We start from the raw sequence: 57,671 nt of genomic DNA on the forward strand, positions 1-57,671 counted from the left end.
AAGCGATAGAAACGTTGGGAAAGGGCACCGACTCTTTTTATCAGGCCCTCTCGACCGCGCTGCGGGATCAGGACCCGGCGGTGTTCCGTAAAGCCGTTTCCATGATGATTTCCCATCGGGATCCAAGATCGATGGAAATGATCACGGCCCGATTAACATACACGAGCCGGTCGAAAATCGACGGGCACCTCATGACGGTCCTGGCGATCATCCGAAAATCGGGGGCCAAGGAATTAATCCCCGTCCTTGCGAAACTGCGACGCCAGCTGATGCTCCGTTTCTGGCAGTGGAACCGGACTCGCGCCCTCTATAAAGCCGTCAACGACACCATCCGCGAAATTCAACGGGAAAAAAGGACCGATGCCTGATCAAGATTCGCCCAAAAAACCGGATCCGACTTCACCGGACGGTCCCCGCAAGACTCCGCGCTTCCAGGAAATCGTCCCTTCCAGTCCGGAAGAAAAATTTCTCAGGGCCTTGTCCAAATTTTTGTGGGACCGTGCGTTGTATCCGGAGAACCACCCCCAAATTCTCGTGGATGTTTCAACGCTCCAAACCGCGCTCTCCCTCCTTTTCTCGGAGCGTCCGGAGCGCGTTTTTGTTTTTATCGAAGATCAGATATTCGTCGACGACCGACTCCTGCCGAACGCCCAACGAAACACCGGCGATATCGCTAAATTCCTCCGCGAAAGACAGGTCGACGCGTTTATCCTGCGACAAGGACTGACTTGGAATGAATTCGGGCCCTTCCTGAACAGTCTTTTGACTTCAAAACAGGAATCCTCAAAACAGGAATCCTCTCGAAAACCCGCCTTTCATTCTCCCCATATCGAGATCCGGGAGTTATCCTCCGTGGAAGGAACCAAACCGGTCGTTCCTTCCATCATCCAAGACCTGGGTTTTTCCGTTTCCAAAACCGCCTCAAAAAAAACGCGTTTTGTGGACGAAGCCAAACTGATCCGGGATATCTATACGGATTGGAACACAACGCAGGAAGCCTTGGTGAATCTGGTGGTTAAAATCATGCACGTCCTGGAAAAGGGCCTTTTCGAAAATCATCAATCCTTCATCCCGCTGGCCGATCTTAAATCGTACGATGAATACACCTACGTCCATGCCATCAATCTGGCGATCCTGACCATGGCCCAGGCGGAATCCATGGGATTCCCCAAGGAAGCCGTTCATGCCTTTGGCGTCGGGGCACTCCTGCACGATGTGGGAAAAACGCAGGTTCCCATCGACGTTTTAAACAAACAGGGAAAGCTGAGCCCCGAGGAATTTGAAGAAATGAAAAAGCATCCGGTTCATGGGGCCGTCGTGTTGCTTCAATATCCGGAGATCCCTCCCATCGCGGCCATCGTCGCGTATGAGCATCATCTGAAGTATGACGGAACCGGGTATCCCTCGATGAAACAAAAAAGGACCCCGCATGTCGCCAGCCGGTTCACGTCCATTTCGGACCAGTTCGACGCCATGCGAAGCAACCGTCCTTATCGAGATGCCCTGCCCCCGGAAAAGATCTTTGAGTTGATGCAGGAAAGTCGGGGAACGGGACTGGATCCTGATTTGCTGGATCATTTCATCGCCTTCATGAAATCCAGAAAAATCATTTGAAATCCCATTTTCAGTCGAAAGCGCCGCAGTAGAGATCGGCCGCAATTCCAGGGAGCCCGCAAAGGATCATTTAATTCAAGGTTCTAGAAACCGATTCCCGACAAAAAGCGTTCACCGCGAAACGCATTAACTCTCTGATAGAATAAGAGAATTTGGATGAGGTGCCGCCAGGCGGTATTTGGCAGCCCCTAGGCGGCGGATATCTTTGTGCTATACTCAATTTAGCGTGTAGATTCAAAATCTTAAGGGTTTGATAAGCCCTTGCGAGTCTCGGTCTTCCGGTAGAACGAACATTAATCATCCTGAGAATAGACCATGCCTGACTATGATGTGATCCGGGACCTTCTCGTACAATTCCACTGGATTTCTCAAATGGTGGAGGCCACTCTCCACGGCAAGCCCATCCCGCCCACCCAAGGGCAACCCACCACCCAAGTCAAGCAACTCATGGCCTCGCTCTTGGCGCTCTCGGAACAGTACAGGAGCCTTCAAGATCAGGTCGACGGCTATAGACGAAAACAGCAGGCGTTGGAGGTAACATTTAAAAACATGACGGCACAACTCGGCGTTGAAAAGATGGCCTCGTCGAACGCCGCGCTGCTGGAGGCAAACCTCAAACGAGCCGAGCGACGGATCGACGATCTTATCATAACGAATCAGGCCCTTCGAGGTCACGTTCTGGATTTGACGAAGCAGTTGATGTCCAGTCGGCAGGAATTTGCGTCCCGAGAATCCCTGGATAAAAAATTAGTCCTGCAAGAGAGTGAATCGCCCGGGCCGCCGATACAAAGCAGCGGAACCGGCCGATCGGTCGAGGCGCCTCCGCAAAAGCAGAACGGGGCGGATGACCGAACCAAAGACGATACGCAAGCTCTGCTTTTCATCCTGAAAACGGTTCAGTTAATGGACACCCATCTCCCACCGGAGGAGGTGGTCAAGCGCGCCTGTCAGATCCCATTGGACTGTTTCGGGTTTCAGCGCAGCGCGGCCTTTCTATGGGAAGAAGCCTCCGCCAGCTTCATCCCTGTTCATTCGTTGGGAATGAAAGCTTCTCTCATCGCGGCCTTCGGGGCTTCCAGACTTCGCGGAATGGACCTGCCCGTTTTGACCGAACTCCTGTCCAAAGGCAGCACGCTGGCGATTGAGAACTGCTGGAAGACTCCCACCCATGGAAAAGTTTTCACCGCTGACGGAAGAATCGAACCGTTCGAAAGCCCTTTCACGTTCCTGCCTAAGGACTTCGTCGAACGGTTCGAGATTTATTCCCTCATGGCCGTTCCGTTTGCCAATAAGGGAAGAATTCTGGGAGTCCTGCTGGTGGATTATGGAAACAACCCCCATGAATTTTCGGAAACCGAAATCGCCGCCATGAATGGCTTGGGGTTGTTCATCGGAATCAGCCTGGACAACATTCAAAGGCAGCAGACCACCACCCAACGCCTGCTGAAACTTGAACGCCAGACCGAAACGGAATCGGTGCTCAGCGACATCGAAGGGGCCATCGCCTCGATCGATCAGCCGGAGCAGATGATCGGGGCCGTCATCGGGATGATCCCGCGCGTCATCGCGTGCGATTGGGTCTCCGTCCTTCTCCGCGACAAACCCGCCGGAGGATTTTACGTGATGGGGAACCTGGGAGACCTCAGCGATCTGGTCTACGGAAAGGGCACCATTCCATTCGATTACCTCAACGGCGCGGCCGAACTCCAATACGACCGCATCCTTCATCGGGCCAACCTCGAAACCGAAAGCCGGACCTCCGCCCTGGATCTCTATCTGCTCAGTCATGGAATCCGCTCCGACGTGTATGTACCCATTCCCGTTCCGGGAGAAGTGATCGGATTACTCCATCTCTGCAGCCGTCGGGTGGCGGGTTTTGTTCAAGAAGATATCACGCTGGCCCAGGCCATCGCGAAACGGCTCGGCGACGGGCTGGAAAAGACGATGGCCCAGAGAGTGCGGGATCGCCGGAAGATCAACGGCCAATTCAAGCAGATCGAATCGCTGATCGACAACATATCCAAGAAGGACTTCAAATTGGGCGATTATCGTGACGCGATGATCGCCTGTGGACTGGATGTATCCCGCCGACTCAACCTGGATGAAGAGCAGCAGGGATGGATCAAATATGCCATCGTTCTTCACGAGATCGGAAAGAACGTGTTACCCGAATATATCCTGAACAAGCGGGAGAAACCGACCGCCAAGGAGATGGCCATTCTTCGCGGTCATCCCACGAAAGGCGCGGAGATGATCAAAAACTTCAGGTTCAGCCAACTGATTAAGGGGCTGAAGTTCAGTAAATTTGTCGCCCCTCAGATCCGACATCTCTACGAACATTGGGATGGGACCGGTTACCCTGAAGGATTGAAAGGGGAGACGATTCCCATCGGCTCCCGCATCGTCTCCGTGGTGAACGCCTATGCCGCCATGACGACCGGTCGGCCGTACCGCCATGCCCTCAGCAAAGCGGAGGCCCTCCAGGAAATCCAAGACGGAGCGGGAACTCAATTTGATCCCCGCGTGGTGGCCGCCTTCCTCCAGTGCCAGAACCAAAATCCGGAATAACGATCCGCCATTCTCTCGGTCCGGACTGACGGCACGTCACCCATCGATTGACACCTTCCTTGTTCCTCCTTTACAATTAGCATAGGCGGGTTTTTCGCGGTCAATGACCGTTAGCCGGCCGGACACGTCCATCCAGAGCAGCTTTCTTTATGAAATTGTTGAGCGGCCCGAAAAAGACCTCGTATGCGGCGGACCGGTGCTCGCGACTCACGGTGACGACGGCGACGGCGCTGGCCCTGATATTGACCGCCACGATCAACAGCCCCGGCCGAAGTTCAAAGGCCCGCGATGAAAACCCGCATCCGAAAGCACCCAGGTTTATCTCCCTGGCCGCGGGAAGTCATCACGTTTGCGGCATCCTCTCCAGCGGCCAGGTCACCTGCTGGGGAAGCAACATCATGGGGCAACTCGGCAACGGAGTTCAGGTCGATGCGCCCACCGAGACACCGGTCGAGGTGATCGGCATTGCGTCCGCAACCGTCGTCGCGGGCGGGGATGTCCACACCTGCGCTCGACTCCGAGACGGTACCGTCCAGTGTTGGGGAAGCAACCGTTTTGGTCAGCTCGCGAGCGACCTCCCAAGCTCAGCCGAACCCGTCCCCGTGCCCGAAATTACCCATGCCACGTATGTCGCATCGGGTTCCTTCCACAGTTGTGCCCTGATTGTGAGCGGCCGCGTCTATTGCTGGGGATTTAACAAATCCGGACAGCTCGGCGGCACCTCGGAACCCCAGTCGGAGGTTCCGGTGGAGGTCCGCGGAGTCGATCATGCCGTCGCCCTGTCGGCGGGCGGCTCGCATAGCTGCACCGTGACGACAAACGGCGCGGTCCAGTGCTGGGGGGGCAATTTTTCCGGTGAATTGGGAATCGCCGTGAAGGACACGACGTCGCGGCCGGTTACCGTCGCCGGACTCCCGCCGGCCCGCTCGGTCGCGGCGGGTGAAAACCATACCTGCGCGGTTTTGAGGAACGGTCAAATCGCCTGCTGGGGCGGCAACGCGACCGGGCAGCTTGGAAGCGGCTCGACGACCGATTCGGCCAAACCGGTGCTCATCGACGGCATCGCGCACGCGGCGAGCGTGTCGGCGGGGCACTTTCATACCTGCGCGCTGCTGAAAGGCGGACAGGTCGTGTGTTGGGGAAGCAACACCAACGGCGAGCTCGGAACCGGTCCGAAGACCGGCTCGCTCAAGCCGCTGACCGTCACCGGAATACCCCCCGCCATGGCGGTCGCCGCCGGCGATCGGTTCACCTGCGTCATCCTCCGGAACGGAACGGTGAAGTGTTGGGGCGGCATTCAATAACGAACGCCTCATTCGGTTCGCGAAATCAAACACAAAGAGGTGATTTCATGAAAAAGCTGTTACTGACGGGGTTATGGGTTCTGATCGGGACGGTCCTCACGGCTTCACCGTCCACGGCGGCGCGCCTGAAGACGATCGGCGGTCCGGAGCTTGAGGCCATGATGGCCGACGGCAAATCCATGGTGATCGTCGACGTGAGGGAGGCGGAACTGTTTTCGGCCGGCCACATCAAAGGAGCGATCAACATCCCGTATGACGACGCCAAAACACGCGTCTTGAAGGAACTTTCCCCCAACGACCGCATCGTGTTCGTTTGCCACGGCGGGCCGATGGGCGATGAACTGGGCAAGCTCCTTGTCCGGAATGGGTATAACGATGTCTACAATCTTGCAGGCGGCATGAAGAAATGGACCGGGGTCGTGACCCAATGACGTTCAGAGCGGCGGCCGTTACGCGACCCCGTATTTTTTGAACCATTCCAGCAGTCGCTCCCATCCGTCCTGCGCCGCTTCTTTGCGGTAGCTGGGACGGTAGTCGGCGTGGAAACCGTGTGGCGCATCGGGGTAAACGATGATCCGGGAAGGGCTGCCGGCCGCCTGAAGGGTCTTTCGCATTCGCTCGATCGTTTCGATCGGAATGGCCGCATCGGCCCCGCCGTACAGTCCGAGCACGGGGGCTTTCAGTTTTCCGACAAGATCGATCGGATATTGGGGCGTGAGACCGGTCGGCTGACCCACCAGCCGTCCATACCAGGCGACGCCCGCTTTTAGCCGCGAACTGTGCGCCGCGTAAAGCCAGACAATCCGCCCGCCCCAACAGAAGCCGGTGATTCCAAGCCGCCGAAGATCTCCCTTGCCGGATTCCCCGGCCCAGTCCGCAGCCGCGTCCAGATCGGCCATCACCTGCGCATCCGGCACCTTCGAAACCACCTGGGCAAGGATTTCCTGGACGTCGGGTATTTTCGAAACGTCTCCCTGCCTCGCGTACAGTTCAGGCGCCACGGCCAGATAACCCCTTTTTCCGAAGCGACGGCAAATATCCCGGATATGCTCGTGGACGCCGTAGATCTCCTGGACCACCAGCACGACCGGAAAAGGTCCGCCCTCAGCCGGCATCGCCCGGTAGGCCGGGATCTCGCCGTCGGCGACCGGAATCTTCACCTCGCCGGCCGACAACCCCACGGCGTCGGTCGCGATTGTCTGGGTCGAGACCGGGCGCACCGCCATGGCAAAGCCGGCGGCCAGCGCCGTGACGACAAATTCCCGGCGCGTGAAGTCATTCCGGGTTAAAAAATTTGGCATGCGTTCATCCATGACCACACCTCCGGCTTTGGAAACCCTGAAAATCCTCCCTCGATGGATCGTTTAGGCTGGGCCGAACCCTTGACGCAGTCAAGGGAACTCCTCTTGACAGAGGGGCTGGAGAGGTTTACCATAGGGGTATTGTTCGATTAGCCATTCCCATGACCATGGCCAAAAAAGTCCCTAAACAGGAATTCGTGGACCTGGGCGATCGTCGGATTCTTGCCGACGAATTGAAAAAATCCGTCGAGATCTGCCACAAGGACGGCCGGTACGTCGCCGTCCTCTGCATCATCGTGTGCGGCATCGACGCCTTCGCCGCCGGCGACAAAAGTTTCACGGCCCACAAACGGGATTACCTGAAAATCCTGGAAAAGCATTTTCCCGTCCTGTCCAAAAAACTTGGGGCTCAAAAATTCTACAATACCTACCGGCATGGCATCGTCCATCACTTCCATCCGATGAAGGGATACAACCTCAGCCAGGATTCCGACCTCAACGGCGAATACGTCGCCGAGCTGGAAATCGAGGGGAGACAGGCCGCCGGTGTTTCAATCAATATGGACCGCCTCATTTCGGATTTCATCCAACTCTGCGATTACGTTATTTCCGGCCATCCGCTCCCCTAACCCTCATCGCGCGCCGTCCGCGATCCGGTCAACGCGTCATCCAGGAGCGCGACCGGATCGTCAGCAAAGCGTACGGAAAGATCCAGAGCAGCGTCAAGAACGAGTAGTAGGCGTAAAGCACGCCGAAGAGACAGTTCCAGGACCGCTCGCTCTGCAAATAGAACAGCATGTAAAACCCGGACATCAATCCGATCGCGATCAGAACCCGCGGGATCGTCCACGGATCGCTGACCGACAGCACGACCATCAGCGTCAGGGCCGCATAGCTTACGGGATACCGCAGATTGGTGACGAAGCGGTCCAGGATCGCGATCAGGCGGGGTCCAACGGGCCGGGTCCAGACGATGCGCAAAAAACGCAGATCTTCACGGATGTAGCTCCGGTCCCAACGGATATACATTTTACACAGCTTCGCATACCGATCCGGAACCACGGTGCGGACCACCGCCGTCCGCTGGTAGACGGTGTCATACCCGCACGACAGGATGAAATTCGTCAGCGCGCGATCCTCGCCGTAGGTGCATTGGGCGCCCAGGAAGGTCTGTCGCTCCCACGGGAGCAGCACCCGGCGCACCACCGCGATCCGATACGCGGTCAACGCGCCGGGGCAACAGTAAACCGTGCGGTAGGTGGACTGCGTCGCACGCAAAAAGTCGAAGGCCAAGACGTACCGAACCTGCAACATCCGCGGAATCAACCCCTGTCGCCGATTGTAGACCTCCACTTTCCCGCCCACGGCGCCCACGTTCGAGTAGCGAAAAGGCCCGGCCAGCGCCAGGAGTGAACCGCTGTCGATCACGCTGTCGGAATCCACGGTGACGACGATTTCCCCGCGAGCCCGCCGAAAACCCTCCGCCAATGCGGCGCGCTTGCCTTGATTCCGCTGGAACCGTATCGGCGTGACCAAGTCCGGATGTCGTTGAGCGGCGCGCTCGATATATTTCCAGGTATCGTCCCGGCTTCCGTCATCCACGACAAGAATCTCCAACCGCTCTCGCGGATAGAGCGCCGCCGCCACGGAACCGACGGTCTTCTCGACCATCGCCCCCTCGTTATAGGCCGGGATGATGACGGTCAGCGAAGGGGCTTCGGCCATGGAGGCGGATGCAAAGGGCCGGTAGCGGAACCACAGAAAGGTCCGAAAAGCCAATAACGAGGTCCCCATGATAATCCATAAGAAGCCCGGCCGCTCGATAAACCGGGCCCATTGGTTGGACACGGATTCGTGGAACAAAGGACGGAAGAGGTGGCTTGAGAGAAGGCTGTAGCTGAGTCCGGCGAGACTCAAAAAGATGGCGCCTCTGAGGATCCAATCCCAAAGGTCCGTACGAGTTTTGACGACCCCTTTCTCACGAATTAAGATTGATTCCGAAGACATTCTGTTTACTTTCTGAGCAATGTATAAAGATTTTTTAAGTATAAGATAAATCGGTGACGGATCTCAAGAGGCGGCAAAAGGCGGACGGGAAGAATCCGATTCGGCCTTGACATTCTTGATCAAAGCACCGAGGATCATTGTACCATAGACCCTTGCCTTTTTTCGAGCGGTTGGGTATAGTGCCTCCCCTTAGGAGGCGGAACATAAGGCATGGCCGAACTCGAAGTGCCGAAACTGGAAGAGCTGGAGCAATTCAAAACCCGATCCTTCGAGCGGCGGGTGGCGCTCACGACCTCGATCTTCGCCGTAATCCTGGCCATCGCCGGTCTCGGCGGAAACAACGCCACCAAGGAGATGCTCTTGGCCCAGCAACAGTCTTCGGATCAGTGGGCTTTCTACCAGGCGAAGTCGATCAAGGAACACCAGACACGGACGCATCGGCTGCAGCTCGACCTGGAGTTGGCCGAGCGCGGCGCCAAGATGCCGCCCGAGGCGCGGAAGAAAACCGAGGCGCTCCTGGCGCAGGTCACGGACGAGGAGAAGCGCTACCAGTCCGAGAAGCAGGAGATCGAAAAAGAGGCGAAGGCCCTGGAACATGAACGCGACGTGAACCGCACCAAGGACCCGTATTTCGATTTCGCCGAAGTGCTGCTTCAGATCGCGATCGTCATGGCCTCGATCTCGATCCTGGCCGACACGCCGGTGATCTTTCATTTCAGCCTGGTCCTCGCCTCGTTCGGCGGCTTCCTGGCGTTGAACGGCTATTTGCTTCTCCTCCGGATCCCCTTTCTTCAAACCGGCCATTGACCCGTGCGGAGGACACCGCCTTGCCTTTTTTGAAATCCTTGGGTATAGTCCATCACAATCAGGAGGGGTGGCGTTGGAATATCACCCGGCACCGGATATCGACGAGGAGATCGCGCAGATCGTCCGGTCGCTTGAGATGGACCACATCCAACCCGGGCGCGTCCGGGCGATCCGAAGCCGGGGGACCAAAAGCCGCCGGATTCTGGCCCGCTGCCACGGTTTGCCCAAAGCCCTTCAGACCGGGTTGAGTCTCCCAGCCCATTACGTGATCGAGCTCGTCTCGGAAAACTACAACCGTCTCTCCGAAGACGAGCGGACCAAAACCCTGATCCACGAGCTCCTCCACATCCCGCGCGTCTTCGGCGGGGGTTTCCGAAACCACGACTATGTCCGAGACCGCCGGGTGAACCAACTCTACGAACAGTACCTGAGAAAAACAAGGAATCCGCCCGGCCTTCCCCCGCCTTGACCATCCTCGTCCCGGAAGCGTACCATCGAAGCTCGTCACGCCGGCCCCGCCGGGACAAGAACGCCGTCTCACCGAACAGCACAGGAGGACCCCATGAGCCGCAACGCCTGTCTTTTCACCCTTGCAGCGATCTTCTTTTCCTCTTTCTCCTTCACTCCGATAATCCGCACCGCCGCGGGGGAGGATACGATCACGGCGTCATCGGTGAGATTTTTGACAAAGTCTATATCGACGGCTCCCTGAACGGAGCGATAAATTATAAGGTCCAAACGACGACGGTTCCGTCCGGCGGCGCGGTCATCGTCGAGTTTGTAGTCGACGCGCCCGGGGCCTATCGTCTGGTGGATCACAGCATCTTTCGGGTGGCCGACCGGCAATGGAATCCGCCTTCCAACCTGCACATCTGGCCCGTGCCGGGCGGACTGATCATGGTCTTGGAATTTTAACGCGGGGCCGTTCGGCTGTCTTGCTCTGATCGCCGCCGGTCTGATGGCTGAAATGGAGGAAATGATGGGCCGCAATGAAGAAAAAATGAACATGGTCAAGGAAGAGATCTTCGGCAAAGTACCGGAGGTCACTCTGATCTTCTGGATCATCAAGGTCCTGGCCACGACCCTGGGCGAGACCGGCGGGGATGCCGTGTCCATGTCGATGAATCTCGGCTATATCGTGAGCACTGGAATTTTTGCGGTGATCTTCATCGCTGCGGTCATCGTCCAGGTCTCCGCGAAGCGATTTCATCCGGTCGTGTACTGGACGACCATTGTGGCAACGACAACGGTTGGAACGACCTTGGCGGACTTCGCGGATCGTTCGCTGGGCATCGGATATGCGGGCGGAACAACCATTTTGTTCGCCCTTCTGATGGCGTCACTGTTCATTTGGTATCGCGCTCTTGGTTCGGTCGCCGTGAATACCGTAAGCACTCCGAAATCCGAAATGTTCTACTGGGTCACCATCATGTTTTCTCAGACCTTGGGCACTGCGCTTGGCGACTGGACCGCGGATGCCGACGGCCTTGGATACAATGGCGGCGCGTTGGTGTTTAGCGCAATGCTGGCCATCCTTGCAGCAGCATACTATCGAACGACCCTATCCCGCACGATGCTTTTCTGGGCGGCCTTCATCCTTACGAGACCCCTTGGAGCCGTGGTCGGCGACTTCCTGGACAAACCCGTCAGTGAGGGCGGCTTGGCGTTAAGCCGCTACGCAGCATCGGCAGGGCTTCTCGTGCTCATTGGGTTGTGCATCTTGATCTTTTCGCATAAAGCGGCTAAACATGGGCATTGAGCGCCGAGGATAAAACCCATCGAGCGGTGGCTTTCAATTCCTTCCACGGGACTGCCTGCGACAGCCGTGACATCAGCGTAAAAGACCCGACACCGAATTTTAGGAATCGGGGCTTCAAGCATTAAAATCGAGCTGGCATATCCAACGGCGGCCCGATCGGCTATTGGGAGGCCGACCGGCAACGGAATCCGCCTTCCAACTCGCCCATCCGGCCCGTCCCGGGCGGATTGATCATGGTCTGGGAATTTTAACGCCGACTCGGTGCGGGATCCGGAACTGAAACGGCATTCTGGCGCTCGGCGTATTCGCGGCATTGTTGCCAGTCGTCGGCGTACCGTTGCCGGATTTTTTCCAATTGCTCTTTGGGAATCAGGTCGTCCTTCGGCAGCCAGGCGTCGGGCAGCAACACCGCGGGGTAGAGGATCGAATAGACAAGCAGCGAGCGCGACCGCTTCTGGACCCAGCGCCAGACTCTCGGCCCGGAAAATTGCTGCACCGGCGAGAACAAATAGCGGCTGACGCTTCGAAGCACCCGGAGTTGTTTGTCGGCGTAGGAGGTGTGGAAGGGACTCAGGGAAATTTGGTTCCGGTCGTAGTCCGCGCTGCAGAACCGGGCCATCTTGTCCACGAAGGCCACGGCGTCGGATTTCAGGTCCTCATAAAACAGAACCAGCGGTTTTTCGGAAAAATATTTTTCCAGAATACGCAGCTTCGGAAAAAAATAGAGATCGCTCTGCTTCCAGTAACCTTTGTCCCGTTCAAGGTCGAGGAAGGCTTCGAAGGGCAGGCCGAACCCGTTTTTGACGCGACGGCGATACTGCGAAGCAATCCAGGAATCGTGCCGGCGCAGCACGATCATCGTGCGCGCGTGCGGATAGCGGGCTGCAAAACGGCTCACCTCCCTCTCCAGCTGCCTGTCGAACTCGCGCGACACGAGGTACTTCAGATGGTCGGATCGGTCGATGATCTCGGCATAACGGTGATAGCGCGTATTCTTCACGTAATAAATGCCGCGGAAATTGGGGAACACCTTGTGCTGAAGCCACGTCGTCGCGGTTTTGGCCAGCCCGACATGGAAGAAGATCTGTTTTTCGCGGGAAGCGATGTTTGCGTCCACTCAAAGACCTTTAATTCGTCAACGCGGTTCGAACGGATACTGTCGACCCCGCCGTCCATCATATGGCCGAACATGAAAAAAGGCAATAGATTATCGTGGACGATCTCTAAAGGGCCTTCTCCGAACAGGGATCGCTTTCCGGAACGGGCCGTCGCCCGTTGAAAAGCACCCAATAAATCCGCAACGAATCCAGAACCGGCCGGAAATGGGAGGAGCGGTTGCCGTTTAGATAAACCGTCTGGATCGGAACGGTGCCGATTCTCCGATGATGTCCCAACGCCAGCAGGAGAATCTTCATCTCCGTCTCGTAGCGCCGCCCCTGAACAGACTGCACTACCTCCCGCACAAAGTTCCGATCCAGTGCGCGCAAACCGGATTGGGTGTCCAGCGGGCTTTCGGGGTAGAGCCGGCGCAGCAGCGCACTCGTCAGCGTGTTGCCGATGCGGCTCCGGAGAGGCATCGCCCCGAATTGGACCCGTTCCCCGATCACCAACGACGCGCCTTTTTCTTTCCACGCGCGCACGAGACGGGGAATGTCGGCCGGACGATGTTGACCGTCGCCGTCGACCGTGACCAGCAGATCGAACGGCCATTCCGAGATTGCGAGGCGGAACGCCTCGAGAAGCGCGCCGCCCTTGCCCCGATTGACCGGAAAAGAAACCACCCGGACCCGCCCGCCGCCCTCGGCCTGAATTCGATGCAGGACTTCACCGGTTCCATCGGTTGAACCGTCATCCACCGCGATCACGTGATCGGCGTGAGCGGCGGCTTCGCGCACCACCGCTTCGCACAGCGCGGCGACGTTGTAGCAGGGGATCACGCAGCAGATCACCGGCCGGCATTGGATCGCCCCGCCACGGACGGACGGTTCGGAGACAACCCCGCCCCGCGGGCGGTGAATCGGGACCTCGCGCCATCCGGCCTCATCGAAGAACCCGGGTCGGGATTCCAGCTTGACGAACATTTTTTGAACGGGAGGAAAGAGGGAAAGCGGGAGCAGGACCTCGCCCCGCCTCCGGTTGCCGTAGAGCCGGGCGCAGGCGATCACGGCCCCGGAGACGCCGTCGCGCACGTCGGCGACCCCGGCCGGTCGTCGGGGCAGCGCGATCGAAAGCCGGAGCGCGCGGCCGGAGGGGTCGTCCCCGGCCAGGTAAAGGACCGCACGGCCCCGCAAGGTCGGACGCATCCGCATCGCCCACTTTAGGCGCAGCGTCTTGTTCTCCACCGCCGCAAACCGCACCGGATGGGCATCGTCCCGATCGATCGGATCGGCCGCGGCCATGAATCGTTCGTGGTCCGCCGCGTAGGAGAGGAACCTCCGACGGCTCAACAACAACTGACTCGCGTAGCGGAGAATCGCCTCGCGCTTTCTCGCCCGGACGGAAGGGGCCACCGGAAGCAAAAAGCCGCTCCGCTCGGGCGGCCGCGAACGGGGACAATGAATCAGATAGCGGATCGGCATCAACCCGGACCGATCCGGCGTCAAACGGGCCAGCGCAAAGGACGCCAGCACCGCGAACGCGCTGTGGTCCGGATGGCCGTCGAGCTCCGAAGGGATCGCCAGCTTCGTCGGACGCCAGGCTTCGATCTCCCGGGTCAGCGCGGTCACAAGATCGTTCCGGCCGCTCATCAAAAGGGGGGTTAAGCCCTGATCGGGGTATCCCAAAAAGACCGCGTTGTCCTCCGGAACGCCGAGGACGGCAAACGCCGAGCGGACCTCGGCCCGCCGACGCCGGCCCCAACGGATCCGTTCATCGGGCCCGATCCGCCAGCGGCGCTCCAGGGCCCGTTGCGGCCAGGGATTGTTCTCCCCGTCGGTCACAAAAATCACGCGGACCGGCGCGCCCGCGGCGATGGCGATCTGAAGGAGCCCGCCCGCGGCCAGGGTTTCATCGTCGGGGTGAGGCGCAAGGACCATCACCCGGTCCCGGCCGTTGAAATTTAAAACCGTCGTCATAGCGACCTCTTTTGGACCGGGAAAGGAAGGTAGCCCCGCTCCACCGCTTGGGCCCATACCACGGCCAGCCGCCCGGTTCCGGCCGATGGCCGAAATTCGTGATGCCCCCGATCGAGGAACCTCGCGCCTTCGTAGGGACGGCCGTCCAGCCCGCCCGCCGCGGCGCCGGCGTCGCTGATCATGGAATACCGAGCCGGAATTTCGATTTCAAATGCGATGGGACCGGTTCCATCGATATGAGAGGCCAGAAGCCGCCCGGCCACGCGCAAGCGGCCCACGGGCAGATAATTTTCTTCAAGGAAAGCGCGGCCGCGGACCGGGAAGAGACCGACGTCCGCGATCGTCACGCAGGTGCGGGTGGCGATCAGCCGCTCGGGAATGTCATCGACAATAAGTCCCTGCCGGAGCCGCGCCTGGGTGACGCTCTCCAGCGCATAATAGAACGGACGGGAACGAAACACCGTCTCGCCTTTCAGGTCGAGGACGGGATCCTCGGCTCGGGTCAATCGAAGGACGTCCGTGAGCAGACCCACTTCATCGCGCGTCCCGTCCCGCCACACCGGAACGGCCGCCAACAAAAATACCAGCTCCGCAACAGCGACCGCCGCGGGCGCCGCCGCGTCGAGCCACGGACGTGCCGGACCCGTCCTTCCCTCTTGAGCTTTCCGGAAGCCGGCGACGGCCAAGAACGACGGCGTCAGAAGGACAACAAGAAGCGGATAAAACGGGAGATGGTCCTGGGCCGAAAAGACCGGCCAGAAGGTGTGCACCGCCAAGAAGTACAACCCGGCCGCGAGAAAGACAACCGCACGCCGGGCCCCGATGGCGGGATCGGGAGCCCGGTGCGCGATCGTCCGCGCCGCCCATCCCAGCGGCGGCAGCATGAAGACTAAGAGAAGGACTCGACCGGAATTCGCGGGCCGGGACCCCAGGCCCGAAACGAGGTTGTGGACCACCGCACCATAAAAGAATGCCGCGCCGGCGTCTTGGACGGCAAAAAACAGCGCCAACCCCAGGGGAACCAGCACGAATCCCGCCAAGGCCGCCGCGGCCAATCGGCCCGGGCCGGGGTCCCGGGTATCCCGCCGGACGTTGGGAGCGAGCGCTCTCGTTGACAAAAGCGCGACGCCGAGCGCGGCCAGCAACAGGATTGTTTTCATCGAGACGCTCAACGCGGCGCCCAACAAAAGGCCGCCGAAAAAGCTTCGCGAGGAGGTCGGCGGCCCTTGAAGCAGAACGTCCAAGGCCAGGAGCCAGAGCGTGGCCCAAAGAACATCGGTTCGAAACTGGACCGTGTAAATAAAAAAACCGGGAAGCAGTCCGGTGAACACCGCGGCCCAGAGTCCGGTCCGGCGGCTAAAGAGCTTGAGACCGATCCGGTACGTGGCCCAAAGCGACAGAACGGCCAACGGGATCATGGCCAGTCGCATCCAGAGCAGGACATCGGGCCTCTCGCCCAAAACGCCCACGAGCGGCGCGAAGAGAAGATGAAAAAGCGGCGTGTGATTATCGAAAACGTCTCGGTATTGAAGGAGGCCCCGCGTCCAGCCCCAGGCCACGTGCAGGTGCTGGGGTTCGTCCGAGTTGAAGCGATAGCGGAAGACGTAGACGACGCGCCAGAACAACGTCATCGTAAAAAACGCCGCGATCAAGCCCCGTTCGCCTCTTGAGATCGCGGCGTTCGAATCCGCGTCCGCGATCGTTTGAGAAGCCACGGTACGATTCACCCGGACCGGGAGGAGTTGCGTTACCATTGAAGCGCCGTTCCGCCCAGAACTTCCATCGCGCCCGAAGGGGAGAGGCCCCACGCTCCCTGAAGGTTCAGCGGCAGTTTGTTAAAAAGGAGATGGGTCACCCCGCCCGTCACCGCACCGTACAGGTGCGGGCTCCATCCACCGGCGGCGTCATATCCCACATGAAAACTCCAATCCGGCGTCGGCCGGAAGGCAAGCCCCGCCTCCCCGTCGATAAATCCCTTCACGGCGAACTGCTGATAAAGGTAGCCCGGCAGAGGAATGTTGAAGTCGTCCTCCTGAAGGGATCCGAGGGTCGTGGACCAGAACCGGGCCGAACGGGAATCCGCGCCTTCGCGCGCCGCCAACCCGAACGTGGTCGATGGCGAGACCGGGTGATACCATTCTTCCACGCCCTGGACGGTCGCGACCGTTTTCTCCGGCTCCGACGCGAATCCATTAAATTGGAGGGCGGAAAAGGAAAAAAACAGCCGGGTACCGGAGGTCGGTTCATCCCATTTCGTCCGCTGGGTTCGGTCCCGCTCCAGCTGGAGCAACTCCGTCGTTTTCCGACCCGTCTCCTTAACGTCGCCGTCCAGTTTTCCCGAAACCCATTCGACGCCCAGACGGGCATCCGCGACCGGGCTTCTTTTCAGGATCCCCGCTCCCGTTCCCAGGCCCCGAAACCGGGTCTCGGTGAGCCGGCCGCTTTGTTCCGAGGGTTGATAGAAGAAAGGATATTCCGCGATGAAGGCGATATAAGGGCTCACCGACGCAGGCGACTCCAAGGTCAACCGGCCGCCATCCGAGTCCACCGAGGCGTTCACAAAGGTGAGTCGGGGCGTCTTCAGTATAAAATCCTTTTCCCACGAAAGAAGCCCCAAGCGCTGCGAATGCCCCGCCTTTCGGCTCTCGATCCATTCCCCGCCCAGCAGGACGGTTTGCAGATTCGAGGAGTCGTCGCGCGGGTCCGACCGGGCCGGACTATTTTCCTGAGGAAACCCGAAATAAGGATTCGGGGCCCCCTGCAGCTCTCTCGGCAGCATCATCGCCCCGCTGAGGATAAAAATTAAAATCCCGCCCTTCCTTCTCAACAATTTGACTCCCCGCTTTATTTCAGATAGGCTGTTTCAACACGCGCCGCAAGGCCGTCCGATGGAAGATGAAAGAGCCTCTCATTCTCGATTTTGACCGGTCCGTCCTGTCGCTCGCCGGCGTCAGCACCGTTCCTCTGAACGACTGGCAACGGGTGATTCGTTACGGCTGCTCCCTCGCCGACATCGAACGACTCGAAACCGTCTTGAACGCACAAATGGACGAGGGACCCCGGCTGGCCTTCCTGGGAAGCGGCGATTTCCATCACGTCAGTTATCTGATGATCCGGCGGCTGCATTCCATGGGACCGTTCCAGGTCGTCGTTTTCGACAACCATCCCGACAATATGCGCTTTCCCTGGGGCATTCATTGCGGATCCTGGGTGCATCATGTCTGCCGGCTGCCGTTCGTCTCCCGGGTGACCGTCGTCGGAATCACGTCCGACGACATCCGGGGATTTCACCTGTTCGAAAACCATCTCCGCCCGCTTTACGCCGGGAAGCTTTTCTACTTCTGCTTTTCACCCGTCCCGATGCTGGCCCGCCGACTCGGCCTTTCCGGGATCAAGGATTTCCGGGACGGGCAAAACCGGCTTTCGGAACGGATCCGGACGGACATCTTGAACGTCGACTGCGATCCCGTCTATCTATCCATCGACAAAGATGTTCTCTCGCCCCGGATCGTCCGGACCAATTGGGACCAGGGGATCCTGACGGAGGAGAACCTCTTCGAGGCCGTGCGGTTTCTAAAACCTCGCCTTCTGGCCGCCGACGTCACCGGCGAAATCTCGTTCTACCGTTATCCCCAGCCCTGGAAAAGGGTTCTGAGCCGACTGGACGGCCAGTCTCCTCCATCGCCTGCTGATCTCGATCAACACCAGCATCGCCACCGGACCCTCAATGAGAAATTAATTTCGATCCTGCGGCCGGATTAGACGTCGCGTCCGCAAGGATATTACAGATCCGCGAGAACTCGTTTTCCGAAAGCCAGGCGCTGTTCGTGATCGTCAGACAGCGCTCCGCCAAGGAGGATGCGTTGGGCATCGGCCCTGCGGACACGATCCCCCGTAGATCGGGGTAGCCGGTCAGATCGTGAATAAAGAGACGGGTCACGCCCAACCCGGAAGTCCAGAGACGGGAGAGCGCGAGATCACAGGCTTCGTTCGTCTCGAATAAAACCGTCAGGAACGGCCAGGTCCCGCCGTCCGGGGGTGAATCGTTGATGACCCTTAACGCCGGAACATTCTCCAGGCGCTTGGCCCGCCGACGGCCCCGCTCCGCGTTCTCCAACACGGCCACCGGAAACCGTTGCAAGGCCGCCGCTCCGATCCGCTTGCGCCAAGCGCCCATTCGGTGCAGGGGGATATCCCGATTAAAAGTATCACCCACCGCACGCGCGGGATCGCCCTTTTTCAGCCAGTAACGCAACGGAAACCCGTAGGTCAGCCGCAAGGCGGCCGGATGGTATCCGAGTCGATACCCGATCAGCTGGGTCAAGCGGACCCATTCAAAAAGCGGCCGAGGCGGAACGAGTCCGCGGGCGGTCTCCGCAAGCGCCCTTCGCAACGACGCGTCGCGCGACACGAGAACGCCCCCCTCGTACAACGTCAACCCCTTGCCGCGGGCCAGACTGTAAAACCCGATCTCCCCGATCGTTCCGACGAACCGGCCCTGCCAGACGGCGCCCAGCGACTGCGCCGCGTCTTCCACGACGGCGGCGCCGACGCGTCGCGCGATCTCCAGGGTCGGAGCCAAATCCGCGGCCGCTCCCCCGAGATGGGTCGGCACAATGCAAAGGGTGTCGGAGTCACAAACGGCCGACAGGGCGTCCGGGTCAAGATCGAACCGGTCCTTGCGCGTGTCGCAGAGCCGGATCCGGAGCCCGGCGCGCGCGACGGCCATCGGAACCAGCGGACAGGTATAGGCCGGAACGACCACCGTGCGTCGGGTGCTGAGGCGCTTGAGGGTTTCCAGCGCGATGAGTAAACAGGCGGTGCCGGAGCATTCCACCTGAACGGCCGGAACGTTCAAGAACCGGGCGAAGGCGGTCTCAAAATCAAGCCCCGCGCCGCGCATCGGAAGAAAATCGCGCCATCGCAACGGCAAGCCCGCCGTGGGCGGCAGTTCGCGCCACCGCCGCGGCTCGACCTTCTCCTTCCGCTCGCGCTCGCCCCGCGGCGTCAGCAACCCGATCCCGCACAGGATCAGAAGACTCCCGAGGGCCTGAGCCCCGGAAAGGGATTCTCCCAAAACCAGGACCGAAAACAGCAAGACCGAAACGATCTCGAGATGGGAAGCGGCGAAGGCCGGGCCGACCGGGGCATGTCGGAGCAACGTCATCCAGGTCGCGAAGGCGCCGAGATAACCGAGGACCGCGAGATAAATCCATTTCTCGACGAGGAGGCGGCCCAGCCATCCGGCGTCGAAGCCGGCGGGAGCGGCCGCCACGGCCGCGAACTTGAACCCGATCTGGGCGGCGGTATCGAAGACCATCAAAATGATCAACCCTGTGAGAAAAAACCGGCGCATCCTCTAACCCCACCCGACCCAAACCACGCCCGCCGCGATCAGCAGCGAGCCTGCGATGCGGCGACCGGTCAGCCTCTCACCGAAAAGGAGCCGCCCGCCCAACAGGATCGCCAGAATATTGACGCTGCCGACCAGCACCGCCTGCGACAACGGGACGAGAGAAAGAAACGCCAGCCAGAGCATGAACTCCGCGACGAACGCGGCCAGGCCCATCCAGATCCATCGATCGCTTAACAGGACGGCCCAGCGCCTGAACCCGTTCCGTTCCTCCCCCCCCGTCGCGGCCGCTTTAAACGACAGATGTCCGGCCGTGTCGAACAGGATGTTGCCCAACCAGATCAGGGTCGCCGTCGGCGTCATGACGTCCCCTCCGGAGCTCCGCGGCGGGACCGGTCGCGCCCCCGGTCGGCCCAGTTCCGATCCGTTTCAAAAAAGCGCCGCAGCCTCCTCAGACCGGCCCGGAGAAGCGGACTCCTGGGATAAACCGCGTGCTGCGTGAAGGTCAACCCCGCGCCCAGCGCCGTCTTCACCTCGGGATCGGTCCATCCCGCGATGTAGAAGCGCAGGCCGTGCCGGATCGCGTACTCCAGATTAAAAATCCAGCTGAGAAAGTAGAGGTTCCATTCCCGCGCGTCGGGATAGGCCAGCCCGATGGTTTTGTCGATCAGGTTGTTGCGATAAATGAAACAGAGGTTGAATCCGATCATCTTCCCCCGATGCCGGTAGACGAAAACGATTCCCCCGCCCGCGGGGCGGCGAAGAACCGCGTCAAAAAACGGGAGGGACAGTTGATCGAAATGAATCTCGCTCTGTCGGTAGACGTTCAAATAGAGATCGTAGAGCCGGCGGACAAACGCCTCGTCCGAAAAGACGGGATCTCCGAGGGGAATCTCCACCACCTCGATTTCGGACCGCTTCCGCAGTTTCCGGCGGATATCTTTTCGTCTGGAGTGGGACAAGCCACGGAGGTATTCGTCGATCGAAGCGAACTCGATCGGAACAAAGGCCAGCGCCTGTCCGGCCAGAACTTGGAACCCGGCTTGCCGACATTGGTTCCGGACGTCATCCGCCCTCTTATTTTCATCCGGCGTCAAGAGCGGAGAGTTCAACGGGAGGTCTTTCAGGATCAGGAACGAAACGTCCTGCGCTGCGGCCTGTTCCTGCCAATCCGAGATCCAGGCCCCGGAATCGTTCCGCGACGGATAAAGAAGATATTCGGACACGGTCGTTCCGACAAAAAGGGTCCGCGGTTTCAGGAAGCGGCCCAGACCCCCAAAATCCAGGATCGGTTTGACGACCCTCTTGACGTGCGGGTCCAGCGTGGTCAGAAGATCGAAGGAAGTCACGAAAGCCGGGGTCCGGCGATCGGACGACCGGATTTCCAGCGGGCTGAATCCGACCGGCGGATTCTTCAAAAACGCCTCCACGAGAGACGCCGGCTCGAGAAGGTTGAAATAGACTCCGTCCGATTCCGTTTCGCGAGCCGAACACGGCGAAGCGACGCTTTGATCGGTCTCGAGCCCGGATGCGGGAGAGCCGGACGGCTGGGACACTGTAGGCCGAGTTTTCAAAGAGGTCTCGAAAGGTTCGGAGGGCCGCTTGGACAACCGGACCCCGATCCGATTAAAAAACCGCTACGCCGGCTTCGTTTTGTTCTGGATGTAGGAAACCACGTCCTGAACCCGGACAAACGCCAACGCGTCCGCGGTGGGAATCCCGATATTGAACTCGTTTTCCAACTCAAACAGGAGTTCGAAAGTGTCCAGCGAGTCCAGCCCGAGGTCCTGGACCAGTCTCGATTCGGACAGGATGTCCGAAGCATTCTTCTGAAATTTCTCGGCCAATCGGCCTTTGATTCGTTCTTCGATCAGATCTGTGGATTCCATAGGACCTCTCTCATTGAACAATGGACCATTACGAAATCGCCCGCATGACCAGACAGGCGTTATTGCTTCCAAAACCGAAGGAGTTGGATAAAGCGACCTGAACCGGTCTCGCACGGGCCTGGTTGGGCGTATAGTCCAGATCGCATTCCGGATCGGGCGTCTCGATGTTCACGGTCGGATGAATCCTTCCCCGCTGGAGGGTGAGCGCGCAGACGATGGCTTCGATCGCACCGGCCGCGCCGATGGTGTGACCGATCATCGACTTGGTCGAGTTCATCGAGATGTCATGGGCGTGCCGTCCGAACACCGATTTGATCGCCCGCGTTTCGACGGCGTCGTTCAACAGCGTGGAGGTGCCGTGGGTGTTGATATAATCCACCTCCCAAGGCGAGACCTCTCCGTCTTCCAACGCCAAGCGCATGGCCCGGGCCTGCTCCGCCCCGCTCACGTCGGGGCTGACCATGTGGGAAGCTTCGCAGGCGCAGCCGTAACCGACCAGTTCCGCATACATCGAGGCTTTTCTTCTCTCCGCGGATTCCAACGTTTCCATAAGGACGACGCCTGCGCCTTCTCCCAAGACGAACCCGTCCCGGTTTTTGTCAAACGGCCGGCTGGCCCGGTCCGGGGCGTCGTTTCGAACCGAAAGGGTTCGCAAGGAACAGAAGGCGGCCAGCACCCCCGGCAGGAGGCAGGCCTCCGTTCCACCGGCCATGATCATATCGGCCCGGCCGGATCGGATGAGGTCCAGTCCCTGTCCGATGGCGTTGCCGCCCGAGGAACACGCGGTGGAGATCGTGATGTTATGGCCCTTCAGTCCGTACGAGATGGCCATCTCGGCCGCCGCGGCATTGGATGTGGCCAATGGAACCGACAGCGGATGCACGCGGCGAGGGTTGCCGGTCTCGAACAGCGTCCGCAGCTGGACTTCATAGATCCCCATTCCGCCCATCCCCGTTCCGATCACGACCCCCGCCCGGGTCCGATCGATTCCGGAAAAATCGATTTGTCCGTCCTCGACCGCCATTTTTGCCGCGGCCATGGCATACCGGGTGACCGTGGCCATCTTCGGTATTTTGGAAACCGGGATGTAATCCTCCGGACGAAAATCCGGAACCTCCCCGCCGATTTGACTGGGATAGGAGGAGACATCAAAACGTTGAATGGTCCTGATTCCGGACCTCCCTTCCATCAGGCCGGCCCAAAAGGCCTCCTTGCCCGAGCCGATCGGAGAAACCACGCCCAATCCGGTTAAAACCACCCGCGGCACCGCCTTGCCCATTTTTTAACTCCTGAGCGCGGGCATTTCCGAGTCTTCGAACAATCCCACGCACGACTCGATGAATTTTGAAACCTCCTCCGCGACAAGATCTCTCTGCTTATCGATCGTGATGACATGGTAACAATCATCCAGGAGCACCAGTCTTTTATCGGCCGAACGAATCGTCCGATAAACCAGTTCGGCGTTCCGAGGGCCGGTAAAATCATCCTCTCGAGATTGAAGGATCAAGGTCGGCGCCGTGACCCGATGGAGGTTTCCTTTCACTTTTTCATACAGTCGATCCAGGTCCGCCAGGGTTTTTAGAAAGAAAATCGGGTATCCGACGGCCTCGGTCGAATTACTCCGTTGGGGTAATCGAGGCGTCTCGGACCGAAAACGGCGCAGGAAGGCCCGCAGCCGGTACAAAGGATGATAGGCCTCACGGATCCGGCTTTGCAGGGCCGGCTCTTTGATTCCGTACGGATACCCGTCGATATGAAAGAAAAAGTATTGTAAGAAGGCCGGAAGCCTTTTGATCCCGAACGGAAGAAGGCTCAACGTCCACGGGGAATTCCAACCGTCGTAAAAAAAGGTGGGCGAAAGAACGACGACCCCATCCAACGGAATCGCGGTCGAGGCCTCCAGCGCGAAAAGCGCTCCCGCGCTCAAGCCCCCCACGATCAAACGCTGATAATGCTCCCGGCAGAAGGCCAGTTGCATCTGAACGTGTCGCAGCCAGTCTTCTTCGTCCGACCGCAGCATATCCCGCAACCCCAAACAATGTCCCGGGAGCGTGGGCAGATAGACATCCCGGCCTTGCCGGGATAACTTCAGCGCCAGATACTTCATCTCCAGGGGGGTTCCGGTCACGCCGTGAATGAGATAAACGAGCGTCGAGGATTGAGCCGGCATGAAGAGATCGGTGCGCCGGGCTCCCGGCATGCGGGCCAGCGCCGCCTCTTTCGTTTCGAAGGGATGACTCATGGCGCCTCCGTCGCGTATTTCTTGAACAAAACGTCGAGCAGCTCGACGGCCAGATCGATTTCCTCCTTTGATATTTCAAGACTCGGGGCCAGGGTGAACACGTTTTTATAGTACCCGCCCACGTCCAGCACCAGCCCCATCGGTCCACGCGAGGTCGGAATCCCGCCCTCGAGGCCGGCCTCAAAGATTTGGTCCACGAGCGCCTTGTTGGGCGTATACCGGTCGGCCTGGGTCACCTCGATCCGAAGGGCCAGCCCCAATCCGGAAACATTGCCGATGACGCGATGGCGGCTTTTCAATTCCTCGAGCCGCGCCAGGAAGTAGGCGCCTTTTTCCGCAACGGTCTTTTCATAGTTTTGATGCCGGATCCATTCCAGCGTGGCCAGCGCCGCCGTCGTTCCAAGGGGGTTGGACGAGAAGGTGGAATGCGTCGATCCCGGCGGAAACATCTCCGGCGAGATCAGCCGTTCCTCGGCCCAGACGCCCGAGATCGGGTTCAATCCGTTGGTCATCGCCTTTCCGAACACGACGATGTTGGGCTTTACGCCGAAATGCTCGATGGCCCAAAACTTCCCCGTTCGGAAGAAGCCCATCTGGATCTCGTCGTCCACCATGAGGATTTTCCGGTCTTCCAAAACCTTCGACAGCCGCGGAAAATATTCCGGCGGCGGGATGACGTAGCCGCCGGTTCCCTGCACCGCTTCCACATAAAACGCCACGTACTCGGGCTCTTGGGCTTTGGAATCCCAGAAGGATTGGTATTCGGTTTCAAAGAGTTTTTCGAATTGCTGTACGCAGTAATAGTCGCAGCTCTCAAGCTTCTTCCCGTACGGGCATCGGAAGCAGTAGGGAAACGGAACGAAGTGGGCGCGATTCGAAAAATGCCCGTAGCGACGACGGTACCGGTAGCTGGAGGTGATCTCGGAGGCCCCCAAGGTCCTCCCATGATAGCCGCCCATGAAGGCCATGAAGAGGCTCTTGCCGGTCGCGTTGCGGACCAGCTTCATCGAATCCTCGACCGCCTGGGAGCCGCCGACGTTAAACTGGACCCGCCCCTCCCGACCGAAGGCCCGACCGCACTCCCGGGCCAGCTCCGCGGCCAGCAACACTTTTTCTTCGTGCAGATACTGACAGGCCAGTTGCGGAAGCGTCTCGATCTGTTCTTTCAAGCGCTGGCTGATTTCCTTGTTCCGGTATCCGAAATTGACGGCCGAATACCACATCTGGAGGTCGAGGTAAGGGCGGGATTCGCGGTCGTACAGAAAGCTTCCTTCCGCCGCTTTAAAAAACTTGGGGGACGACGCGTAATGAACCGTGTCGCCGTAGGAGCAGTACTTGGCTTCCAGTCTTCTCAACTCCGCTTCTTCCTGACGCAATTTCATCGTTTCTCCTGAATGGCCGGCTTTAGCCTGGACGGTTCCCCAAACAACGCGCGCGCCACTTCGGTTAAGGTTTCGAAGGAATCGTGAACAATCCCCTTGGCCATGCAGTAGGCCCGAAGCCGTTTTTTGGCGAAGACCCGGTCGGCCCGGTGAACAACACAGCGATCGGAAAGACCGTCGCCGATGTAGACGGTCAGGAACTCTTGACGCCCGTCCTGTTCAAGCAGCCGGCATTTACATACCCCGCAGCCCCCCTGACAAACGGCATCGCCGTACGGGAATGTGAGGGTAGGCCGCCCGTCCTCCTCCCAATGGAGCCGGTTTGAATAATGGGGAAGGTGGTCCAGTCCGTTGACGCGCAAAACGGCCTTCATCAGAAAATCGATCCCGTCGCTCACGATCACCAGCGATGCGCCGTTCTTGACGCATTCCTTTTTCAGAACGTGGATCCCCGGATCGATCGGCTGACGGATTAGAAAAGAGCGGAGCGTTTCCGGGCCGGCCTGAATGAGCCGGGTTTGCTGTCGCATGCATTCCCGCGCCGAAAGGGTTCCTTCCTCCCACTTCCGCTCCCAATCCTTGTATTCGGGTCGGGCAAACGTCTCCAGAACGGCGTCGGTTGTGTCCTGCCGCGTAATCGTCCCGTCGAAATCACAAAATATCTTGATTTTCATTGCTTCGGTTCCGAATCCTCCCGTATCAATGCTGCAGGGATGGCGGCCGGTTTTTGAACGGTTGTTTGCTGAACTTAATTGGAAAGAGCAAAAGGCATGCCAGCGGCCGGATGGAGTTAACGCAGCAATTGGATCGTTTTAAATGGACTTGCGGGGCGGGATTGAGATCAGAGACGGGACTTTTTTATCTTGCCATGGGGCTTTTTGTCCCGGTCAAGCGTTACCGTTCTTGGATTCACGGCGCTTGCTGAACCGATACAAGGTCTTGCGATTGATCCCCAGCACCTCGGCCGCCTTGCTTTGGTTCCCGCCGGTCTGATCAAGAATCTGCTCGACATACCGCCGTTTCATTTCTTCCAAGGTCACCATGGCATCGGAGGAAGAGGGGACGCGGGCCGGTTCTTTCGGATGCAGATCATCGGAAATATCGGAGGGCGTCAACACGTTATTGGTCGTGAGCGTCACCGCGCGCTCGATGACGTTTTCCAACTGGCGGATATTTCCCGGCCAATGATACTGCGTCAGGATCTCCATGGCCTCTTTGGAAATCCCCGAGACGCTCTTCTTGGCGCGCTGACAGGCTATCTTGATGAAATGGTTTGCGAGAAGCGGAATGTCCTCCGGGTGCTCCCGCAGCGGGGGAAGATTGATCGTCACGACATGAAGCCGATAAAAGGCGTCCTCCCGGAAACGCCCGGCCTGCACCAGCGTCGCCAGGTCCTTATTGGTTGCGGCCAGGATCCGTACATCCACCCGGATCGTTTCCCCTCCGCCCACCGGGCGGACCTCATGCTTTTGCAATACGCGCAACAACTTGGCCTGAAGGGAAGGCGTGATATCCCCGATCTCGTCCAGAAAGCAGGTGCCTCCTTCCGCTTCAAGAAATAGCCCTTTTTTATTCGTCCAGGCGCCGGTGAACGCGCCCTTGGTGTGGCCGAACAGCTCGGTTTCCAGAAGGCCCTCCGGAAGCGCGGCGCAGTTGACGGCGACATACGGCTTCTCGGCCCGGCGGCTGTGGTTGTGAATGGCCCGGGCGATCAACTCCTTTCCGGTTCCGCTCTCGCCCTGAATCAGGACGGTCGTGTCGGTGGAGGCGACCCGGGCCACCAGTTTGTAGATCTCAAGCATCTTCGGGCTGTTGCCGATGACGGTTTCGAGCGGAAGATCCTCCGAGGCTTCGGTCGGAAGAAAGAGGTTTTCCCGAATGAGCCGCTGCTGATTCAAGGCCCGTTGAACCGTGACCTTGACATCTTCGATCTTAAACGGCTTGCTGATATAGTCGTACGCGCCGTTTTGGATGGCTTCAATCGCCGTCTCAAAGGAGCCGAAGGCCGTGATGACGATCATGATCGTCTCGGGGCTTTTCCGCCGTAACGCCCGGACCACTTCGAGTCCGCCGACATCCGGCATCTTCAGATCCGTGATCACCATGTCAAAGGGAGCGTGTGTCCCCATCCGGATGGCTTCCGAGCCTTGCGTGGTCGTTTGGACTCGATACCCCTCCTTCGTCAGGACCTCCCGGAGAAGGTCCGCCGCGACCGCGTCGTCATCCACGACAAGGATTTGTGAAGGTGCGACCATCTTAACCTCGCTTTCTCACCGGAAGCCTCACGATAAACCGGCTTCCCTCGGCCAATCGGCTTTCCAAGGCGATCGTCCCGCCGTGGCGCTGAACCACGTCCTGACAAATCGACAAACCCAGGCCGGTTCCCTGTCCGGGCTCCTTGGAGGTGAAAAAGGGCTCGAAGACTTTTTGAAGATGATCCGACGGGATTCCCCTCCCGCTGTCCTGGACCATGACCTCGACCCATTCGGCCTCGAGCGCATCTTCCCCGGATCGGCCCGGGGAATCCCGGGGAGGACCGATCTGCTTCGTTCGAATCACCAGGGTTCCGCCGCCGGATAATTCGTCGATCGCATTGTCGATCAGGTTCAGAAAAACGCCCTGGATCTGGCTGTAGCTGGCCAGGAGCTTGTGCAGGTTGGGATCGAATTCCTTGACGACCGAAATCCGCTTGGCCGTCGTCTCGGGCGAAAACAGAACACAGAGATCTTCAAGGACCACGTTCAGCTCGATCCAGTCGAAATCCGTCTCGGGAAAACGCGTCGTGTTCAGCAGCCGCTGAATGCTGTTGATCAGCCGTTCGACCTGGGACCGCATGATGGACAAGCGGCGCCGCGCGTCCTCGGTCAGCCCGCCCTCGTCCAAAAGAAGCTGAAGGTGGCCGAAGACCGAATGCAGGGGCGTTCCCAGCTCGTGCGCCACCGTTGCGGCCAGCTGCCCGATGGCCGCCAGCTCGTTGGAATGCACCAGCTGTTTCTGCATCTGGTAGATCGATCGGTTGGCGCGAGTCAGCTCGTCGTTCCGCCTCTGAAGTTCGTCCGTGGCCGCGTCGATCTTATTCTGAAGCTCCTCGTTGAAGGTATGAATGCGGTCGAGGAGGGCCTGATTGGCCTCGGCGCTCTGTTGAATCGTCCGGATCATCGAATTAAAGCTCGCCGTCAGCCGTCCCAGCTCGTCCGGCGCCGCAGGCGCGATGGTAACCGACAGATCTCCCTCTTTGACTCTCGACATCGCCCGCAGGAGGTTTTCGATCGGGCGATGGATCATCCGGTTCATGGAAACCGCAAAGAGGCCGCTGATCAGTAGAACGGAGAGGAGCGTGATGACGAAGGCCTGGCTTCGTTCCTTATTATGCATCCGGTCGAACTCTTTACGAGACATCTTCATCTTAATCAAACCGATCACCTTCCCATCGAGATGAATCGGAGAGGTGATGTCTACATAATTCACTTTACCGATTCGTTCCGCCTTGGAAAGGATCTGATCGATTTTTATTTTTTCGATATCCTCCTCGGAGAGGACCGTCGGGGAATGCAGGGCCGTCGTTTTTGAAGTGACCGGGATGAGCTTCCCGTCCGGGGAAAAAGTGAACAGATCGATGCGTTCGATGTCCGAATGAATCGTCATCATGTCCAGAAGGTCGTCGTTAATTTCACGCATATCGGTCAGGCCGTGATAATCGGTCGCCACGCTCGAATCGATTTCGCGGACAACATTGACGGTCTCCTGCCGGAGGTTGTCCTCGGCGTCTTTTTCGATCATTTTCTGGGTGAAATACGTCGAGGTGAACAGGATCGCGACCACGCTGGTAATTGTCAGCAGAAGAAGTTTGGTCTTGATGCTGATTTTTTTAAATGCGGACATCTTTGTCAAACCGGTATACGAACTCCGAGGCCGACGCCGAAGAACGGGAGGGAGCGTGAAGCCTTCAGGCAGGCTAAAACTTCACCAGAGAACATCGGCTGTATTTATTTTATTATATTCCATGACTGAAATGAGATGCAAGGGCTCCGATGGATTGAACCCGCAATCCCGCGAGAGGCGCGTCTTCATCGTAATCGGCCGCCCTGCGGATCGCCCGATCCTTTTCCCGCCACCGTCTTTCTCGCCCGATCGGTCGTGATCACGGCCACGGCGGCCACGATGATCGCGGCGGCCAACAGGATTTGGGTGGAGATCGGTTCGCCCCCCCAGATCCGGCCGAGGGTAACCGCCACGACGGGGTTGACATAGGCGTAGGTCGAGGCGCGCGCGGGCGTGGTCGCGTTCAGCAGCCAGATATAGGCCGTGAACCCCACGAGCGAGCCGAAGACGATCAGATAGACCAGCGATAGGGCCGAGCGCGCGGAAACGGCGCTCAACTGCAGCACGGCGGCTTCGCCCGTCGCCAGCCCGGCCAGGAAGAGCAGCACGCCGCCCGTCAGCATCTCCATGGCGGTGGCGAGAAGCCCTGACTCCGGCAGCGGCGCGCGCAGGGAGTAGAGGGAGCCGGCCGCCCAGGCCACGCCTCCCAGGATCAGCACGACCGCCCCCGCCGGATCGATCCGATGGATGCCGGACAGCTTCTCCGGTCCGACCAGCAACGCCATCCCCGCAAGCCCCAATCCCAGCCCGGTCGCCACCCACGGGCTCGGCCGGGCATGGCTCCACCAAATCCAGTCCATGAGGACCATCCAGATCGGCACGGTCGCGATCAACAACGACGCCAGCCCGGAGGGAACCCGTTGCTCCGCCCAGACCACCGCGCCGTTTCCGGCCGAGATGAGCAGGCCGCCGATCACGGTCGCGGCGGCCCAGTGAATGCGGACCGGCCGTTTCGCGCCGGTCAGCCGGGCCCAGCCGTACAACACCGCACCCGCCACCGCGAAGCGGAAGCCGGCCATCAGGAAGGGCGGCAGCGTCTCGATCGCGAACCGAATCGCCAGAAACGTCGACCCCCAGATCAGGTAGACGGCCGCGAACGCGGCGGCGACCTTGAGATGGGACGGCCGTCCCGCCGGAGCTTTTCGATCCATCGGATTTAATCGCGTCGCGACCATGAAAAGGAGATTATACACCAGCCCGTGACGAAGATGCACCGGCCGGAGCCGGGATTTATTTGAATCGCGGATTCAAGATTCGGTATAGTGTACCAGGCGCCGTTTCTTCCGGCCGGACGAAAAACCATGATCCGCAAGGGTTTCAAAAAATCGATGGAGTTCCCCGGGACGGACCCGGACCGACAAGCGGCCCGGGACTTCGTTTCGCGGATGGACCGGGATTATTTCTCGGTTTATTCCCCGCGGGAAATCCGGGTCCATATCCAACTGGCGCAGGGCCTGACCTCCGATCATCCGGTCCGTCTCAAGGTCGCGCCCCGGGAAAAAAATCGGTTCAACATCGTGATCGTGGCCTTCGATTACTTTTCGGAATTCTCGATCCTCTGCGGCCTTCTGGCCTCCTTCGGCCTCGACATACGGACCGCGGACGTTTACACGTTTTCGGACCGCCGGCCGTCGGCCGTACCCGCGCTTCCCGCGCACGGCCGGCGTAAAAAAATCCCGCGGGCTCGCGACTCCCGGAAAAAGATCGTGGACGTCTTCGAGGTCTCCCCCCGACCCGGGGAGACGTTTTCGGTTTCCCGATGGAAGGAGTTCGAGAGCGAGCTCCACGCGCTTGTACGGCTCCTGTGCGACGGACTTTTTCAAGAGGCCCGGGAACGTCTGAACCGGAGGCTGATCGAGCGTCTGGAAAAGGAGCGGGGGCCGCTGGCCGATTTACTCTACCCGGTCGAGGTCCGCTTCGACAACCGCGCGAACAAACACTGGACCGCGATGGATGTCCACTCCAAAGACACGCCCGCCTTCCTGTACGCCCTGTCGAACGCCTTGTCCATGCGGGATATTGACATTCACAAAGTCCGGGTCCAGAGCGTCCGGGCCGAAGCGCGCGACCGGTTTTACATCACGGATCGACAGGGGCGGAAAATCCGGGGCGAACGGGAGCAGAAGACCCTGAGGATGGCCCTGGTCCTGATCAAACAGTTCACTTACTTTCTGCCGCGGGCGCCGGACCCGGCCCGGGCTCTGCGCTACTTCGATCAGCTGCTGGACCGGGTCATCGAGCGGAAATCTCCCAAAGCGCTGGCCTTGTTGTTGCGGAAAAAGGAGGGTTTGATCCTTCTCGCCCGTCTTTTGGGCACCGGCGATTTTCTCTGGGAAGATTTTCTCCGTATGCAGTTCGAGAACCTGATGCCGGTTCTGGAGGACTTCAAAGCCCGCGCGCTGCGACCGGGAAAGGAGCGGCTCCGCCGGGAACTCGCCGCGCGCCTGGCTCAAGGCGCGACCGTGGAGGAAAAGAAGCGCATCCTGAACGAATATAAAGACCGCGAAATGTTTTCGATCGACATGAAGCATCTCGTGATGCCCAAGTCGACCCTGATCGATTTCTCGCGGGCCCTCACCGACCTTGCGGAGGTGATCGTGGATCAGGCCCTCGCCGTCGGCCATGCGGCCCTGATCCGGAAACACGGCCGGCCGAGGCTTGAGACCGGCCGGGAATGTCCCTTCGCCGTTTGCGGTCTCGGCAAGTTCGGCGGACGCGAGATGGGATACGCCTCCGATATCGAGTTGCTGTTCGTCTACGGAGGGCCGGGCCGGACCGACGGGCCGGACCCAGTCGAAAACAGTCTGTACTTCGAGCGGGTGTGTCAGGAGATCCTCCGCCTGATCGAGGCCCGCCAGGAAGGAATCTTCCATATCGACCTTCGCCTCCGGCCGGACGGAAGCAAGGGTCCGCTGGCCGTCGCGCTGGAACGGTTCCGAACCTACTATCACGCCGCCGGCGAGGCCGCGCCGTTTGAACGCCAGGCCCTCATCAAACTGCGGCGGGTCGCCGGAGAGCCCTCTCTCGGACGACAACTCGAGGCCCATCGGGACGGCTTTGTGTACGGCGCCGCGCCGTGGGACCGGGACGCGGCCATCCGCCTCCGCCGCCGTCAAATCCGGGAGCTCGTCGCGCCGGGCACGGTCAACGTCAAATACAGCCCGGGCGGAATCATCGATATCGAGTACGCGGCTCAATACCTCCAGATCGAGCACGGCCGGGACCATCCCGAGCTGCGAACGCCGAACACCCTGGAGGCGCTGGATCAACTGCGCCGCTTAAGGATCCTCGCCGGGGACGAACACGACCGCCTTCGGGAGGCCTACCTGTTCCTGAGGAATTTGATCGACGGGCTTCGCATGGTCCGGGGAAACGCGCGGGATCTCATCCTGCCCGACGTCGCCTCGGAGGAATTCAAGTTCCTCGCGCGGCGGCTGGGCTATCATGAGACCGGCTGGGAAAAGAGCGCGGGGGCCTTGGACCGGGACGTACGGCGGCATATGAAAGCCGTCGACCGGTTTTTTTCAGGCCGCTTCAACCCGTCCTGAAACGCGGACGCCCAAACCCGATCAAAGCGCTTTAACGGAAGCGGGAGGATCCCGAAGCGTCAAAGACCGCTTCAAAGGTTCGATGGACCCGTCCGGCGTGATCCCGATAGTCCTTGAGAAAGCGATCGACGGCCGCGTCCGGACCCGGACCGGCGTCCCGATAACCCATCCGCAGGGCGCAGGCCCGGACGTCTTCCGACTCGACGGGAATGGCGTGGGTCTGGACGTCCGAAACCATCTGGAGTTTGTTCTCCACATCCCGCAGAAACCGATAGGCCGCCGAAAGGTCGCGATGCTCCTCCCTTGAGAGAAGCCCGTGATCCCGCAAGCGCCGCAGGGCCTTCAACGTGTTCCGTTCCCGGATCTTCGGAAATCGTTTCCCGAACGAGGCCTGCAGCGATTGAACGATGAATTCGATTTCCCGGATGCCGCCGAACCCCAATTTGACGTCCCGGCGGCTCTGTCCTCGCACGGACATTTTCTGATCGATGCGCTCCTTGATTCGTTTGACCTCGCTCCGAGCTTTCCGGTCGAAGGGCCGGCCGTGGATAAAGGAGGCCACCCGTTTCAGAAAGTTCATCCCCAGGGAACGGGCGCCCGCCACGGGCCAGGCCTTGGTCAAGGCCAGCCGTTCCCAGGTTTCTCCGCGCGCGGCGTAATAGCGTTCGAAGGCCCTCAGGGAATGGGCAAGGCTTCCCATCTTTCCCTCGGGACGGAGCCGCAGGTCGACGCGATAGACATAGCCTTCCGGAGTGACGTCGCCCAGCGCCGACGTGATTTTTTGCGAAAGCCGTTTGAAGTACTCTTCCTTGGTAAGGGCCCCGGCCCGGGCCGAAGTCCTCCCGCGGGATATTCCCTCCCGATCCGACGCGTAGAGATACACCAGGTCGACGTCCGAACTGAAATTCAGCTCGCCGCCGCCCAGCTTCCCCATCGCCAGGACCGTGAAGGCCGTCCGGACCCGCTTCCCGGACGGACCCGCGTGCACGGGGACCCCGTGCTCGCGTCGCATCACCCGCTCCGAAATCTCGTACGCCTTCTGGATCAGGACTTCGGCCAAAACCGAGAGGGCCGCGCCGGTCTCCTCGACGGAGGTCCGTTTGAGCAGATCCCGGACGCCGATCCGAAGGATCTCCTTCCGTTTAAAGATCCGAAGGACGTCGAGCCGCTTGGGCTCGGTCTTCAGATGTTTCAGGGCGTCCGCGAGGTCCCGGGTCAACTCCCTTTTTTTCCGTTCGTGATCCAGGATGCGGGGGTCCGAAACCCAGTACAGAAAAACCGGATCCCGGATCAGGATCTCGGCCATGAACGGGCTTCCGCCGAACACCACGGCCAGCAACTCCAGGACCCTCGGGGATTCTTTCAGATATGAGAACAGATGGATCCTGTTGATCGACGCCTTGGCGAAGCGTTCAAAATAATTGAGGGCCTGATCCGGATCGACGGAACGGGCGAGGCAGGCCAGGAGTTCTTCGAGGATCTCGGCCAGGAGGTGGCGCGCCCGGGGATCGTCCCCCATCGCCTGCAGATTGGCGTCGGCCTTCGCCGTTTCCTTCAAACCGTACGGGCGCAGCAGCGAAGCCGCCTGCCCGGCGTCCAACCGAGGGGCCAAGAGAAGATCTTTTGGGTTCAATGAAGCCATCTCACTCCGAAATAAGGACCGGCCTTATTATACCGATTCTTTTGACACAGAGGAAGGCGAATGGTGATCGGCCCGGTCCGCACGTCGACGCGAGCCCCTATAATCAAGCAGCGCTTGATTCCGAGGCACCGCATTGGGTACAATATTATTATTAACAGATGTCTCCCCCCCAGGAGTGTCATCCCATGAAACAGATTCTAAGCACGTTCGCGGTTTTCCTTCCTTTGGTCGTTTGGACGTCCCAAGCCCTTGCAGCCGCATCGGACGGCCGGGCCCTCGAGCCCTACTTCCAGATCGGGGTGGGCGCCTTTTCTCGAGATATCGTAGAGCAGGACTCCGCGATCTCGGGTTTTAAATTCAAGGGCACCGCCGACTCCACCCGGCTGATCGCCAAGCTCGGCTTAAACATCGCAGACGTCTTAAATCTCTACGTCCAGGGAGGGGGGTCCGATCTTTCGATCGACGAGTTCAACAACTACGATTCCGCCACGAAAGGCGCTTACGGAGGCGGGCTGAGGATCAATCTCTACCAGTCGCCGGATCGGGACGCACTCAAACTGTTCGTCGAAGGCAACTATCTCCGGTCGACCACGGACGACCGCGTTCAGATCGATGTAAACTGCTCGGCCGCCACGGCCTGTGCCAGCGCTCCAAACGGATTCGTTTCGAGGTTGTCGAAGGAAACCATCGAGTGGAACGAGTACACCGTTCTGATGGGGGCGAGCGGCCGCTACTTCAACCTCGCGCCCAACGGCGGCATCCGGCTCTCAGCCGTGAACGGAAAAGACCGGCTCCGCGCGGCCCCCGATTCCAATTTCGCGGCGTCGTTCCAGGCCAGTCCGGACGTGAGGGAACAGGATAATTTCGGGATCTTTTTCGGGACGGACGTTTTCCTGGACCGGTCGGAGAAAACGGCCCTGAATTTCGAGGTTTCGTTGATCGACCAGAACTCTTTTGAGGCCGCCATCCGAAGATCATTCTGATTGGGAGACCCAGATGCGATACCCGTTCATCATGACATGGCTCGCGACTTCCCTGCTGATCGGGGGTTGCGTGAATTACTACGCGATCCCGGAGTCGTTCGATAAACAGATCGACCGATCCGTCACGTTCGCCGACCTCAAGCGGGATCCCGAAGCGTACAAAGGAAAGGTCCTGGCTCTGGGGGGCGTGGTGCTTCGCGCCAAAAATTTGAAGGACGGCACGCAGATCGAGGTTCTCCAACTTCCGCTGGACAGTTCGGATCGGCCGGACTATCCCCTGGAGGCCTCGCAGGGACGTTTTATGATTTTAGATCCGGAACACCATGATCCCGCCGTTTTGAAGGATCGTCGGATCACCGTCGTGGCCGAAATCGTCGGGAAAAAAGTCGACCTGATCGATGAGTTTGAATACACTTTCCCGTATGCGTCGGCCCGCTTTGTCTACATCTGGTCGGAGCGAAGAGGGTATGGTTATTCTTCTCCCTACGATTATTACTCCTACCCGTATTACTATTATTATCCGGATCCCTTCCTCTATGGCTATTCCTATGGATACCCCCCTTGGTACTTTGGCGCCCCCTTCATCGGTCCGCCGTCCGCTCCGCAACCCGGTCGCCGGTTTGACGGGCCATCGGGACAGGAGTCACCACCCCCCGAAAGTCCGGGCGGTGGATCGAGGAGGAGTTTCGGCGACAAGAAAAACTGAATGCGTGTCGTTCGTCGCGCCCCCCGCCGTTTGGATTCAGAAGCGGATTGCGGTGTCGTCGCGTTTATTTCCCATCGGGCCTTGACGAGGAAGCTCCATGCGGACGGCCGGTCAACAACGTAAAACTTCATCCGCCGGGAAGGAAGATCGCTTTTCGGCCTCCCTGGGCCCCCACGAAAACCCGATCCGGGAAGCTCTGCGGTCGCTTGATGAACAACGGTTCGTGGAACGGTTCTTCGCCAAGGACGACGCGCTTTGGAAACCGGAGCCGGACGCGCGGAAGACAATCGCCCATCGCCTGGGATGGCTGACCGTCGCCGACACGATGGCCGAACAAAGCGACGACTTGACGGCGTTTGCACGGTCCGTCCGCGCATCGGGCTTCTCCCACGCCGTGCTTCTCGGAATGGGCGGAAGCAGCCTCGGACCCGCTGTGCTTCGAAACACCTTCGGCGTACGGCCCGGTTATCCGGACCTGCAGGTCCTCGACAGCACGGACCCGGCCACGATCCTCCGCGTCGAGAAGGCCGTCGACCTTCCAAAAACCCTTTTTATCGCGGCGAGCAAGTCGGGAACGACGATCGAGGTCGACGCCCTCTACCGTTATTTCCACACGAAAATAAAAACGGTCAACCCCGATCAACCCGGAAACCAATTCATCGCCATCACCGATCCCGGAACGCCGCTGGAGGTCCTCGCCCGGACCGAGCGGTTTCGAAGGACCTTTCTGAACCCGTCCGACATCGGGGGCCGTTACTCGGTGCTGTCGTACTTCGGACTGGTGCCGGGAGTTCTGACCGGTATGGATCCGGCGGCCTTTCTCGATCGGGCCGGGCGGATGATTCAACGGTGCGGGCCGGAAATTCCCGCGGAGAAAAATCCGGGATTGAGTCTGGGAGTCATTCTGGGCGAGATGGCCAAGGCCGGACGGGACAAGGTGACCTTGATCACCCCGCCCCCCATTCAAAACTTCGGCATCTGGGTCGAGCAACTGCTCGCCGAGAGCACCGGAAAGGAGGGGAAGGGGTTGATCCCGGTCGAAGGAGAAGCGATCGGCCGGCCGGAGGTCTACGGAAACGATCGTCTGTTCGTTTACCTGGCCGTCTCCTCTTCACCCGATCGAAAACTCCGTCAATCGCTTCAGGCTTTGGAGCGGGCGGGCCATCCGGTGGTGAGGATTCTTATCCATGACCCCTTGGATCTGGCGGGTGAATTTTTCCGGTGGGAGTTTGCGACCGCGGTCGCCGGCGCGCTCCTTAAGGTCAATCCCTTCGACGAGCCGAACGTGGCCGAAAGCAAGGAAAACACCCGTAAGGTTCTCGATGCCTTTCAGAAGACCCGAACGTTTCCAAAGGAAGAGCCGTTCCTTGAAGAAGGAGGGATGCTCCTTTACGGAAACTCGGAGAGCATCGCGAACGGCTCGTTGAAGGAGGCCGTCTGGAACTTGCTGGACCGCGCGGGGCCGGGCGATTACGTCGCGCTGATGGCGTATCTCGAGGCCTCCGGCGCGAACGATTCGCGGCTGCAGACGATCCGATCGGCCATTCGGGATCGGCGCCGGGTCGCCACCACGTTGGGTTACGGGCCCCGTTTCCTGCATTCGACGGGCCAGCTCCACAAAGGGGGCCCCGGCCGCGGCCTGTTCATCCAAATCACGGCGGAAGACGATCCGGATTTGCCGATCCCCGGCGAGCCCTACACCTTCGGCATCCTGAAAAAGGCCCAGGCGCTGGGCGATTTTCATTCGCTGTCGAACCGCAGCCGGCCCGTCCTGCGGATCCATCTCGGTTCCGACGTTGAACCGGGCCTGAAAAGGCTGGCACGCGCTCTGGGAAGCACTCGTAAACGGTAGCTACCCAGCGAGCAAAGCAAGCGAGAGGGGGAGGCTCCGTCCGGCTCCGCCGGTGGAGGGGGCGACGCGAGCCCCTAAAAATAGGGAGGGGGCAAACGATGCAATTGGGATTCATCGGGCTCGGCAAGATGGGCGCCAACATGACCCAACGCCTGTTGAAGGGCGGACATCAACTGACGGTGAACGACATCGACCCGGAATCGATTCGGCGTCTGGCCGCGTCGGGCGCGCACGGGGCCGCCACGATCGAGGAACTCGCCGGCTCTCTTTCGCCGCCCCGGGCAGTCTGGATCATGGTCCCTTCCGGCGAGCCGACCGAAAAAACGATCGCGGCCCTCGTCCCCGCACTCTCGCGCGGCGACGTGGTGATCGACGGCGGGAACTCCTACTATCGGGACTCCGTGCGGCGGGCCGCCCGGCTCAAAGAAGAAGGACTGGCGTTCGTGGACGTCGGCACCAGCGGCGGCGTCTGGGGATTGACGGAGGGCTACAGCCTCATGATCGGGGGAGAGCCGTCGACGGTCCGTCGGCTGCGGCCGGTTTTCGAAACGCTCGCGCCGGCCCCGAACAAGGGCTGGGGGCATGTCGGACCTCATGGCGCCGGACATTTTGTAAAAATGGTGCATAACGGAATCGAGTACGGACTGATGCAGGCCTACGCCGAGGGATTCGCGATCATGGCGGCCAAAAAGGACTTCGGGCTGGACCTCCACGCCGTCGCCGAGACCTGGCGCCACGGAAGCGTCGTGCGCTCCTGGCTTCTCGACCTGACGGCCGACGCGCTTTCAAAGGACCCGACCCTCGAAACGATCAAACCCTGGGTCGCGGATTCCGGGGAAGGACGCTGGACGCTCCTGGAGGCGCTCGACCTCGATGTTTCGGCCCCCGTCATCACCGAGTCCGTCCTTCGCCGGCTGCGTTCACGGGAAGACGCGCCCTTCGCCGACAAGTTGCTCGCGGCCCTGCGCCAAGCCTTCGGCGGGCACGACCTCAGGAAGGAGTAACGCCATGAGACAGGCCAAAGTCCTGAGGATTCCACCGCCGGAAAGCGCCGCCCAGGAGCCCCAAGCGAACCCCTTCGGCCTGGTGATCTTCGGGGCCTCGGGCGACCTGACCCGGCGAAAGCTGATCCCGGCGCTGTTCCGGCTGCTGCGATCCGACCTGCTGCCGAAGCACTGGTACGTCATCGGATCGGCCCGGACCCGAATGGACGACGATGTCTTCCGAAAACATGTCCGTGAATCCATCCGCGTTGTTGAAGAAATCGAGTCGGTTCGTGCCGCGGAGGTGGACCATTTCCTCGGCCGTTTCCACTATCTGGCCGGCGATTCCCAGGCATCGGCCTACTACGTCCGCCTCGCGAAGCGGCTGAACGAACTGGACAAGGATCATCAGACCGGCGGCAACCGGCTCTTCTATCTGGCCACGCCGCCGGACAGTTATCCGGGCATCATCCGGGAGCTGGGCGAGGCCGGGTTGAACCGGCCCGTCAAGACGGCCCGGTGGAACCGGATCGTGATCGAGAAACCCTTCGGTTCGGACCTGGCCTCGGCCCAGGCCTTGAACCGCAAGGTGGCGCAGGTCTTCAAGGAGGATCAGGTCTACCGGATCGATCACTATCTGGGAAAAGAGACGGTCCAAAACATTCTTTTCTTCCGATTCGCCAACGCGATCTTCGAACCGATCTGGGACCGCCGCTACGTCGATCACATCCAGATCACGGTGGCGGAAAGCATCGGCATCGAGCACCGGGCCGGATATTACGAACGGGCCGGGGCGCTGCGCGACATGTTCCAGAACCACCTGCTGCAGCTCCTCTGCCTCATCGCGATGGAACCCCCCGCGAATTTCGATCCCGAAACGGTCCGCGACGAGCGGACCAAAGTCCTCAAATCGATTCGTCCGATCCCGATGGATCAGATCGACCGGTTCGCCGTCCGCGGCCAGTACGGACCGGGCCTCGTGAACGGCCGGGAGGCCGTCGGCTACCGCGCGGAGACGGGGGTCGCGCCGGATTCGACCACCGAGACTTTTGCGGCCCTCAAGCTTTATATCGACAACTGGCGGTGGCAGGGCGTCCGTTTTTATCTCCGCTCCGGCAAGCGGCTCGCCACGCGCAAGGCCGAGGTCGCGATCGAGTTCAAATGGGTGCCCCATCTGCTTTTCAAACCGCTCACCCCGAAAGACATCCAGCCCAATACGCTGGTCTTCCGCATCCAGCCGGAGGAAGGAATCCAATTGACGTTCCAGTCCAAGCATCCGGGGTCCAAGCTTTGCCTGGACAATGTCATGATGGAATTCGATTATCGGGGCAGTTTCAAAGGCCCTTCCCCCGACGCGTACGAGCACCTTTTACTCGACTGCCTGGTCGGAGACCAGATGCTCTTCGCCCGGCGGGACTGGGTGGAGCTGTCATGGGCCCTCATCACGCCCATCCTGGACACGTGGTCGAAGACGCCCCGGGTGCCGATCTATGACGCCGGAAGCATGGGACCCCGCGAATCGGAGTCGCTCACCGAGCAGGACAAGCGCTATTGGAGACCGCTTTAGGCCATGGACGGGAGCCGGCGTGAGATCGTGATCGCTCATGACCCGGCCGACCTGCACCGGCGAGCGTCCGAGTTTGTCGCCCAAGACATCGTTGAACGGGCCGACGTCCGCGGCCGGGTCGCGGTCGCCCTCTCGGGCGGGAAGACCCCGCTCGGATTGTACGAACGGCTCGCGGCGGGAGGTTTCCGGAAAGAAATTCCCTGGCCGCGTGTGCATCTGTTCTGGGGCGACGAGCGCTGCGTGCCCCCCGATCATCCGGCGAGCAACTATCGCGCCGTCTTGGAAACGTTGATCTCCCGGATCGCCATCCCGTCCGAAAATGTCCACCGCATGCCGGCGGAGCAGGCCGATCCCGAAAAAGCGGCCGACGAGTACGAGCGGCGGCTGCGGGCGTTTTTCCTGCCGAAGGGAGGGGCGTGGCCGGCCTTCGATCTGGTTCTTTTGGGAATCGGATCGGACGGGCACACGGCGTCCCTCTTTCCGGGTTCGCCCGCGCTGGACGAGACCCGGCGGTGGGTGGCCGCCCCGTACATCGAAAAGCTCAAGGAGCACCGACTGACCCTGACGCTGCCGGTCTTGAACGAGGCGCGGCGGGTGGTCTTTCTCGCGGCCGGTGAAGACAAGGCCGAAATTCTCCGGGATCTGCTCGGCCCGGATCGCGCCGGGACGCGCCTCCCGGTTCAACGGATCAAACCCCGTCACGGCCGATTGATTTTCTTCTTGGACCGGTCGGCCGCCCGTTTCCTCGCTCCGGAAAAGAGTGCTCCGCCATGATCCTGGCGGGAGACATCGGGGGAACGAAAACACACCTGGCCCTCTTCCGCAGAAAGAACCGGGGGCTGGCCCAGGTCCGTGGAGAAATTTTTCAAAGCCGCGATTATGCCGGCCTGGAAGAGGCGATCCGGAAATTTCTCCCGAAGAAGAAAACCGCCATCGACGGCGCCTGCTTCGGCGTAGCCGGGCCGGTCCTGGACGGACGCTGCGAGACCACCAACCTGCCCTGGACGATCGAGGCCGAGTCGATCGCAAAATCCTTCGGGATCCCGACCGTCCATCTGCTCAACGATCTGGAGGCGACCGCGTACGGCAGCCTCTTCCTCGCCGATGAGGATTTCCACACCCTGAACCCGGGTCGGCCTCAAGCGCGCGGCAACCGGGCCGTGATCTCGGCCGGAACCGGGCTGGGGGAGGCGGTGCTGTTCCGGGATGGGGACGGGTACCGCGCCTCGGCCTCGGAAGGCGGGCATACCGATTTCGGGCCGCGCAATCCGACCGAGATCGCGTTGCTCGAGTATTTATTGAAGCGCCATCCTCACGTGAGCTACGAACGGATCGTCTCGGGACCCGGGCTTCTGAACATCCATCAATTCATGAAAGACACGGGCCGTGCCGAAGAACCGGAGCGGCTCCGGAAAAGAATGGCCGTCGAGGACCCGGCCGCCGTGATCACCGAGGCCGCGTCGACCGGCCGGCCGGAGGTCTGCGTCAAAACCGTCGAGCTGTTCGTCTCGATCTACGGGGCCGAGGCCGGAAACCTGGCGCTGAAGGCCCTCGCGATCGGCGGAATCTTTCTCGGCGGAGGCATCGCGCCCCGCATCCTGCCGAAACTGTCGGACGGCGCCTTCATGGAGGCCTTCGTCGACAAAGGACGATATGCGTCGCTGCTCCGGTCGATCCCCGTCCGGATCATTTTAAACGAGACGGTCGGACTCCTGGGCGCGGCGCGTTATGCCCTCAGCAACCTTTTGACCAGATGAAACGCCCGCAGAAAAAACAGGCCAAGAGTTTTCTGATCGACATGGACGGTGTTCTGGTTCGCGGACGCCGGCTCGTTCCGGAAGCGGATCTCTTCATCGAACGGCTGAAAGCGACCGGCCGGAAGTTTTTGATCCTGACCAACAACTCGGAGCGTACGCCGCGCGATTTGGAGCACCGGCTTCGCGAAATCGGGCTGAAGGTCACGACGGAGCATATTTACACCTCGGCCCAGGCCACGGCCCTCTTTCTCGACGATCAAAATCGAAAGGGCACGGCCTTCGTGATCGGGGAGGCGGGACTGATCGAGGCGCTGCACGACGTGGGCTACGTGATCACGGAACGGGATCCCATGTACGTGGTCGTGGGCGACACGCAGAATTACGACCACCGGCGGATCACCCAGGCGATTCAATTGATCCAGAGCGGCGCGCGCTTCCTTGCGACCAATCCGGACGTGACCGGTCCCGCCGAGACGGGGATCGTTCCGGCCACCGGCGCGCTGGTCGCCTTGATCGAAAAGGCGACCGACCGGCGGGCCTTCTTCGTCGGAAAACCGAACCCCCTCATGATCCGCACGGCGCTCCGCCGGCTCTCGGAGCATTCGGAAACCACGGTGATGGTCGGGGACCGGATGGACACCGACATCGTCTCCGGCATCGAGAGCGGGCTGGAAACGATTCTCGTCCTCACCGGCGTGACCCGCCGCGAGGACGTCGGCCGCTTCCCCTACCGCCCGACGCGCATCGTCGAGTCCGTGAACCGGATCGAGTTGTGAGCGCTCGACAAGGATCCTTTCTGAACCTGTCGCGGGCCGGGGCATCCAAACCGATTTTTCCTTGACTTCAAACGCCAAACTCGTTAAGCTCTCCACCGTCGTTTGGACGGATAAGTCTCCCCGGCCGGTTGGGGCCGGCGCCGTGTGTGTTCGATCATCCCATCCTCTTCCTGCGAGGTGAGAACAATGGCCGTCTTGACCAAAACACCCTGGTTGTTGATCTTTTTTATCCTGCTCGGCGGGTTGCTGGGCGGGCTGCTGGGTGAAATTTTAAGGGCCATCGCGCCCCAGGGACCGCTTCAGGACATCTTCGCCAAGATCCAGAACATCGGTCTCAATCCGCCGTTTACGATCGACCTGAAGCTGTTCACGATCACGTTCGGCTTCATGCTCCGGATCAACCTGTTCAGCATCCTGGGAATCCTGCTCGGGATCTATATCTACAAACAGGCGTAATTCATTTCACCCCCAGCTCCGTCTCCTTCAGTTTTCGAATCCGGTCGCGGAGCTCGGCCGCTTTTTCGAATTTCAAGTCTTTGGCGGCCGCCCGCATTTCCTTCTCCAGGCTTCGGATGATGCCGGGAATCTCGTTCAACGGAACGGTTTCCTCCGTCTCCTCCGCCGCCAGCGGGACGGTGACGTAGTCGGCCTCGGAGATCTCGTACAAGGTCATGGGAATGCCCTTCTTGACCGTCTCCGGCGTGATGCCGTGAGCCCGGTTGTACTCGAACTGAATTTTCCGACGGCGGTCGGTCTCCTGGATGGCCTGCCGCATCGACTCGGTCACGGTATCCCCGTACAGGATCACTTCGCCCGCCACGTTGCGGGCCGCCCGTCCGGCGGTCTGGATGAGGGACCGGTACGAACGCAGGTAGCCTTCCTTGTCGGCGTCCAGGATGGCCACCAGCGACACCTCGGGCAGATCCAGACCCTCCCGGAGAAGGTTGATCCCGACCAGGACGTCGAATTGGCCCAAGCGGAGATCCCGGATGATCTCGGTCCGCTCCATCGTCTCGACCTCGGAATGGAGATAGCGAACTTTGAGACCCAGGTCATGATAATACTCGGTGAGATCCTCCGCCATCCGCTTGGTCAGGGTCGTCACCAGGACCCGCTCCCGCCGGGCCACCCGGGTTTTAATCTCGCCCAGAAGATGATCCACCTGTCCCTTGGCCGGCCGGACTGTGATGGACGGATCCATCAAGCCGGTCGGACGGATGATCTGTTCCACGACCCGGACCCGGCCCTGGCGGTCCCGGCTCCGATCGAGTTCGTACGGGCCGGGCGTGGCCGAGACGTAGACGACCTGATTCATGTGTCCCTCAAACTCCTGGAACGTGAGCGGACGGTTGTCGAAGGCGGACGGCAGACGGAACCCGTATTCCACCAGGTTTTTCTTCCGAGACCGGTCGCCCTCGTGCATCCCTCCGATCTGCGGAACGGTCGCGTGGCTCTCGTCGATGATCAGGAGGTAGTTCGAGGGGAAATAGTCGAGAAGGGTCGGCGGCGGTTCGCCCGGACGGCGGCCGGAGAGATGCCGGGAATAGTTCTCGATCCCGTGACAGTATCCCACTTCCCGGATCATCTCCAGATCGAAGCGCGTCCGCTGATCGATGCGTTGGGCCTCCAAGAGCCGCCCCTCGTTCCGGAAAAACCGAATCCGCTCCTCCAGTTCCGACGCGATCCCCTCCAGGGCCTGCTGGAAGCGGTCGGGAGGAATCACGTAATGGCTGTTGGGGTGGATCGCGATCTTCGGGAGACGGCGCAAGACCTCCCCGCGCAGCGGGTCGATTTCGGAGAGCGCCTCCACGGTGTCGCCGAACTGTTCGATACGGACGGCGCGGCTCTCGGACGAGGCCGGGAACACTTCAAGAACATCGCCGCGCACCCGGAAGGTCCCCCGTCGCAGATCATAGTCGTTCCGTTCGTACTGGATCTCGACCAATTTCCGGAGGATGGCGTCCCGTTCGATCGACATCCCCGTTTCCAGATACAGCAACATCCCGTGGTAGGCTTCCGGCGACCCGAGACCGTAGATGCACGACACCGAGGCCACGATGATCACGTCGTTCCGGTCGAACAACGCGCTGGTCGCGGCGTGCCGCATCCGGTCGATGGCGTCGTTGATCGAAGAGTCCTTTTCGATGTAGGTGTCCGTCTGGGGAAGATAGGCCTCCGGCTGGTAATAGTCGTAGTAGCTGACGAAGTAGGCGACGGCGTTGTCGGGGAAAAACATCCGGAATTCGTGGTAGAGTTGCGCGGCCAAGGTCTTGTTGTGGACGATCACCAGGGTCGGCCTTTGGACCCGCTCGATCACATTGGCCATCGTGAAGGTCTTGCCCGACCCCGTCACGCCCAGGAGCACCTGATGTTTTTCTTCCCGCAGGATCCCCTCGGTCAAGGCCGCAATCGCCCTCCCCTGATCCCCTTGAGGAGTAAAGTCCGCTCGGAGTCTGAATCGTTCCATCGTGGCCACCGCGATCATCATACCATACCTTTTTTCGGACTGCGACAGATTTTGAACTCTTAAACCCACTTTCGAGTAGTTGCTTTCTGCGACGATGTTTTGTAGGATTTAGAAAGCTTTGAGGTGTTTCGTGATGCTCGTCCATTTGATGCTGGCCGGCGGGAATTTGGCTGCGTGTCTCATCCTGGTCGGATGGGTCAAGGCCGTTTTTCCAGACGACCTCCTTCCCCTTTTCGAGGTCTTGGGGATTTATCTGGCCTTGGGGCCCTTCCTCTTCCTGATCCCGTTCAAGCGCCTCCATCCGAACCCTCGGACGGGCGAGGTGCTGCCGGTCTACCTGCTGGCCCTGATCCTGCTGTCCATTACGGCCGCGTTCAGCTTGGAGTTCCACCGGCAAGTCGTCGAATTCGGGATTCCCTTGGTCATCATCGACCCGGTCTGGATCGCCTTCGTTTTCTTTGTCGGTTACCTGCCCGCCGCCCTCCTGCTCTGTTACGGTCTGACCCGCGCGGCGCTTCGGCCGAGACCATTAAAACCGATCCTTCTCAGTCCGGGCTACGGCATTCCGATCCCCGCGAAGCCGGCGCAAACGATCGCCATTCCGGCCGGCGTTGCGGCCGGGGCGCCGATGTCGAAAAAGGAGCCCGAAAATCCGTTGACATTGAACGCCTCGCAGGATATAACCGACTCGAAACCCGCAAAAGAGCGAGGGCCTTCCGTCCCGATGGAAACATCCGATCGCGCGAAACTCAAACAGATCCAGGACCACTTCTCCGAGCTGACGAACCTTTCGCTGGCGACCTATGACGCCCAGGGCCGGCTGCTGTTCGACCCCGCCCAGGAGAATCCGATTTGTGAGGTCGTGCAGAAAACCACCCCGGGTCAGCGTCATTGCAAGTCGTACTGCGGAAAAAGCATCGGGGTCGCGCTTCAAGGGAACGAAAGCGTCTTTTTAAAGTGCGAAATGAACCTTCATGTCTTCTCCGTCCCGATCGTCTTGAACGACAAAACCAAGCTGGTCCTGCAGGGGGGAAAAAGTTTTTTCAGCCCGCAGGAATTCACCGACAGTCATCCCAAAGCCGCAACCCTGGATGTTCCGATGGACGATCTGACGCGGCTGCGCGACCGGATTCGCCTGCAGGACAATCCCCATCTGGTCAACGCCGCGCGGTTTCTCCAAGCCGCCTTCCCGTACCTACTTTCAACGATCCATGATAAAAACACCTTGAGCACCAAATTCTCGCGGTTGATGACGCTGTTCACGCTGGCGGCCGATCTTCATAATAATCTCCCGGAACTGCCTTCCACCCTGCTGAACACGCTGGGAATCCTTTTCAACCTGAACACCGCCTCCATTCTCCTCTGGGACCGGAACCTGCAGGTTTTCAAAACCGAGGCGATGTTCGGCCAAGGAACGGAGCCGCTCCGGAATTATCAAACCGATGCGGCGTTCGGCCCGCTTCGGATATTGATCCAACAACAACGTCCGGTCTTGATTCATGAAACGCTCGAAATTCTGAGAGCCGGTTTCCCGGCCGGGATCACCTCGGTCCATCTCTTTCCCCTGTTCACATCGAACCGGCGCGTCATGAGCCTGTTCTGCGTGTTCGACACGCCGATCGACGAGGAAGACGTCCGGATCATCTCGGCCTTCTGTCAGCACGTTTCCCTGGTTCAGGAAAATGTTCGACTGCAACGGGAGAGGCAGGATCTGGCCAAAGACGTCTCCGTTTTTCTGGAGATCGCCAAAACCGTCAGTTCCGCCATGGACTCCGAAGAAATCTTCTCGGTCATCCTGGACAAGTCCACGCAGTTCGTGCACGCGGAGCAGGGATCGATCATGCTTTTAGACGAAGACCGCCGGGAACTGTCGATCAAGGCGATGAAGGGGTTGAACAAGAAGATCGTGGAGCTGCTGAAGATCCGTCCGGGCGAGGGCATTTCGGGCCAGGTGCTCTCGAGCGGCCACCCGCTGGTGGTGGCGGATATCGATTCGGACGATCGCGTCACGCAGGAAAGACGCCCTCGTTATAAAACCAGGTCGTTCATCAGCATCCCCCTGAAACTGAACGGCCGGACGATCGGGGTTCTCAACGTCGCCGACAAAGTCAGCGGGGAGATCTTTTCGGAGGAAGACCTTCAACTCTTGGTTTCGATCGGGGCCTACGCCTCGGTGGCGATCGAACGGTCCCGGTTCTACCAGAAAACCGAGGAATTGAAAAAAATTTCGATCACCGATTCTTTGACGGGGCTTTTGAACCGCCGTTATTTCCAGGAACGCATGTCCGAGGAAATCGAACGATCCCGCCGGCATCATTTGCCCTTGTCGTTGATCATGATCGACGTGGACGACTTCAAACGGGTGAACGACAGCCTGGGACACCTGGTGGGGGATGAGGTCTTAAAAGTAACGGCCCGATGCCTTCGAAACAGCATCCGGACGATTGATGTGGCCGCCCGGTACGGCGGCGAGGAGTTTACCGTCATCCTGCCCCAAACCACCAAAGCCGACGCCCAGACGATCGCCGAGCGGATCTGCGCCGAGGTTTACCGGTTGGAACTTCCGTTCATCAAATCCGATCAAAAAGTGGTTCTGAGCGTCAGCCTCGGATTGGCCACGTATCCGGAAGACGCCGAGACGCTGGAAGATCTGATCCGCAACGCCGACATCGCCCTCTACGCCGCAAAGTCCCAGGGGAAGAACCGGGTCATCGTGTACGGAAAATAGGTTCAATTCCCGAAGAACCCGTCCACAAAATCGTCCACCGAAAAAGCTTCCAAATCCTCGATCCCCTCGCCGACCCCCACCAGCTTCACCGGGATTCCGAGCTCTTCGGTGATGGCGACAATCACCCCGCCTTTGGCCGTCCCGTCCAGTTTCGTGAGTACCACGCCCGTCACCCCGACGGCTTCATGAAACTGCTTGGCCTGGGACAGGGCGTTCTGTCCCGTCGTCGCGTCCAAAACCAGGAGCGTCTCGTGGGGACTTCCCGGCAGGGCCTTGTTCATGACCCGCTTCATCTTTTTGAGCTCCTCCATGAGATTGAATTTCGTATGCATCCGGCCGGCGGTGTCCACCATCACCACGTCCGTCCCCCGCGCCTTGGCCGCCGAAAGCCCGTCGAAGATCACGGCGGACGGATCCGATCCGCTCTGATGTTTAATCACGGGACAGCCCGCCCGCCGGCCCCAGATTTCGAGCTGCTCGATGGCCGCCGCGCGAAACGTGTCGCCCGCGACCAAGAGGACGGACCGCCCCTCTTTGCCGAACCGCAGGGCCAGCTTTCCAATCGTTGTCGTCTTCCCGACGCCGTTCACCCCGACCATCATCACCACGAACGGAACGGGACCGCTCGGATCCAGCCGGCCCTGTCTGTTTTTCAAGAGCGCCGACAACTCGGTCTTCAGCAACGCATGGATCCGGGACGGATCGGCGAGCTCATGGCGACCCCGTTGCTCCCGAAGCCCGGCCAGCAGCCGCTGAGACGTGTGGACTCCCAGATCGGCCGACAATAAAATTCCTTCCATCTGCTCAAGCAGCTCGGAATCGATCGTTTTCTTACCGTGCAGCAGACTTTCGAAGCCTTGTCGCAACCGTTTGCGGGTCTTGGACAGGGCGCCTTCTAAACGCCGCAACATGCCGTTCCCTTTTTCGAAGCGGATTAGAACAGATGCCGGATCAACGCGCGCTCCTTGCGCGTCATCCGGCGGGCCTCTTCCGGCCTTTCATGGTCATAACCCAGCAGATGCAGTATACCATGAATCATCAGTGAGGCCATCTCGCGACCGAAGCTGTGACCCTCGTCGCGGGCCTGGCGACGGGCGGTCGGAACCGAAATGACAACGTCGCCCAGAAACGGAGGCGGTCCGCGGTGCGCCGCGCCCTTCGATCGCACGGATTTCGGAAGCGACAACGGGAAGGCCAGCACATCGGTCGGTCGGTCCTTGCCGCGATAGATTTTATTGAGGGATCGGATCCGGCGGTCGTCCAAGAACAACAGGCTGATTTCCGCTTCAGGCCGGCCCAGATTGCGAAGAACCTTTTCGGCCCACGTTCTGTAAGTTCCGGTCCGCAGGGGAATGCGGCGCTGCCGGTTCGCGATCCGGATCCTCATACTCCGATTCTCCATAATTCGGCAGCCCCATACCGGGGTATTCAATCCGCTGGTGGAACTGTCCGCTCAGAACCTTGACGAAACTCTGCTGAATCGTCCGAAGGTCCCGGAGGGTCAGGTCGCTCTCGCTGAGTTGACCGTCCAGATAGATCGTCGTGACCATTTTCTCAACCAGCGCCGTGATCCGCGCCGGGATGGGATTGTCCAGCACCCGCGAGGCCGCCTCCACCCCGTCGGCCAGCATGATGATCGCCGCGATCTTGGTCTGCGGCCGCGGCCCCGGGTAACGGAAATCGTTCTCGTTGATCGGCGGTTGGTCCGGGGCGCGGTTCTTCTGGGCGCGGGTATAAAAATAGGTCATCAACCGTGTTCCGTGATGTTGCGGAATGATGTCGATGATCGCCGGGGGGAGTTTGTACTCCCGCGCCAGATCCAGCCCTTCCTTGACATGCGAAGCCACGACCAGGCTGCTGAGTTGAGGAGACAATTTATCGTGGCGATTGCCGTGACCCATCTGGTTCTCAATATAATAGTCCGGTTTCAACAGCTTCCCGATATCGTGATAGTAGCAGCAGACCCGGGCCAGCAGGGGATTCTCGCCCACCGCTTCCGTTGCGGCTTCGGCCAGGTTGCTCACCATCATGCTGTGATAATAGGTCCCGGGAGCCTGGACCGACAACCGCCGGAGCAGGGGATGATTCAGATCCAGGAGCTCCAGAAGCCGGATATCCGTGGTCACGGTGAAAAGGGATTCCAAGCCGGGGAGGAAGCCGGACACGATCAACCCGGACAGCAAACCTCCGCCCGCGCCGAACAGAAGATCGAAGACGGTCTTGAGATTCAGTTCGGCCGCCTCGTAAAAATTAATCGCGATCACGACGATCACATTCACGACGCTGACCGCCAGACCGGCCCTCAGGAGCTGGGTCCGTCGGTGGCAGGTGATCACGCTGAACACGGCCACCACGCTTCCCACGAACGAATACAGGGCGAACAACGGTTCCTCCGGCGCCACGATTCCCATCATCAGACTCATTACAAACGAAAAAATCAGGCCCATGTGGGTATCGAACAGCAAGGTCGTGAGCATGGCTCCGGCCGCCACCGGAATCGCATAAACTATCGAGGCGGGATTGACCGTTGGAAACTTGTCGGCGAAAGCCGTCAGGAGAAAATAGGAAAACTTGGAAACCGCGATTGTTCCGGCCAGGAGCACCCCCAGGAGAAGCAATTTGGAAAGATCGCGAATCATGGGCGCGCGGTAACGGCGGATGTCCAGATATAAAATCGACAGGACCGCCGTGACCATGATGAGCAGTCCGACCAGGACGCGTAGGACCAACCCTTTTTTCTGATACTTCGAAAGCTCCTCTAAAATGGGGCGATCCTCGTAGGCCACACGTTCGCCGGCCCGAAAAAGCAACTCTCCTTTCATCACCTTGTAATAGAGCGGTTTGACCGCCGCGCCCGCCGACTGCGCGCGGAATTCGGTCGCGCTCTTGTTCAACGTCACATTGGGGATCAATAATCGGGAGACCAGTTCACCGATGACGCTCGCCTTCAGTGGATCATCCGGAAAGGTTTGCGCCACCCCTTTCCGCGCGAGGGATTGCGCTTCTTTAAGATCCGGAATCGACAGGACATTCTTGACAAATTGTTCCTGGCGCTCACCGACCGTTCGAATCACGATTCCCCGCTCTTTCTCGCCGTTCGCAAACGTCCGGTCGGATATAATTCCACGATCCATCACCGAACGCACCGATTGGCGCACCTGACTCTCCAGATTCGCTGCGTATCCGCCGCTTCTCAGAAAGGAGAGGGTTTCGGGGCTCAGCCGAAGACCTAATTTCTGCTGGAACTCCTGATCCATCTCCGTGGCCATCCGTTTGAGCCGGGCGGGATCGGTCCTGGCCCACAGATCCCGAGCCGCCGAGAAAGCCTTGGCCGCCTTTTGGTCCAGGACCTCGATGGCTCCGAGATCCGAATCATAGACGACGGGAACGGCCGCTTCCGCTTGACGTTGAGCGAGTTGGGTGGCATCGACATTCAACAACTCCAGATTGGTCGGGGCTTTGATATCTTGGGAAACGATTTCTCCGAGGGTCAGTTCGGGCGAGAAAAACAAAAGATACGGCGCCAGGAGATAGACAACGACCAGCACAATGACGGCTCCCAGCGCGTACCCCTGATAAACCGGGTCTTTGTAGCGAGGGATCGTCCTATTTTCGCTGTCCTTTTCCAATTTTTCCCTCGTATCGGTCGTAGGCCTTGATGATATCCTGGACCAAACGATGCCGGACGACATCGTGTTCATTAAAATAGACAAATTGAATTCCCGGAACATCTCCCAAGATCTCCTGAATCTCGATCAGTCCGGACGTCCGTTCGGTCGGGAGGTCCACCTGGGTAATGTCGCCGGTTACCACGGCTTTTGAATTAAATCCCAAGCGTGTCACAAACATTTTCATCTGCTCGGACGTCGCATTCTGCGCCTCATCCAGAATGACAAAGGAATCGTTCAGGGTCCTTCCCCGCATATAGGCCAGCGGCGCGATCTCGATCTCCCCCCGTTCCACATATCGGTTGGCCCGTTCGACCTCCATCATATCGTAGAGCGCGTCATACAAAGGGCGAAGATACGGATTGATCTTGGCATACATGTCCCCCGGCAGAAATCCCAATTTTTCTCCCGCTTCAACCGCAGGCCGAGCCAGGATGATCCGGCTTACCTGGCGTTTGGTCAAGGCCGAAACAGCCATGGCCATGGCGAGATAGGTCTTGCCCGTACCCGCCGGACCGATCGCAATCACGAGATCATATTTTCCAACGGCCTCAACGTAACCGCGCTGTGTTCCGGACCGTGGGACCACCATCCGTTTCTTCGTGGTGATCGGAATCGCATCCAGAAAAAGCCCCTTGATGGACACCGCGGGGTTATTTTGAAAGGCTTGAATCGCATACTGGACGTCCTGGGGTCGGAGCGCGTATCCTTCATTCAGGATGCCGATCAGGCCGAGAAATAATTGTTCTGCGCTCTTCACAGCATCGGATGATCCGTGGATGGTGATCTCGTCTCCGCGGGCCGTCAAACGGACATGCAGTGTTTCTTCAATCCGCTTCAGATGGTCATCGTAATGCCCGAACAGGGTCTGGGTTTCAATTCCGGCAGGCAATCGGATGCGCGCACTGCTTGATTTTTCCAATGAAGCTGCTTCCTTTTTATTGATTTTTTCGTTTCATACGCAAGCGAGCCGGGCCCGGGCCGCCGTGACCCCTGGGCGGCCAAATTCATGATTGATTATACCAAGGGCGGTACTCCCAAAACAACCCTTAAGGCCCGTCAATCCACCTGGACATGTTCGGGCGTCCCATCCGGAACAATCGTCCAAATATCCTGGTCGGGATCCGAGTCAATATTGCCGGTGGCGGTGGCTTTATAGCTGGCGGGTTGTCCGGCAGACGGAGGGATCAGTTCAAGCGTTACAGTATAGTAACGAAGCTCGGAGCTTTGGTATCCGATTACATTCAAGGTTCCATAACCGCCGTTAAACGCAAAATACATCGCCTCCAATCGTTTGACTTCATTGAGCGCCACGGGGGCCTCGACCTGGCGGGCGCGTTTGAGATAAGACAAATAGGTGGGAATCGCAACGCCGGCCAGGATTCCTATAATCACGCCGACGGCCATGACCTCTAAAAGCGTGAATCCTCCCTGGTTTTTTCTCCGGCCACGTGGGGCTTTCAAATGGGCGCCAACGCCTCGGCGGATCATCTTGTCATCCTTGATTACGAATCTCTGTGGGGAACGCTTTCGGGCGGTTCCGAGCTCGGCAGGGAGCGGCCGAGCGTAAACCGTTGCAGCAGCGCCTCAATGCCTTCGGCCTGCTTCTGGATTTGGTCCAGCATGGGGTCGAGCTGTTCTGGAGCGAATCGTTTGTTGCGAACCTCCCCCAGAATTTCCACCAGGAGGTGATGAACGGACTGAACCGTACGCAGCACATCTTCTTTCTGACGAACAATCTCGTTCACCCACACGGCCAGTTCTTGAAGATCATCACCCGCTCGAAAATGGACCTGCAGCCGCAGATCACCCGACGCGATCTGTTTGAGTGACTGCTCAAGGCGATAAATCGGCCCGGCAAACCGGTGCGTGACCCAGATGCTCAACAACATGAAAACAGGGACACTGACCAAGATGGCCGGCCAGAGCCGGTCACTTAAGGCGATGAACTGAGTTGCCGCGAGCGCCTGTTCCTCGAGCGACAGCCCCGACCTCAATCTCAAGGCGGGCGGGAGAAAAAGCGCAACGGCCAGAACGAACGTGTAAGCCAAGAGCAACAAACAGGTAAATAGCGCATATTTCCGCTGGATGGGATGGACGTAAAACCGTTTTCGAGCCTTCATGGCGTTGTCTCGGGGCTCCTTATAGCTCTTTGATTTTCTTTTTCAGAATCAAAATTTCCAAGGCCATGGCCAGTTTTTGTCCCAGCTTGCGCACATACGCAAGCGCCTGGATCGGCCGGCCCGAAACTTGATCGTCACCGTACAGGACAGCGACCACTTGGTCATTCATCGATACAGGGAGGAGCAAGATTTCTTTGGGCAGGTCACCGCCGAGCAACTGGAACAGGTCCCGGTAGGTCGGATCATAGGGAGCCGGTCCCTGATAAAACGTCTTGGCCGTTACCACGTCTTTAAACAGGGAGGGCTGATCCAACTGGAACTCCAGACGGCCGATCTCGGCTTCATGGTACACCGGGAAGGCCCTCCAGCCGAGCGCCTTCCCGGCTTTGACTAAGAAAAGAATTCCCCGATCCAGAACCACGTTCAAGGCCTTCATGAATGTTCCGATCGCCTCATCCCGATTCCGAACCTCCTCCCAGTCTTCTTTGGCCTGTTGCATGGCTGATTCCAACTCCTCCGGCGTCGGCTCCTTCCTGGCGGATTTCTCATCTACGGCTCCCGATTGAGGCCGGTGGCGCTTCCGTTCATCATCCAGCACGGAAATATACCGGAGTTGCCGGCCGATCTGGTAGTGGCGTTCCAGCCCGTATCGGATACGGGCTTCGGAAGCGATGTACGGCTTGATGGCGCAGCCCGTGATAAACCGGAGTTCGTCGATGACCTCCAGATCGGTGGGATCCAAGATGGCGACGCTCAAGACGGTCCGATCGCGTTTGATCGGGACAACATTATATTTTTGAGCCAGCTCGCGGGGAATCAGTTTAACAAGGGACGGATCGATATCATCCAGCTCAGAGGCCTGCGCGCTTGGAATCCTTAATTTTTTGCTCAGAAATTGCGTGAGTTCGTTTTCGGACAGCAAACCGAGTTCGATGAGATTGGTTCCCAGTCGCCCGCCCATCGTGACCTGCCGTTCGAGCGCCGACGAAAGTTGGGATTCCGTGATCTTTCCTGCTTTGATCAGATATTCACCTAAGCGCTCGGCCAAAGACATCCTCCGAATATCAAGTTGATCTCGTCCCGACACCTTGGACTGAAAAAGTCAATTCCGCCGCCAAATGGATTGAACCGCCTTTCATTCCATACACACAAGAGCGAATCTCCTTAGATGATGCCGCACTCAACGTCTAGGAACCTGAATGAACCGTCAATTTGAACTGTTGATAGGCCTCGGCCCCGTCACCGTCCGACACCACCACCCCGACGTCCACCGAAGGGTGTTCCGCGGAAACCCTCCATTGAACAATCCCCGTTCCGGGATCGATGGTCATCCCTTCGGGCGATTGGCTGAGACGGAACTGCAGCGGATCTCCATCGGGATCCAAGGCTTTCACGTTGTAGGTGTATATTCCCCCCTCGACCGTCATCGACGGGCTGCTTGTAATCTGGGGCGGTCGGTTGATGACGAATACGGGCTGGGAACTGGCCTCAACACCGTTGGACTTTCCGTCCGATGGGACGACCCTCACCACGACACGATCATGTTTGTGAAGATCGCTGCCAGCCAATCGGGGACTGTTTCCTTGCGTTACGATCTGTCCGTTCACAAGCCAGGTGTAGGACAGTTGAACCGGGTCTCCATCCTGATCGAAAGCCGTCGCTCGGGCCTCCAACTCGTCTCCGAGATGGGGCTTGAGCGGAGCGATTTCAACCGAAAGGATCTTGGGGGGATAATTATTCACCTCGGGAGCCGGGAGTGCCACCTGTCGCGACGGGCCGTCTATCTTTTGAAGCGACGTCGTCGCCCGATTAGCCTCCATCGGCGGGGAAGAAAGCGGGGCCGGATTTGGCGCTCCCCGCGTCAACACACTGATCATCCAGCCCAACGCGAACACCGCCCCGATCGAAAGCAGCGCGACAAGAACGCGCCGCATTCTCGCGCTGACGGACTCGGCGGTACCGGAAGAGCGCCGAGTGCCGTCCCGACTCGGGGTTGATTTGGGTTCCTTATCGATCGTCACGATCTTCACGGGTCACGCTCCGTTCCGTCATGAAAATCCGCGGTCCGCTGATTCCTCGTTACATCTGCTTTTCCTGCCAGGTCATCACGCCGCTTTTGAACTTAAAGGGCGGTGTGCCGTCCACTTCACTGATGCTGCCGGTGCCCTGCTGGACGAAGCCACGCACCCCCTCTTCGGTGCCGATATGGAGTCCGGCCATGGAGGGCACTCCCTGGCCGAGATCGGTGCTGCGATTGATCACGTTTCCTGTCGTTCCGATCACCGGCGAACTATAGGCCGAACCGGTCTCAAAATAAGTCGCATAGAGCTTGCCTTCACCTTGAAAGCCGCAAACATCGTTGGTCGGGGTAAAGGTGCTGAACAGCACGACGCCCGCGAGAATGACCGGTTTTGCAAGGACGCGTTCGCCGGCCGTCGAGAAGGTCAGCACCCAACCCCTCACAGACGGGTCTCTCGCCTTGGTCAAAAGATCGGTGAAGGTGGGTTCCGATATATTGCCGCCGTTGAATGAGATCGTCCCCGTTTGAGTTCCGTCCGTGTCCACGCTTGCATTGGAAACGTCAAGCAGTTGAGACGTTGTGACCGGTGTGCAGCCCGTATCATCCTGCCAACACACCCTATTATTAGTATTATCTTCGTCTTTGATCCCGTACATGGCCTGAAACTCCGATGCCCCGTATGCTTTGTCGTTTGCGGATAGGAAGCGCCCGGTGCCGAAATAGACCCAGAGGTTTAGGAAGCTGTCGATCGATAGAGAAGGCGCTTCCAGAATGGGACCGGGTGCCGAATAGAGCGTGGAGAGATGCCAGTTCGCGGGGTTCGTATCATTTTTTGTAACAACGCGGTAAAGATTCCCGTTCCAGGCCGTTCCGTTTTGTATGGCACTACCGACATAGACGGTATCCACACCGTAGTCAAGGTTTCCGTCCAGCGTGGTCACATCGCCGAGGAATTCATTGTTCACCGCGTTATCAAACTTGTTCAACAAGGTGCCGTTGCTCAGATCAAAAACATACAGATGACTGTAGATATCCGCGCTAAACAGGTTGGGGGTGCCCCTGTTTCCAATATAATTGGTGGGACCGGAGCCCATAATCACAACCCATTTTGAACCACCGCTGCTGTTGGCCACGCGCGCCACGGCCGGAAAGGAGGTGGTGAAGCCCATATTGGAACGGGTGGCCGTCCACAAGAGCACAGGAGGCTTCTCCGGATTGGTGATATCCAAAGCGAAGAAGGAGGATTGGAAGGCGCGGGTCGTGGTTCCCGACCCGAAATTGTCCGTGACCGAGACGGTCCCGCCTCCGAGTCGCAATCCTCCGATCAGGACCGTTCCCCATCCCCCGGGATGGTCCGCGTCCGCGCTGAAAATTTTTGCGTCTACCACCTTCGGCTTTTGGTCCACATAGTAGACATGGGTGTAATTGGGATCGGTGAGCCATCTCAAGTGAGGCAGGAGGTTGTAAGGCACATAGGCCCAAAGCTCTTCTCCGAGGACGTGGCCGGTTCCCGGGTCAAACTTTTTTGTGGCGGGATCGTAGGTTCCGGCGTTGAAGGCATGGAGCATGCCGTCGTTGGCGCCGACATAAACCACGTCTCGTCGAGTTTGGTACTGCTGTATGAATTGCTCGTACGAGCTGTCTTTGTAGACGAGGTCATACTGCTCCA

General features: G+C 59.4%; 49 protein-coding genes and 1 pseudogene (1 of these 50 running past the window's edge). 22 read left to right on the forward strand and 28 right to left on the reverse strand.

Annotated features, from left to right (window positions below):
• The 5 genes from VLY20_03715 to VLY20_03735 form a co-directional block, all read left to right on the forward strand.
• On the forward strand, positions 1-368 hold a 368-nt coding region (locus tag VLY20_03715), incomplete at its 5' end, for a hypothetical protein (protein ID HUK55744.1).
• On the forward strand, positions 361-1,614 hold the full coding sequence (locus VLY20_03720) for an HD domain-containing phosphohydrolase (protein HUK55745.1): 1,254 nt from the start codon (positions 361-363) through the stop codon (positions 1,612-1,614). The genes VLY20_03715 and VLY20_03720, both read left to right, overlap by 8 nt.
• 315 nt (positions 1,615-1,929) lie before the next feature.
• A complete protein-coding gene (locus tag VLY20_03725) occupies positions 1,930-4,182 on the forward strand; it encodes an HD domain-containing phosphohydrolase (GenBank protein ID HUK55746.1) in 2,253 nt (750 codons plus the stop codon).
• 149 nt (positions 4,183-4,331) lie between these two features.
• A complete protein-coding gene (locus VLY20_03730) occupies positions 4,332-5,486 on the forward strand; it encodes a hypothetical protein (GenBank protein ID HUK55747.1) in 1,155 nt (384 codons plus the stop codon).
• A 47-nt stretch (positions 5,487-5,533) separates the two neighbouring features.
• Positions 5,534-5,917, forward strand: a complete 384-nt coding sequence (locus VLY20_03735) for a rhodanese-like domain-containing protein (GenBank protein ID HUK55748.1) — start codon at positions 5,534-5,536, stop codon at positions 5,915-5,917.
• A gap of 18 nt (positions 5,918-5,935) precedes the next feature.
• On the opposite strand, the gene VLY20_03740 is transcribed toward VLY20_03735, so the two are convergent.
• Positions 5,936-6,799 (reverse strand): dienelactone hydrolase family protein, encoded by an 864-nt coding sequence (locus tag VLY20_03740; protein ID HUK55749.1) that lies wholly within the window; start codon positions 6,797-6,799, stop codon positions 5,936-5,938.
• 155 nt (positions 6,800-6,954) lie between these two features.
• Between VLY20_03740 and VLY20_03745 the strand changes: the two genes are divergently transcribed.
• A complete protein-coding gene (locus VLY20_03745) occupies positions 6,955-7,416 on the forward strand; it encodes a hypothetical protein (GenBank protein HUK55750.1) in 462 nt (153 codons plus the stop codon).
• Positions 7,417-7,444: 28 nt separating this feature from the next.
• On the opposite strand, the gene VLY20_03750 is transcribed toward VLY20_03745, so the two are convergent.
• The gene (locus VLY20_03750) at positions 7,445-8,794 is read right to left on the reverse strand and encodes a glycosyltransferase (GenBank protein ID HUK55751.1); all 1,350 of its coding nucleotides are present in this window, start codon (positions 8,792-8,794) and stop codon (positions 7,445-7,447) included.
• A gap of 210 nt (positions 8,795-9,004) precedes the next feature.
• On the opposite strand from VLY20_03750, the gene VLY20_03755 reads away from it, so the two are divergent.
• The 4 genes and pseudogenes from VLY20_03755 (at position 9,005) to VLY20_03770 (ending at position 11,360) form a co-directional block, all read left to right on the forward strand.
• The gene (locus VLY20_03755; protein HUK55752.1) at positions 9,005-9,601 is read left to right on the forward strand and encodes a DUF4337 domain-containing protein; all 597 of its coding nucleotides are present in this window, start codon (positions 9,005-9,007) and stop codon (positions 9,599-9,601) included.
• 73 nt (positions 9,602-9,674) lie between these two features.
• Complete coding sequence (locus VLY20_03760; protein ID HUK55753.1) at positions 9,675-10,070, forward strand: putative metallopeptidase; 396 nt, start codon at positions 9,675-9,677, stop codon at positions 10,068-10,070.
• Between the two features lie 197 nt (positions 10,071-10,267).
• Positions 10,268-10,516 (forward strand): annotated as a pseudogene (locus VLY20_03765) (hypothetical protein).
• Between the two features lie 61 nt (positions 10,517-10,577).
• Positions 10,578-11,360, forward strand: coding sequence for a hypothetical protein (locus tag VLY20_03770; GenBank protein ID HUK55754.1), 783 nt, complete (start codon positions 10,578-10,580; stop codon positions 11,358-11,360).
• Between the two features lie 247 nt (positions 11,361-11,607).
• Here VLY20_03770 and VLY20_03775 read toward each other — a convergent pair whose 3' ends face one another.
• The 4 genes from VLY20_03775 to VLY20_03790 form a co-directional block, all read right to left on the reverse strand.
• On the reverse strand, positions 11,608-12,477 hold the full coding sequence (locus VLY20_03775) for a hypothetical protein (protein ID HUK55755.1): 870 nt from the start codon (positions 12,475-12,477) through the stop codon (positions 11,608-11,610).
• A 106-nt stretch (positions 12,478-12,583) separates the two neighbouring features.
• The gene (locus VLY20_03780) at positions 12,584-14,434 is read right to left on the reverse strand and encodes a glycosyltransferase (protein ID HUK55756.1); all 1,851 of its coding nucleotides are present in this window, start codon (positions 14,432-14,434) and stop codon (positions 12,584-12,586) included.
• The gene (locus tag VLY20_03785) at positions 14,431-16,188 is read right to left on the reverse strand and encodes a glycosyltransferase family 39 protein (GenBank protein ID HUK55757.1); all 1,758 of its coding nucleotides are present in this window, start codon (positions 16,186-16,188) and stop codon (positions 14,431-14,433) included. The genes VLY20_03780 and VLY20_03785 overlap by 4 nt, the downstream gene beginning before the upstream one ends.
• Positions 16,182-17,261 carry a hypothetical protein gene (locus VLY20_03790; protein HUK55758.1) on the reverse strand — a complete coding sequence of 360 codons (1,080 nt, stop codon included), beginning with the start codon at positions 17,259-17,261 and terminating at the stop codon, positions 16,182-16,184. Before VLY20_03790 ends, VLY20_03785 begins: the two co-directional genes overlap by 7 nt.
• 68 nt (positions 17,262-17,329) lie before the next feature.
• Between VLY20_03790 and VLY20_03795 the strand changes: the two genes are divergently transcribed.
• A complete protein-coding gene (locus tag VLY20_03795; protein ID HUK55759.1) occupies positions 17,330-18,196 on the forward strand; it encodes a hypothetical protein in 867 nt (288 codons plus the stop codon).
• Here the strand turns inward: VLY20_03795 and VLY20_03800 are convergent.
• From VLY20_03800 to yedA, 11 genes are all read right to left on the reverse strand, one after another.
• A complete protein-coding gene (locus VLY20_03800; protein HUK55760.1) occupies positions 18,159-19,790 on the reverse strand; it encodes a DegT/DnrJ/EryC1/StrS family aminotransferase in 1,632 nt (543 codons plus the stop codon). The two genes, VLY20_03795 and VLY20_03800, sit on opposite strands and share 38 nt — an antisense overlap.
• 3 nt (positions 19,791-19,793) lie before the next feature.
• Positions 19,794-20,150 (reverse strand): EamA family transporter, encoded by a 357-nt coding sequence (locus VLY20_03805; GenBank protein ID HUK55761.1) that lies wholly within the window; start codon positions 20,148-20,150, stop codon positions 19,794-19,796.
• The gene (locus VLY20_03810) at positions 20,147-21,343 is read right to left on the reverse strand and encodes a GNAT family N-acetyltransferase (protein ID HUK55762.1); all 1,197 of its coding nucleotides are present in this window, start codon (positions 21,341-21,343) and stop codon (positions 20,147-20,149) included. Before VLY20_03810 ends, VLY20_03805 begins: the two co-directional genes overlap by 4 nt.
• Positions 21,344-21,424: 81 nt before the next feature.
• On the reverse strand, positions 21,425-21,676 hold the full coding sequence (acpP, locus tag VLY20_03815) for an acyl carrier protein (GenBank protein ID HUK55763.1): 252 nt from the start codon (positions 21,674-21,676) through the stop codon (positions 21,425-21,427).
• Between the two features lie 28 nt (positions 21,677-21,704).
• Entirely contained in the window at positions 21,705-22,955 is a 1,251-nt protein-coding gene (gene fabF / locus VLY20_03820) for a beta-ketoacyl-ACP synthase II (protein HUK55764.1), read from the reverse strand.
• A gap of 3 nt (positions 22,956-22,958) precedes the next feature.
• On the reverse strand, positions 22,959-23,918 hold the full coding sequence (locus VLY20_03825; protein ID HUK55765.1) for an alpha/beta fold hydrolase: 960 nt from the start codon (positions 23,916-23,918) through the stop codon (positions 22,959-22,961).
• Positions 23,915-25,300 carry an aminotransferase class III-fold pyridoxal phosphate-dependent enzyme gene (locus tag VLY20_03830; GenBank protein HUK55766.1) on the reverse strand — a complete coding sequence of 462 codons (1,386 nt, stop codon included), beginning with the start codon at positions 25,298-25,300 and terminating at the stop codon, positions 23,915-23,917. The genes VLY20_03825 and VLY20_03830 overlap by 4 nt, the downstream gene beginning before the upstream one ends.
• A complete protein-coding gene (locus VLY20_03835) occupies positions 25,297-25,974 on the reverse strand; it encodes an MtnX-like HAD-IB family phosphatase (protein ID HUK55767.1) in 678 nt (225 codons plus the stop codon). Before VLY20_03835 ends, VLY20_03830 begins: the two co-directional genes overlap by 4 nt.
• 213 nt (positions 25,975-26,187) lie before the next feature.
• Entirely contained in the window at positions 26,188-27,555 is a 1,368-nt protein-coding gene (locus VLY20_03840; GenBank protein HUK55768.1) for a sigma-54 dependent transcriptional regulator, read from the reverse strand.
• 1 nt (position 27,556) lies between these two features.
• On the reverse strand, positions 27,557-29,182 hold the full coding sequence (locus tag VLY20_03845; GenBank protein ID HUK55769.1) for an ATP-binding protein: 1,626 nt from the start codon (positions 29,180-29,182) through the stop codon (positions 27,557-27,559).
• Between the two features lie 185 nt (positions 29,183-29,367).
• Positions 29,368-30,333, reverse strand: a complete 966-nt coding sequence (gene yedA / locus VLY20_03850) for a drug/metabolite exporter YedA (protein HUK55770.1) — start codon at positions 30,331-30,333, stop codon at positions 29,368-29,370.
• Between the two features lie 150 nt (positions 30,334-30,483).
• Between yedA and VLY20_03855 the strand changes: the two genes are divergently transcribed.
• Positions 30,484-32,730: a hypothetical protein gene (locus tag VLY20_03855; protein HUK55771.1), complete on the forward strand. Its 2,247-nt coding sequence runs from the start codon at positions 30,484-30,486 to the stop codon at positions 32,728-32,730.
• Between the two features lie 31 nt (positions 32,731-32,761).
• Here the strand turns inward: VLY20_03855 and VLY20_03860 are convergent, their stop codons facing one another.
• On the reverse strand, positions 32,762-34,372 hold the full coding sequence (locus tag VLY20_03860; GenBank protein ID HUK55772.1) for a putative nucleotidyltransferase substrate binding domain-containing protein: 1,611 nt from the start codon (positions 34,370-34,372) through the stop codon (positions 32,762-32,764).
• 185 nt (positions 34,373-34,557) lie between these two features.
• Between VLY20_03860 and VLY20_03865 the strand changes: the two genes are divergently transcribed.
• From VLY20_03865 to VLY20_03905, 9 genes are all read left to right on the forward strand, one after another.
• On the forward strand, positions 34,558-35,355 hold the full coding sequence (locus tag VLY20_03865; protein HUK55773.1) for a hypothetical protein: 798 nt from the start codon (positions 34,558-34,560) through the stop codon (positions 35,353-35,355).
• 13 nt (positions 35,356-35,368) lie between these two features.
• Complete coding sequence (locus VLY20_03870; GenBank protein HUK55774.1) at positions 35,369-36,061, forward strand: Slp family lipoprotein; 693 nt, start codon at positions 35,369-35,371, stop codon at positions 36,059-36,061.
• 97 nt (positions 36,062-36,158) lie between these two features.
• Positions 36,159-37,913 carry a bifunctional transaldolase/phosoglucose isomerase gene (locus tag VLY20_03875; GenBank protein HUK55775.1) on the forward strand — a complete coding sequence of 585 codons (1,755 nt, stop codon included), beginning with the start codon at positions 36,159-36,161 and terminating at the stop codon, positions 37,911-37,913.
• Positions 37,914-38,011: 98 nt separating this feature from the next.
• Positions 38,012-38,917, forward strand: coding sequence for a decarboxylating 6-phosphogluconate dehydrogenase (gene gnd, locus VLY20_03880; GenBank protein ID HUK55776.1), 906 nt, complete (start codon positions 38,012-38,014; stop codon positions 38,915-38,917).
• Between the two features lie 4 nt (positions 38,918-38,921).
• On the forward strand, positions 38,922-40,463 hold the full coding sequence (gene zwf / locus VLY20_03885; GenBank protein ID HUK55777.1) for a glucose-6-phosphate dehydrogenase: 1,542 nt from the start codon (positions 38,922-38,924) through the stop codon (positions 40,461-40,463).
• 3 nt (positions 40,464-40,466) lie between these two features.
• Complete coding sequence (gene pgl, locus VLY20_03890; GenBank protein ID HUK55778.1) at positions 40,467-41,237, forward strand: 6-phosphogluconolactonase; 771 nt, start codon at positions 40,467-40,469, stop codon at positions 41,235-41,237.
• Positions 41,234-42,220 (forward strand): glucokinase, encoded by a 987-nt coding sequence (locus VLY20_03895; GenBank protein HUK55779.1) that lies wholly within the window; start codon positions 41,234-41,236, stop codon positions 42,218-42,220. The genes pgl and VLY20_03895 overlap by 4 nt, the downstream gene beginning before the upstream one ends.
• The gene (locus VLY20_03900) at positions 42,217-42,996 is read left to right on the forward strand and encodes an HAD-IIA family hydrolase (protein ID HUK55780.1); all 780 of its coding nucleotides are present in this window, start codon (positions 42,217-42,219) and stop codon (positions 42,994-42,996) included. Before VLY20_03895 ends, VLY20_03900 begins: the two co-directional genes overlap by 4 nt.
• Positions 42,997-43,182: 186 nt before the next feature.
• Positions 43,183-43,452 carry a DUF4321 domain-containing protein gene (locus VLY20_03905; protein HUK55781.1) on the forward strand — a complete coding sequence of 90 codons (270 nt, stop codon included), beginning with the start codon at positions 43,183-43,185 and terminating at the stop codon, positions 43,450-43,452.
• A gap of 1 nt (position 43,453) precedes the next feature.
• On the opposite strand, the gene uvrB is transcribed toward VLY20_03905, so the two are convergent.
• On the reverse strand, positions 43,454-45,463 hold the full coding sequence (gene uvrB / locus VLY20_03910) for an excinuclease ABC subunit UvrB (GenBank protein HUK55782.1): 2,010 nt from the start codon (positions 45,461-45,463) through the stop codon (positions 43,454-43,456).
• 133 nt (positions 45,464-45,596) lie between these two features.
• On the opposite strand from uvrB, the gene VLY20_03915 reads away from it, so the two are divergent.
• A complete protein-coding gene (locus VLY20_03915; GenBank protein HUK55783.1) occupies positions 45,597-48,191 on the forward strand; it encodes a diguanylate cyclase in 2,595 nt (864 codons plus the stop codon).
• A 2-nt stretch (positions 48,192-48,193) separates the two neighbouring features.
• Here VLY20_03915 and ftsY read toward each other — a convergent pair whose 3' ends face one another.
• The 9 genes from ftsY to VLY20_03960 all read right to left on the reverse strand — a co-directional run.
• Positions 48,194-49,102 carry a signal recognition particle-docking protein FtsY gene (ftsY, locus tag VLY20_03920; protein ID HUK55784.1) on the reverse strand — a complete coding sequence of 303 codons (909 nt, stop codon included), beginning with the start codon at positions 49,100-49,102 and terminating at the stop codon, positions 48,194-48,196.
• Between the two features lie 23 nt (positions 49,103-49,125).
• A complete protein-coding gene (ybeY, locus tag VLY20_03925; protein ID HUK55785.1) occupies positions 49,126-49,578 on the reverse strand; it encodes an rRNA maturation RNase YbeY in 453 nt (150 codons plus the stop codon).
• A complete protein-coding gene (locus VLY20_03930) occupies positions 49,478-51,820 on the reverse strand; it encodes an HDIG domain-containing protein (protein HUK55786.1) in 2,343 nt (780 codons plus the stop codon). Before VLY20_03930 ends, ybeY begins: the two co-directional genes overlap by 101 nt.
• Positions 51,798-52,781: a PhoH family protein gene (locus VLY20_03935; GenBank protein ID HUK55787.1), complete on the reverse strand. Its 984-nt coding sequence runs from the start codon at positions 52,779-52,781 to the stop codon at positions 51,798-51,800. The genes VLY20_03930 and VLY20_03935 overlap by 23 nt, the downstream gene beginning before the upstream one ends.
• Before the next feature lie 137 nt (positions 52,782-52,918).
• Positions 52,919-53,323 carry a prepilin-type N-terminal cleavage/methylation domain-containing protein gene (locus VLY20_03940; protein HUK55788.1) on the reverse strand — a complete coding sequence of 135 codons (405 nt, stop codon included), beginning with the start codon at positions 53,321-53,323 and terminating at the stop codon, positions 52,919-52,921.
• Positions 53,324-53,364: 41 nt separating this feature from the next.
• Entirely contained in the window at positions 53,365-53,982 is a 618-nt protein-coding gene (locus tag VLY20_03945) for a methyl-accepting chemotaxis protein (protein HUK55789.1), read from the reverse strand.
• A 19-nt stretch (positions 53,983-54,001) separates the two neighbouring features.
• Positions 54,002-55,030 (reverse strand): hypothetical protein, encoded by a 1,029-nt coding sequence (locus tag VLY20_03950; protein ID HUK55790.1) that lies wholly within the window; start codon positions 55,028-55,030, stop codon positions 54,002-54,004.
• 139 nt (positions 55,031-55,169) lie between these two features.
• Positions 55,170-56,012, reverse strand: coding sequence for a putative Ig domain-containing protein (locus tag VLY20_03955; protein ID HUK55791.1), 843 nt, complete (start codon positions 56,010-56,012; stop codon positions 55,170-55,172).
• Positions 56,013-56,061: 49 nt separating this feature from the next.
• Positions 56,062-57,671, reverse strand: the 3' end of a protein-coding gene (locus tag VLY20_03960) for a PilC/PilY family type IV pilus protein (GenBank protein HUK55792.1). The gene runs 2,212 nt beyond the window's last position; only the last 1,610 of its 3,822 coding nucleotides appear in the window; its start codon lies off the right edge, out of view; it ends in the stop codon at positions 56,062-56,064.

Source organism: Nitrospiria bacterium (assembly GCA_035517655.1).
In the GTDB taxonomy this organism is placed as follows: domain Bacteria; phylum Nitrospirota; class Nitrospiria; order JACQBZ01; family JACQBZ01; genus JACQBZ01.

Bases quoted from the DNA above. Each gene is read 5' to 3' on its own strand.
- VLY20_03720 (HUK55745.1), top strand. From the start codon at position 361: ATGCCTGATCAAGATTCGCCCAAAAAACCGGATCCGACTTCACCGGAC.
- VLY20_03725 (HUK55746.1), top strand. From the start codon at position 1,930: ATGCCTGACTATGATGTGATCCGGGACCTTCTCGTACAATTCCACTGG.
- VLY20_03730 (HUK55747.1), top strand. From the start codon at position 4,332: ATGAAATTGTTGAGCGGCCCGAAAAAGACCTCGTATGCGGCGGACCGG.
- VLY20_03735 (HUK55748.1), top strand. From the start codon at position 5,534: ATGAAAAAGCTGTTACTGACGGGGTTATGGGTTCTGATCGGGACGGTC.
- VLY20_03740 (HUK55749.1), bottom strand. From the start codon at position 6,799: ATGGATGAACGCATGCCAAATTTTTTAACCCGGAATGACTTCACGCGC.
- VLY20_03745 (HUK55750.1), top strand. From the start codon at position 6,955: ATGGCCAAAAAAGTCCCTAAACAGGAATTCGTGGACCTGGGCGATCGT.
- VLY20_03750 (HUK55751.1), bottom strand. From the start codon at position 8,794: ATGTCTTCGGAATCAATCTTAATTCGTGAGAAAGGGGTCGTCAAAACT.
- VLY20_03755 (HUK55752.1), top strand. From the start codon at position 9,005: ATGGCCGAACTCGAAGTGCCGAAACTGGAAGAGCTGGAGCAATTCAAA.
- VLY20_03770 (HUK55754.1), top strand. From the start codon at position 10,578: ATGATGGGCCGCAATGAAGAAAAAATGAACATGGTCAAGGAAGAGATC.
- VLY20_03780 (HUK55756.1), bottom strand. From the start codon at position 14,434: ATGACGACGGTTTTAAATTTCAACGGCCGGGACCGGGTGATGGTCCTT.
- VLY20_03785 (HUK55757.1), bottom strand. From the start codon at position 16,188: ATGGTAACGCAACTCCTCCCGGTCCGGGTGAATCGTACCGTGGCTTCT.
- VLY20_03795 (HUK55759.1), top strand. From the start codon at position 17,330: ATGAAAGAGCCTCTCATTCTCGATTTTGACCGGTCCGTCCTGTCGCTC.
- VLY20_03800 (HUK55760.1), bottom strand. From the start codon at position 19,790: ATGCGCCGGTTTTTTCTCACAGGGTTGATCATTTTGATGGTCTTCGAT.
- VLY20_03805 (HUK55761.1), bottom strand. From the start codon at position 20,150: ATGACGCCGACGGCGACCCTGATCTGGTTGGGCAACATCCTGTTCGAC.
- acpP (HUK55763.1), bottom strand. From the start codon at position 21,676: ATGGAATCCACAGATCTGATCGAAGAACGAATCAAAGGCCGATTGGCC.
- fabF (HUK55764.1), bottom strand. From the start codon at position 22,955: ATGGGCAAGGCGGTGCCGCGGGTGGTTTTAACCGGATTGGGCGTGGTT.
- VLY20_03825 (HUK55765.1), bottom strand. From the start codon at position 23,918: ATGAGTCATCCCTTCGAAACGAAAGAGGCGGCGCTGGCCCGCATGCCG.
- VLY20_03830 (HUK55766.1), bottom strand. From the start codon at position 25,300: ATGAAATTGCGTCAGGAAGAAGCGGAGTTGAGAAGACTGGAAGCCAAG.
- VLY20_03835 (HUK55767.1), bottom strand. From the start codon at position 25,974: ATGAAAATCAAGATATTTTGTGATTTCGACGGGACGATTACGCGGCAG.
- VLY20_03840 (HUK55768.1), bottom strand. From the start codon at position 27,555: ATGGTCGCACCTTCACAAATCCTTGTCGTGGATGACGACGCGGTCGCG.
- VLY20_03845 (HUK55769.1), bottom strand. From the start codon at position 29,182: ATGTCCGCATTTAAAAAAATCAGCATCAAGACCAAACTTCTTCTGCTG.
- yedA (HUK55770.1), bottom strand. From the start codon at position 30,333: ATGGATCGAAAAGCTCCGGCGGGACGGCCGTCCCATCTCAAGGTCGCC.
- VLY20_03855 (HUK55771.1), top strand. From the start codon at position 30,484: ATGATCCGCAAGGGTTTCAAAAAATCGATGGAGTTCCCCGGGACGGAC.
- VLY20_03860 (HUK55772.1), bottom strand. From the start codon at position 34,372: ATGGCTTCATTGAACCCAAAAGATCTTCTCTTGGCCCCTCGGTTGGAC.
- VLY20_03865 (HUK55773.1), top strand. From the start codon at position 34,558: ATGAAACAGATTCTAAGCACGTTCGCGGTTTTCCTTCCTTTGGTCGTT.
- VLY20_03870 (HUK55774.1), top strand. From the start codon at position 35,369: ATGCGATACCCGTTCATCATGACATGGCTCGCGACTTCCCTGCTGATC.
- VLY20_03875 (HUK55775.1), top strand. From the start codon at position 36,159: ATGCGGACGGCCGGTCAACAACGTAAAACTTCATCCGCCGGGAAGGAA.
- gnd (HUK55776.1), top strand. From the start codon at position 38,012: ATGCAATTGGGATTCATCGGGCTCGGCAAGATGGGCGCCAACATGACC.
- zwf (HUK55777.1), top strand. From the start codon at position 38,922: ATGAGACAGGCCAAAGTCCTGAGGATTCCACCGCCGGAAAGCGCCGCC.
- pgl (HUK55778.1), top strand. From the start codon at position 40,467: ATGGACGGGAGCCGGCGTGAGATCGTGATCGCTCATGACCCGGCCGAC.
- VLY20_03895 (HUK55779.1), top strand. From the start codon at position 41,234: ATGATCCTGGCGGGAGACATCGGGGGAACGAAAACACACCTGGCCCTC.
- VLY20_03900 (HUK55780.1), top strand. From the start codon at position 42,217: ATGAAACGCCCGCAGAAAAAACAGGCCAAGAGTTTTCTGATCGACATG.
- VLY20_03905 (HUK55781.1), top strand. From the start codon at position 43,183: ATGGCCGTCTTGACCAAAACACCCTGGTTGTTGATCTTTTTTATCCTG.
- uvrB (HUK55782.1), bottom strand. From the start codon at position 45,463: ATGGAACGATTCAGACTCCGAGCGGACTTTACTCCTCAAGGGGATCAG.
- VLY20_03915 (HUK55783.1), top strand. From the start codon at position 45,597: ATGCTCGTCCATTTGATGCTGGCCGGCGGGAATTTGGCTGCGTGTCTC.
- ftsY (HUK55784.1), bottom strand. From the start codon at position 49,102: ATGTTGCGGCGTTTAGAAGGCGCCCTGTCCAAGACCCGCAAACGGTTG.
- ybeY (HUK55785.1), bottom strand. From the start codon at position 49,578: ATGAGGATCCGGATCGCGAACCGGCAGCGCCGCATTCCCCTGCGGACC.
- VLY20_03945 (HUK55789.1), bottom strand. From the start codon at position 53,982: ATGAAGGCTCGAAAACGGTTTTACGTCCATCCCATCCAGCGGAAATAT.